The organism is Pseudomonas sp. 8 R 14, from assembly GCF_900005955.1.
In the GTDB taxonomy this organism is placed as follows: domain Bacteria; phylum Pseudomonadota; class Gammaproteobacteria; order Pseudomonadales; family Pseudomonadaceae; genus Aquipseudomonas; species Aquipseudomonas marginalis.
The window spans coordinates 122,229-179,370 of record NZ_CVTH01000089.1; the positions used below are offsets into that span (position 1 = coordinate 122,229).

Annotated in this window: 49 protein-coding genes, 2 pseudogenes and 2 riboswitches (2 of these 53 only partly in view); of the genes and pseudogenes, 22 read left to right on the forward strand and 29 right to left on the reverse strand. The window is 62.0% G+C overall.

All coding sequences use genetic code 11. The features are described 5' to 3' along the window. Positions 1–905, forward strand: partial view of a hypothetical protein gene (locus BFQ01_RS28335; RefSeq protein ID WP_065927886.1) — the 3' portion only. It extends 403 nt beyond the left edge of the window; only the last 905 of its 1,308 coding nucleotides appear in the window; its start codon lies beyond the left edge, outside the window; the stop codon is at positions 903–905. Between the two features lie 81 nt (positions 906–986). Here the strand turns inward: BFQ01_RS28335 and BFQ01_RS28340 are convergent, their stop codons facing one another. Then, positions 987–2,309 (reverse strand): sigma-54 dependent transcriptional regulator, encoded by a 1,323-nt coding sequence (locus BFQ01_RS28340; RefSeq protein ID WP_027606451.1) that lies wholly within the window; start codon positions 2,307–2,309, stop codon positions 987–989. Between the two features lie 344 nt (positions 2,310–2,653). Between BFQ01_RS28340 and BFQ01_RS28345 the strand changes: the two genes are divergently transcribed. Then, complete coding sequence (locus BFQ01_RS28345; RefSeq protein ID WP_065927887.1) at positions 2,654–2,914, forward strand: hypothetical protein; 261 nt, start codon at positions 2,654–2,656, stop codon at positions 2,912–2,914. A gap of 65 nt (positions 2,915–2,979) precedes the next feature. Here the strand turns inward: BFQ01_RS28345 and BFQ01_RS28350 are convergent, their stop codons facing one another. Genes BFQ01_RS28350 through gnd form a run of 3 tightly spaced genes read right to left on the reverse strand, consistent with a single transcriptional unit; the run spans position 2,980 to position 6,349 of the window. Further along, positions 2,980–3,804 carry a Cof-type HAD-IIB family hydrolase gene (locus tag BFQ01_RS28350; RefSeq protein WP_065927888.1) on the reverse strand — a complete coding sequence of 275 codons (825 nt, stop codon included), beginning with the start codon at positions 3,802–3,804 and terminating at the stop codon, positions 2,980–2,982. Next, on the reverse strand, positions 3,801–5,324 hold the full coding sequence (zwf, locus tag BFQ01_RS28355; protein ID WP_065927889.1) for a glucose-6-phosphate dehydrogenase: 1,524 nt from the start codon (positions 5,322–5,324) through the stop codon (positions 3,801–3,803). Before zwf ends, BFQ01_RS28350 begins: the two co-directional genes overlap by 4 nt. Beyond that, positions 5,321–6,349, reverse strand: coding sequence for a phosphogluconate dehydrogenase (NAD(+)-dependent, decarboxylating) (gene gnd, locus BFQ01_RS28360; RefSeq protein ID WP_223841635.1), 1,029 nt, complete (start codon positions 6,347–6,349; stop codon positions 5,321–5,323). The genes zwf and gnd overlap by 4 nt, the downstream gene beginning before the upstream one ends. Before the next feature lie 226 nt (positions 6,350–6,575). Between gnd and BFQ01_RS32670 the strand changes: the two genes are divergently transcribed. From BFQ01_RS32670 to BFQ01_RS28375, 4 genes are all read left to right on the forward strand, one after another. Continuing rightward, on the forward strand, positions 6,576–6,755 hold the full coding sequence (locus BFQ01_RS32670; RefSeq protein WP_256097793.1) for a DUF6026 family protein: 180 nt from the start codon (positions 6,576–6,578) through the stop codon (positions 6,753–6,755). A gap of 160 nt (positions 6,756–6,915) precedes the next feature. Continuing rightward, a complete protein-coding gene (locus tag BFQ01_RS28365; RefSeq protein ID WP_065927890.1) occupies positions 6,916–8,673 on the forward strand; it encodes a phosphoethanolamine transferase CptA in 1,758 nt (585 codons plus the stop codon). A 114-nt stretch (positions 8,674–8,787) separates the two neighbouring features. Then, positions 8,788–11,013, forward strand: a complete 2,226-nt coding sequence (locus tag BFQ01_RS28370; protein ID WP_065927891.1) for a TonB-dependent siderophore receptor — start codon at positions 8,788–8,790, stop codon at positions 11,011–11,013. Positions 11,014–11,157: 144 nt separating this feature from the next. Continuing rightward, positions 11,158–11,367 (forward strand): hypothetical protein, encoded by a 210-nt coding sequence (locus tag BFQ01_RS28375; protein WP_065927892.1) that lies wholly within the window; start codon positions 11,158–11,160, stop codon positions 11,365–11,367. A 102-nt stretch (positions 11,368–11,469) separates the two neighbouring features. Here the strand turns inward: BFQ01_RS28375 and BFQ01_RS28380 are convergent, their stop codons facing one another. From BFQ01_RS28380 to BFQ01_RS28425, 10 genes are all read right to left on the reverse strand, one after another. Beyond that, on the reverse strand, positions 11,470–11,961 hold the full coding sequence (locus tag BFQ01_RS28380; RefSeq protein ID WP_027606459.1) for a GNAT family N-acetyltransferase: 492 nt from the start codon (positions 11,959–11,961) through the stop codon (positions 11,470–11,472). Positions 11,962–12,134: 173 nt separating this feature from the next. Beyond that, a complete protein-coding gene (gene zapE, locus BFQ01_RS28385) occupies positions 12,135–13,238 on the reverse strand; it encodes a cell division protein ZapE (protein ID WP_065927893.1) in 1,104 nt (367 codons plus the stop codon). Between the two features lie 15 nt (positions 13,239–13,253). After that, the gene (locus BFQ01_RS28390) at positions 13,254–13,589 is read right to left on the reverse strand and encodes a nuclear transport factor 2 family protein (RefSeq protein ID WP_065927894.1); all 336 of its coding nucleotides are present in this window, start codon (positions 13,587–13,589) and stop codon (positions 13,254–13,256) included. A gap of 51 nt (positions 13,590–13,640) precedes the next feature. Then, positions 13,641–14,357: a helix-turn-helix transcriptional regulator gene (locus tag BFQ01_RS28395; protein WP_065927895.1), complete on the reverse strand. Its 717-nt coding sequence runs from the start codon at positions 14,355–14,357 to the stop codon at positions 13,641–13,643. 148 nt (positions 14,358–14,505) lie between these two features. Next, complete coding sequence (gene pepN / locus BFQ01_RS28400; protein WP_065927896.1) at positions 14,506–17,163, reverse strand: aminopeptidase N; 2,658 nt, start codon at positions 17,161–17,163, stop codon at positions 14,506–14,508. A 13-nt stretch (positions 17,164–17,176) separates the two neighbouring features. Then, positions 17,177–18,007: a DUF2797 domain-containing protein gene (locus tag BFQ01_RS28405; protein ID WP_027606464.1), complete on the reverse strand. Its 831-nt coding sequence runs from the start codon at positions 18,005–18,007 to the stop codon at positions 17,177–17,179. Next, positions 18,004–18,264 carry a YeaC family protein gene (locus tag BFQ01_RS28410; protein ID WP_065927897.1) on the reverse strand — a complete coding sequence of 87 codons (261 nt, stop codon included), beginning with the start codon at positions 18,262–18,264 and terminating at the stop codon, positions 18,004–18,006. The genes BFQ01_RS28405 and BFQ01_RS28410 overlap by 4 nt, the downstream gene beginning before the upstream one ends. A gap of 14 nt (positions 18,265–18,278) precedes the next feature. Continuing rightward, positions 18,279–19,148, reverse strand: a complete 870-nt coding sequence (locus BFQ01_RS28415) for a rhomboid family intramembrane serine protease (protein WP_065927898.1) — start codon at positions 19,146–19,148, stop codon at positions 18,279–18,281. After that, complete coding sequence (locus BFQ01_RS28420; RefSeq protein WP_161985732.1) at positions 19,145–20,119, reverse strand: metallophosphoesterase; 975 nt, start codon at positions 20,117–20,119, stop codon at positions 19,145–19,147. Before BFQ01_RS28420 ends, BFQ01_RS28415 begins: the two co-directional genes overlap by 4 nt. Next, positions 20,116–21,006 (reverse strand): NAD(+) kinase, encoded by an 891-nt coding sequence (locus BFQ01_RS28425; RefSeq protein ID WP_003190745.1) that lies wholly within the window; start codon positions 21,004–21,006, stop codon positions 20,116–20,118. Before BFQ01_RS28425 ends, BFQ01_RS28420 begins: the two co-directional genes overlap by 4 nt. Positions 21,007–21,152: 146 nt before the next feature. Here BFQ01_RS28425 and BFQ01_RS28430 point away from each other — a divergent pair, with 146 nt between their 5' ends. After that, the gene (locus tag BFQ01_RS28430; protein ID WP_065927900.1) at positions 21,153–22,100 is read left to right on the forward strand and encodes a DUF1853 family protein; all 948 of its coding nucleotides are present in this window, start codon (positions 21,153–21,155) and stop codon (positions 22,098–22,100) included. A 63-nt stretch (positions 22,101–22,163) separates the two neighbouring features. On the opposite strand, the gene BFQ01_RS28435 is transcribed toward BFQ01_RS28430, so the two are convergent. The 4 genes from BFQ01_RS28435 to cobW form a co-directional block, all read right to left on the reverse strand. Continuing rightward, positions 22,164–22,766, reverse strand: coding sequence for a vWA domain-containing protein (locus BFQ01_RS28435; protein WP_065927977.1), 603 nt, complete (start codon positions 22,764–22,766; stop codon positions 22,164–22,166). Positions 22,767–22,819: 53 nt separating this feature from the next. Beyond that, positions 22,820–23,818, reverse strand: a complete 999-nt coding sequence (locus tag BFQ01_RS28440) for an ATP-binding protein (RefSeq protein WP_065927901.1) — start codon at positions 23,816–23,818, stop codon at positions 22,820–22,822. Between the two features lie 125 nt (positions 23,819–23,943). Then, positions 23,944–27,705 (reverse strand): cobaltochelatase subunit CobN, encoded by a 3,762-nt coding sequence (cobN, locus tag BFQ01_RS28445; RefSeq protein ID WP_065927902.1) that lies wholly within the window; start codon positions 27,703–27,705, stop codon positions 23,944–23,946. Between the two features lie 3 nt (positions 27,706–27,708). Then, complete coding sequence (gene cobW / locus BFQ01_RS28450; RefSeq protein WP_065927903.1) at positions 27,709–28,770, reverse strand: cobalamin biosynthesis protein CobW; 1,062 nt, start codon at positions 28,768–28,770, stop codon at positions 27,709–27,711. Between the two features lie 92 nt (positions 28,771–28,862). Further along, positions 28,863–29,063: riboswitch (cobalamin riboswitch) on the reverse strand. 42 nt (positions 29,064–29,105) lie between these two features. Further along, a riboswitch (cobalamin riboswitch) is annotated at positions 29,106–29,311 on the forward strand. Positions 29,312–29,407: 96 nt separating this feature from the next. Here cobW and BFQ01_RS28455 point away from each other — a divergent pair. The 4 genes from BFQ01_RS28455 (at position 29,408) to cobM (ending at position 31,518) form a co-directional block, all read left to right on the forward strand. Next, complete coding sequence (locus BFQ01_RS28455) at positions 29,408–29,596, forward strand: CbtB domain-containing protein (RefSeq protein WP_027606475.1); 189 nt, start codon at positions 29,408–29,410, stop codon at positions 29,594–29,596. 11 nt (positions 29,597–29,607) lie between these two features. Next, positions 29,608–30,312, forward strand: a complete 705-nt coding sequence (locus BFQ01_RS28460; protein WP_065927904.1) for a CbtA family protein — start codon at positions 29,608–29,610, stop codon at positions 30,310–30,312. Next, positions 30,309–30,701: a cobalamin biosynthesis protein gene (locus BFQ01_RS28465; RefSeq protein WP_065927905.1), complete on the forward strand. Its 393-nt coding sequence runs from the start codon at positions 30,309–30,311 to the stop codon at positions 30,699–30,701. Before BFQ01_RS28460 ends, BFQ01_RS28465 begins: the two co-directional genes overlap by 4 nt. Positions 30,702–30,771: 70 nt before the next feature. Next, entirely contained in the window at positions 30,772–31,518 is a 747-nt protein-coding gene (gene cobM / locus BFQ01_RS28470; protein ID WP_065927906.1) for a precorrin-4 C(11)-methyltransferase, read from the forward strand. Between the two features lie 250 nt (positions 31,519–31,768). Here cobM and nfuA read toward each other — a convergent pair whose 3' ends face one another. Next, complete coding sequence (nfuA, locus tag BFQ01_RS28475) at positions 31,769–32,353, reverse strand: Fe-S biogenesis protein NfuA (RefSeq protein ID WP_017136914.1); 585 nt, start codon at positions 32,351–32,353, stop codon at positions 31,769–31,771. 93 nt (positions 32,354–32,446) lie between these two features. Further along, a complete protein-coding gene (locus BFQ01_RS28480; RefSeq protein WP_065927907.1) occupies positions 32,447–34,738 on the reverse strand; it encodes a fatty acid cis/trans isomerase in 2,292 nt (763 codons plus the stop codon). 166 nt (positions 34,739–34,904) lie between these two features. On the opposite strand from BFQ01_RS28480, the gene metH reads away from it, so the two are divergent. Together metH and BFQ01_RS28490 are read left to right on the forward strand one after the other, a co-directional pair. Beyond that, positions 34,905–38,615: a methionine synthase gene (metH, locus tag BFQ01_RS28485; RefSeq protein WP_065927908.1), complete on the forward strand. Its 3,711-nt coding sequence runs from the start codon at positions 34,905–34,907 to the stop codon at positions 38,613–38,615. Positions 38,616–38,667: 52 nt separating this feature from the next. Then, positions 38,668–38,886 (forward strand): DUF2970 domain-containing protein, encoded by a 219-nt coding sequence (locus BFQ01_RS28490; protein WP_027606482.1) that lies wholly within the window; start codon positions 38,668–38,670, stop codon positions 38,884–38,886. On the opposite strand, the gene BFQ01_RS28495 is transcribed toward BFQ01_RS28490, so the two are convergent. Beyond that, the gene (locus BFQ01_RS28495) at positions 38,883–39,950 is read right to left on the reverse strand and encodes an ABC transporter substrate-binding protein (protein WP_065927909.1); all 1,068 of its coding nucleotides are present in this window, start codon (positions 39,948–39,950) and stop codon (positions 38,883–38,885) included. The two genes, BFQ01_RS28490 and BFQ01_RS28495, sit on opposite strands and share 4 nt — an antisense overlap. 422 nt (positions 39,951–40,372) lie before the next feature. On the opposite strand from BFQ01_RS28495, the gene BFQ01_RS28500 reads away from it, so the two are divergent. Together BFQ01_RS28500 and BFQ01_RS28505 are read left to right on the forward strand one after the other, a co-directional pair. Further along, positions 40,373–42,031 carry a nitrite/sulfite reductase gene (locus BFQ01_RS28500; RefSeq protein WP_032875965.1) on the forward strand — a complete coding sequence of 553 codons (1,659 nt, stop codon included), beginning with the start codon at positions 40,373–40,375 and terminating at the stop codon, positions 42,029–42,031. Beyond that, complete coding sequence (locus tag BFQ01_RS28505) at positions 42,015–42,509, forward strand: DUF934 domain-containing protein (protein ID WP_003235539.1); 495 nt, start codon at positions 42,015–42,017, stop codon at positions 42,507–42,509. The genes BFQ01_RS28500 and BFQ01_RS28505 overlap by 17 nt, the downstream gene beginning before the upstream one ends. A 441-nt stretch (positions 42,510–42,950) precedes the next feature. Here the strand turns inward: BFQ01_RS28505 and BFQ01_RS31970 are convergent. Next, positions 42,951–43,082: pseudogene (locus BFQ01_RS31970) on the reverse strand (MerR family transcriptional regulator); the annotation flags it as partial. Between BFQ01_RS31970 and BFQ01_RS31975 the strand changes: the two are divergent. Next, positions 43,075–43,353, forward strand: a pseudogene (locus tag BFQ01_RS31975) (2,4-dienoyl-CoA reductase); the annotation flags it as partial. The pseudogenes BFQ01_RS31970 and BFQ01_RS31975 overlap by 8 nt on opposite strands. Before the next feature lie 77 nt (positions 43,354–43,430). Then, positions 43,431–45,155 (forward strand): ubiquinone-dependent pyruvate dehydrogenase, encoded by a 1,725-nt coding sequence (gene poxB / locus BFQ01_RS28510; protein ID WP_065927910.1) that lies wholly within the window; start codon positions 43,431–43,433, stop codon positions 45,153–45,155. A gap of 249 nt (positions 45,156–45,404) precedes the next feature. Here poxB and BFQ01_RS28515 read toward each other — a convergent pair whose 3' ends face one another. Beyond that, positions 45,405–45,962: an NADPH-dependent FMN reductase gene (locus tag BFQ01_RS28515; protein WP_027606488.1), complete on the reverse strand. Its 558-nt coding sequence runs from the start codon at positions 45,960–45,962 to the stop codon at positions 45,405–45,407. 226 nt (positions 45,963–46,188) lie between these two features. Here BFQ01_RS28515 and BFQ01_RS28520 point away from each other — a divergent pair, with 226 nt between their 5' ends. Continuing rightward, complete coding sequence (locus BFQ01_RS28520; RefSeq protein WP_065927911.1) at positions 46,189–46,425, forward strand: hypothetical protein; 237 nt, start codon at positions 46,189–46,191, stop codon at positions 46,423–46,425. A gap of 63 nt (positions 46,426–46,488) precedes the next feature. On the opposite strand, the gene BFQ01_RS28525 is transcribed toward BFQ01_RS28520, so the two are convergent. Further along, the gene (locus tag BFQ01_RS28525) at positions 46,489–46,833 is read right to left on the reverse strand and encodes a hypothetical protein (protein WP_065927912.1); all 345 of its coding nucleotides are present in this window, start codon (positions 46,831–46,833) and stop codon (positions 46,489–46,491) included. Between the two features lie 181 nt (positions 46,834–47,014). On the opposite strand from BFQ01_RS28525, the gene BFQ01_RS28530 reads away from it, so the two are divergent. Then, positions 47,015–47,908: a LysR substrate-binding domain-containing protein gene (locus tag BFQ01_RS28530; protein WP_065927913.1), complete on the forward strand. Its 894-nt coding sequence runs from the start codon at positions 47,015–47,017 to the stop codon at positions 47,906–47,908. Here BFQ01_RS28530 and BFQ01_RS28535 read toward each other — a convergent pair. The 5 genes from BFQ01_RS28535 to BFQ01_RS28555 all read right to left on the reverse strand — a co-directional run bounded on the left by BFQ01_RS28535 (position 47,905) and on the right by BFQ01_RS28555 (position 53,030). Then, a complete protein-coding gene (locus BFQ01_RS28535; RefSeq protein ID WP_027606492.1) occupies positions 47,905–48,474 on the reverse strand; it encodes a GNAT family N-acetyltransferase in 570 nt (189 codons plus the stop codon). The genes BFQ01_RS28530 and BFQ01_RS28535 overlap by 4 nt on opposite strands. A 20-nt stretch (positions 48,475–48,494) precedes the next feature. Next, positions 48,495–50,750: an Orn/Lys/Arg family decarboxylase gene (locus BFQ01_RS28540; protein WP_065927914.1), complete on the reverse strand. Its 2,256-nt coding sequence runs from the start codon at positions 50,748–50,750 to the stop codon at positions 48,495–48,497. A 201-nt stretch (positions 50,751–50,951) separates the two neighbouring features. After that, complete coding sequence (dnaQ, locus tag BFQ01_RS28545; protein WP_176718769.1) at positions 50,952–51,692, reverse strand: DNA polymerase III subunit epsilon; 741 nt, start codon at positions 51,690–51,692, stop codon at positions 50,952–50,954. Positions 51,693–51,774: 82 nt separating this feature from the next. Further along, positions 51,775–52,227, reverse strand: coding sequence for a ribonuclease HI (gene rnhA, locus BFQ01_RS28550; RefSeq protein ID WP_003173571.1), 453 nt, complete (start codon positions 52,225–52,227; stop codon positions 51,775–51,777). Between the two features lie 44 nt (positions 52,228–52,271). Beyond that, positions 52,272–53,030: a class I SAM-dependent methyltransferase gene (locus BFQ01_RS28555; protein WP_053134936.1), complete on the reverse strand. Its 759-nt coding sequence runs from the start codon at positions 53,028–53,030 to the stop codon at positions 52,272–52,274. Between the two features lie 65 nt (positions 53,031–53,095). Between BFQ01_RS28555 and gloB the strand changes: the two genes are divergently transcribed. The 3 genes from gloB to BFQ01_RS28570 form a co-directional block, all read left to right on the forward strand. Next, positions 53,096–53,863, forward strand: coding sequence for a hydroxyacylglutathione hydrolase (gene gloB, locus BFQ01_RS28560; RefSeq protein WP_065927916.1), 768 nt, complete (start codon positions 53,096–53,098; stop codon positions 53,861–53,863). 98 nt (positions 53,864–53,961) lie between these two features. Then, complete coding sequence (locus tag BFQ01_RS28565; RefSeq protein ID WP_065927917.1) at positions 53,962–55,377, forward strand: lytic transglycosylase domain-containing protein; 1,416 nt, start codon at positions 53,962–53,964, stop codon at positions 55,375–55,377. A gap of 144 nt (positions 55,378–55,521) precedes the next feature. Continuing rightward, positions 55,522–57,142, forward strand: partial view of an extracellular solute-binding protein gene (locus BFQ01_RS28570; protein ID WP_065927918.1) — the 5' portion only. It continues 209 nt past the right edge of the window; the window shows 1,621 of its 1,830 coding nt (coding positions 1–1,621); its start codon is at positions 55,522–55,524; its stop codon lies off the right edge, out of view.

Consider the following 57,142-nt stretch of genomic DNA (forward strand, 5'->3'; position numbering starts at 1 on the left):
ATGGCAAGTTCAGCTTCGAAACCGGCGTCACCTATGCCCGTTACGACGCCCGTCAGTTGACCCTCAACGGGTTCCTGGCGCTGGACTCGATTTTCCTCGGCAATATCAACCTGGACCGCATCAAGTCCGATAACTGGACCCTGGACCTGACCGGGCGCTACAACGTCGATAACCGTTGGCAGTTCGATGTGAACGTGCCGGTGGTGTACCGCGAGTCGACCTACCAGTCTGCCGGTGCCGGCAACAACGGCACCGCGACGTCGGAACAATCGGTGACGCGCGACCCGACCATCGGCGACGTCAACTTCGGCGTGGCCTACAAGTTCCTCGACGAAACCCCCACCCTGCCGGATGCGGTGGTATCGGTGCGGGTCAAGGCGCCCACCGGCAAAGAACCGTTTGGTATCAAGCTGATCAATACGCCCGGCAACGACAACCTGTTCGTGCCGGAAAGCCTGCCAACGGGCAATGGCGTGTGGTCGATCACACCGGGCATTTCCCTGGTCAAGACCTTCGATCCTGCCGTGCTATTCGGCTCGCTGTCCTATACCCATAACTTCGAAGAATCCTTCGATGACATCAGCAGTGACGTCAACCAGAAGGTCGGCGGCAAGGTCAGCCTGGGCGACAGCTTCCAGTTCGGGGTCGGCGTGGCCTTTGCCCTCAACGAGAAGATGAGTATGTCGTTCTCGGTGTCCGACCTGGTGCAGCGCAAGAGCAGGCTCAAGCCCAACGGCGGCGACTGGCAATCGGTGGTTTCCAGCGATGCCAACGCCGGTTATTTCAACGTGGGGATGACCATTGCCGCGTCGGATAACCTGACCATCGTGCCGAACCTGGCAATCGGCATGACGGATGATGCGCCGGACTTTACGTTCAGCCTGAAATTCCCGTATTACTTCTAACCCGACCGCTACAGAATCCGGTGCACAAGGAAAAGCCCCGCAACGATAAGGGTCGTTGCGGGGCTTTTCGGTTTACCCGCCCTAGCGGATCTGGTGTTTGTGCAGCAACCGGTAGAACGTCGGCCGGGAAATCCCCAGCACACGGGCCGCGACACTCAGGTTGTCGCTATGCCGGTTGAGCACATCGCACAGCGCCTGGCGTTCAGCACGGTGCTTATAGTCTTCCAGTGTAGCCATGGGTGGCGAAATTGCCTGTTCGCCCAGCAATCCCAGATCGGCGGCTTCGATCTGGCGCCCTTCGGCGAGTACCAGGCCGCGGCGCACGCGGTTGGCCAGTTCGCGCACATTGCCCGGCCACGGGTGTTGCCCCATGGCCACCAGGGCGTCATCGCTGAAGCTGCGGGGGCGGCGGCCGGTTTCCTGGCTGTAGAAGCGTGAAAAGTGGTTGGCCAGCATCGCCACATCACCATGGCGCTCGCGCAAGGGCGCGGTGACCACCTGCAGCACATTGAGCCGGTAGTACAAGTCTTCGCGGAAAGCCCCCTTGGCGACGGCCGCTTCAAGGTCGACGTGGGTGGCCGCCAACACCCGCACGTCCACCGGAATCGGCTGGCTGCCGCCGACCCGCTCGACCTGCTTTTCCTGGAGAAAGCGCAGCAGGTTGGCTTGCAGTTCCATGGGCAAATCGCCGATTTCATCGAGGAACAGGGTGCCGCCATGGGCCGCTTCGATGCGCCCGACCTTGCGTTGATGGGCACCGGTAAACGCGCCCTTCTCATGGCCGAACAGTTCGGATTGGATCAGGTGTTCGGGAATGGCGCCGCAGTTGATCGCGACAAAGGGCCTGGCATGGCGCTGGGATTGGCGGTGCAGGGTCTTGGCCACCAGCTCCTTGCCGGTGCCGCTGTCGCCACGGATCAGTACCGGGGACTCCGTGGGCGCCAGCTTGGACAATAATTTGCGTAACTCACGAATGGGGCGGCTTTCCCCCAGCAACTCGTGCCCTTCATCTACCGGGGTGTGACCCTTGCCACGCAGGCGCGCCATGCCAAACGCGCGGCCCAGGGTCACCTGCACCCGCGCCACGTCGAATGGCAGGGTATGGAAGTCGAAAAACCACTCGCAGACGAAGTCCCCCACATTTTGCAGGCGCAGCACATCCTGGCTGAGTACGGCGATCCACTCGGTGCCACTGCGGCTGATCAGTTCCTTGACCGCTTCGGGCCGCTCCAGATGATAGGGCTGCAGGCGCAATAGGCCGACATCGCATGAGCGCTCTCCTACCGATTCCAATGTGCAGCTGTCGACATCCCACCCGGCCGTACGCAAACCGGGTAGCAACCCGTGGCAGTCGTCACAGGGGTCAACCACGAGCAAACGACGTTGGACGAGGGGCACACCCATGACTGATCCTTGGCGTCAAAAATCACTAAAGTTATTTAGAAACAACAGTTTGTAATGGTTGCCGATAACCCTAGCAAGATCTTGACAGCGTGCTTGTATCGTTTCGCTATAAGTGCGGACAAAAAGCCACTACTCGTGTTTGCAGGTCAAAAAGTTGCGTCTTCGCAAAACTTTCAATCAGCTTTCAAAACAGCCGCTTACATGACGTCCATCAGGAAAAGTTGAAATTTGTTGCTCTAACATGTGACCCGTACCCCGTCATCGCGCATCAGTACAAGTAACCCGCCGCACGGTCAGCCCAACCGCCGGTACTCACTTGAATGGGCATTTAGAGAGAGACCCACATGAACGCCCCGCTCCGCATCAACGAAGCTCTTTTGATCGCAGACCGTGCTTTCCAGCCCTTTCAATGCGTGGCCTGGCACGATGGCAATGGCGCCCTGAGCCTGAGTGTCATCGACCGCACCAATAACCGTATCGGCAGCAAACAGCTGTCGTCGAACACCTATAGCGACCCGGCGCAATTGGAAGACTTGCTGTTGCGGGCCCGCGCCGAACTCGACAAAGATGGCTACCAGTTGCAGTCCTGGGCCATGCCGAAGTAAATCGCGGCTAACTTGCGATCACTGCAAAACAGTGATCGCAAGTTGCACAATCGAACTTAAGACGCTTATCGCGCCGCGAGAATAAACCGTTCGATTGCTTCCGCAGCGCCCTCCTCGACATTACTGCCGGTGACCACGCTGGCCTGGCGCTTGACGGCTTCTTCCGCCTGCCCCATGGCAATCGACAACCCCGCCACCTGAAACATCGCCGGGTCATTGCCCCCATCCCCGATGGCCGCCGTCTGCTCCAGCGGCACCCCAAGGTGCGCCGCCAGGGTCTTCAACGCCTCGCCCTTGTTGGCCAGCATGGCCGTCACATCCAAATAAATCGGCTGCGAACGCGATACCTGGGCCAAGCCCTGGACCTTGGGCTGCAATTGCGCTTCCAACGTCACCAGTAATTGGGTGTCGTTGCTCGCGGCGACGATCTTGTCGATACGCTCCAGGTAGGGTTCGAAACTTTCCACCACCACCGGCCCATACCCCAGGCCATGGGCTTCGCGCGGTTCCACCGGCCCTGGCGGACCACGGCGCAGCCAGTCGCCGTCGGCAAACACCCAGACTTCCACATCCGGCTCGGCCGAGAACAGCGCCAAGGTCACCAGCGCCGCCTCCGCTGGCAAATGGTGGGCAACCAGGATGCTGCCATCCGGGTTGATCAAGGTGCCACCGTTGAAGCCCGCCACCGGCACATCGATCCCGAATGTCTCGATCAGGTGCAGCATGGCCTTGGGCGGTCGCCCGCTGGCCAGGCTGAAAAACACCCCGGCCTCGCGCAGGGCGCTCACCGCGTCGACGGTGCGCTGGCTCAGGCGATGATCCGGATGCAGCAAGGTGCCGTCCACGTCGCTGAGGATAAAACGGATGGGATGAATCGCTGCGTCACTCATCCGAGCGAGTGCCAGGTGCGGCCATCGCGCGCCAGCAACCCATCAGCCGCTGCGGGCCCGTCTTCACCGGCCTTATAGGTCTGGATCCCGTCGTCCTCCTTCCATGCATCGAGGAACGGTTGCACTGCTCGCCAGCCGTTTTCGATGTTGTCGGCGCGCTGGAACAAGGTCTGGTCGCCGGTCATGCAGTCGTAGATCAGGGTTTCATACCCGGTCGACGGTTGCATCTCGAAGAAGTCCTTGTAGGCAAAACCCAGCTGGATGTTGGCCATATCGAGGGTGGGCCCGGGCTTTTTCGCCAGCAGGTCGAACCACATGCCTTCATTGGGCTGGATCTGGATCTTCAAGTAGGTGGGCTTGACCTCGTCCACCTCGGTGTCACGGAATTGCGCATAGGGCGCCGGCTTGAAGCAGATCACGATCTCGGTGTCGCGCACGCTCATGCGCTTGCCGGTACGCAGGTAGAACGGCACGCCGACCCAGCGCCAGTTATCGATCATCACCTTGAGGGCGACGAAGGTCTCGGTGCTGCTGTCGGGAGCGACGTTGGCTTCTTCGCGGTAGCCGGGCAGTGGCTTGCCGGCGATTTCGCCCGCGGTGTATTGCCCGCGCACCGAGTTGGCCCGCGCGTCTTCCAGGGACCACGGGCGTACCGCGCCGATGACCTTGGCCTTTTCACCGCGCACCGCATCGGCACCAAAGGCGGCCGGGGGCTCCATGGCCACCATCGCCAGCAGCTGGAACAGGTGGTTGGGCACCATGTCGCGCAGGGTGCCGGTTTTTTCGAAGAAATTGCCTCGCGTCTCCACGCCGACGGTTTCGGCGGCGGTGATTTGCACGTGGTCGATATAGTGGTTGTTCCAGAACGCTTCGAACAGCACGTTGGAGAAACGGCTGATGAGGATGTTCTGCACCGTCTCTTTGCCCAGGTAATGGTCGATGCGATAGATCTGCTTCTCGCTCATCACCTTGAGCAGGCTGGCGTTCAACGCTTCGGCGGTGGCCAGGTCGGAGCCGAAGGGCTTCTCGATCACCACGCGCCGGAAACTGTCATCGGTTTCCGTCAGCAGGCCCGCACTGCCCAGGCGCTGCACCACCTCACTGAAGAAGCGTGGTGCGGTGGCCAAATAGAACACCGCGTTGCCGGTGCCGCTGGCAGCGATCTTCTTGCCGATGTCGGCGTAGGTGCTGTCATCGAGGAAATCGCCCTCGACGTAGCTGATGCCTTTGGCCAGTTGCGCCCACAATGCCGGATCGAGGGCGTTATCCCCATTGCCCTTGACCTTACTCGCGGCCTCGGTGCGGATAAAGTCCTCGAGTTTCTTGGCGAAGTCGGCATCACTGATCGCGTTGTGATCAACGCCAACGATGCGCAAGCCATCGCCCAGCAAGCCATCACGACTGAGGTTGTACAGCGCCGGCATCAGCAGGCGCTTGACCAGGTCGCCATGGGCGCCAAACAGAAACAGGGTGGTGGGTGGAGCAGGTTCGGCCTTGAGTTTCTTGCCGTTGGCGGTCATTTTTTGGAAGTCTCCACGTGGCCGCCAAAGCCAAAGCGCATGGCAGACAGCATCTTGTCACCGTAGGTGCTCTGCTGGCGCGAGCGGAACCGCGCGAACAACGACGTGGACAGTACCGGCACCGGCACGGCTTGTTCCATGGCGGCTTCGATGGTCCAGCGGCCTTCGCCGCTGTCGGCCACGGAACCGGAGTAACCGTCCAGCTTGGGGTCGGTGGCCAGGGCGTCGGCAGTCAGGTCCAGCAACCAGGACGAGACCACGCTGCCACGGCGCCAGACTTCGGCGATATCGGCAACGTTGAGGTCGAAGCGCTGGTCTTCGGGCAGGTTTTCCGAGTTCTTGGTCTTGAGGATGTCAAAACCTTCGGCAAACGCCTGCATCATCCCGTACTCGATGCCGTTGTGGATCATCTTGACGAAATGCCCGGAACCCGCCGGGCCGGCGTGGATGTAGCCCTGCTCGGCACGCTTGTCAGCCGACGCAGAACGGTCCTTGGTGCGCGGGATGTTGCCCAGGCCCGGTGCCAGGCTGGCGAAGATCGGGTCGAGGCGCTGCACAGTCTCGGTGTCGCCGCCGATCATCATGCAGTAGCCACGCTCCAGGCCCCAGACCCCGCCGGAGGTACCGACATCGACATAGTGCAGGCCCTTTTGCGCCAGGGCCTTGCCGCGACGCACGTCATCCTTATAGTTGGTGTTGCCGCCGTCGATGATCACGTCACCGTCTTCCAGCAGCTCACTGAGTTCATTGATGGTGTTTTCGGTGGGGTCGCCTGCCGGCAACATCACCCAGACGGCACGGGGTTTCTGCAGCCCGGCCACCAGGGCCTTCAGGTCGGCAACGCCGGTGGCGCCCTCTTCGCTCAAACCTTTGACAAATGCTTCGTTACGGTCGTAAACAACGGTGGTATGCCCATTGAGCATCAGGCGCCGTGCAATATTCCCGCCCATGCGGCCTAGTCCGATAATCCCCAGTTGCATGTGCTGATGCTCCCAACTACTGAATAAATGTGTGACATAGTTTATAGCGCAATGAGGCTAATGAGGGTTAGTCCAGGGCAGATCCGTGTAGTTTCATGGGAAAAAATTGCCATCGTTTCACCATCACGCCTCCGAAAGTCACACGATCACCAAAAATAAAAAAGTTCCATTGATGGGAAAAAGAATTCAGAATTGCTTCCGACTGTTGCCGAGAACCTCGACTCAAGCGTTCTGGCACACCGCGACACACCGGCTATTTGCGAGGCAAGCAATGAGCACAGCACAGATGACCCGTCCTCCACAGACCCTCTACGTCACACTCCGTCGCGATGAATTGCGCCAGTTGAAAGACGAACGCGATCAGTTGCAGCTTGAGGTCATGCGCCTGCGTGCCCATATCATTCAAGCCCAGCTGGACCAGCCTTCCGGTGCGCAGCCCGCGCTCTGCTGAGCCCGTCATCACTTTGTAAGATAACGGCTACATAAATCTCACAAAGTTTTCACATGCCCTTCCCGATACTCCCGCCCCCAAGGGCCATCCCATGCAAGGGTGGCCTCTGTTGCGTGCAGCCCTGCGCGTCAACTGAAAAATTACCGGGTTGGAGCGCTGGATGGCGATGTTCGAACGCAGCAGCAAGTCTGCGAAAGGCTTTGATTGGGCCGGTCTTGGCTGGCTATTCGTGTTTTTCTGGTACTTCTCCGGCATTACCCAACTGCTGATCCAACTCAGCGGCACTTCCGGCTTCAGTGGTTTTCGCCAAGCCTTCTTCATGAGCGCGATATGGCTCGCGCCCCTGCTGGTATTCCCTCGCCGTACGCGCTTGCTTGCTGCCCTGATCGGCGTGGTGCTGTGGGCCTGTTCCATGGCCAGCCTGGGTTATTTCTTCATCTACCAGCAGGAATTTTCCCAAAGCGTCATCTTCATCATGTTCGAGTCGAACATCTCTGAAGCCGGCGAGTACGCCACCCAATACTTCGCCTGGTGGATTGTGCTGGCGTTCATTGCCCACACCGCCGTGGCTATTTTCCTGTGGACCCGGGTACGCCCGGTATACTTGCCGCGCGGCCAGGCCCTGGTGGCGGCAACGGCGATCCTGGTGGCGATCATCGGTTACCCGCTGGTCAAGCAGATAGCCCGCAGCGACACCCTGGACGACGCCATAGACCGCTTCGAGTCGCGCATCGAACCGGCCGTGCCCTGGCAGATGATCGTTGCCTACCGCCGCTACACCGAACAACTGGACAACATGCAAGGCATGCTCGACAGCGCCAGCCAGATCCCCCCCTTGACCAACCTCAAGGACACCATGGCCGGCCAGCCTTCGACCCTGGTGCTGGTGATCGGCGAGTCCACCAACCGTCAACGCATGAGTCTCTACGGCTATCCGCGCAACACCACGCCGGAACTGGACAAGCTGCGCGACCAACTGGCGGTGTTCGATAACGTCATCACCCCGCGCCCCTATACCATCGAAGCCCTGCAACAGGTACTGACGTTCGCCGACGAGGAGAACCCCGATCTCTACCTCAAGACACCGTCGATCGTCAGCGTGATGAAACAGGCCGGGTACAAGACCTACTGGATCACCAACCAGCAGACCATGACCAAGCGCAATACCATGCTCACGACCTTTTCCGAACAGGCCGACGAGCAGGTGTACCTGAACAACAATCGCAACCAGAACGCCCGCCAATACGACGGCGATGTACTGGAACCATTCTCCAAGGCCCTGGCCGACCCCGCCGAGCGCAAGTTCATCGTGGTGCACCTGCTCGGCACCCACATGAGCTACCAGTACCGCTACCCACCGACCTTCGATAAATTCACCGATCGCCAGGGCGTGCCTGCCGGGATCAGCGACGATCAACTGCCCGTCTACAACAGCTACGACAACGCGGTGCTGTACAACGATTTCGTGGTGTCGAGCCTGATCAAGGACTACGCCAAGACCGATCCCAACGGCTTCCTGTTGTACCTGTCGGACCACGGCGAAGACGTATTCGATTCCGCCGGCCACGCCACCCTGGGGCGTAACGAAGGCAAGCCGACGGCGCCGATGTACACCATTCCGTTCATGGCCTATGCCTCGCCGAAATGGCGCGAAACCCACGACTGGAAGTTTGCCGGCGACTTGCAACGCCCTTACAGCAGCTCGCAATTGATCCACACCTGGGCCGACCTCGCCGGGCTGAGTTTCAACGAACTGGACCGCAGCAAGAGCGTCGTGAGCGACAGCTTCACGCCGCGCCCGCTGATGATCGGCAACCCCTACATGCGCCCGCAAAAGGCCTTGATTGACTTCAGCCTGATCAAGCCCAAGAAGGTTAATCCGACCGATGTGGTCCTGCAGGAACCGCCGGCCTTGTAACAGAAAGATAACAATCATTCTCGTTTAGCCCTAAAGTTCCACCGCTCCTTTCGTCTTTGAGCCAAGGCCTTCCCTTTCCGGGGTGGCCGCAAAGACGACAAGGAGTCTTCCGCGATGTTCGCGCCTTTTACCCGCTCCATGACCCTCACGCTCGGCCTGTGCGGCGCCGCCCTAAGCCCGGCCCTGCTGGCTGAAACCGACCCTGAACACACCCCGCTCGAACTCGGCGCGACCAACATCTCCGCCGAAGGCCTGGGCGCCACCACCGAACACACAGGCGCCTACACCACCGGCTCGATGAGCACCGCCACCCGCCTGAACCTGTCGGTCAAGGAAACCCCACAATCGATCTCGGTGATCACTCGCCAGCAGATGGATGATTTCAATCTCAACACGTTGACCGACGTGCTGCGCCAGACCACCGGGATCAACGTCCAGCATAACGACTCCGACCGCGTGTCCTATTCCTCCCGCGGCTACGGCATCACCAACTTCCAGATTGACGGGATGCTCAATACCTTCGGCTACATGAAGTCCGACGCCGATACCATTATCTATGACCACATCGAGGTGGTACGCGGTGCCACGGGCTTGACCACCGGCGCCGGCGACCCCTCGGCCACCATCAATATGGTGCGCAAGCGCCCGACGGCCCAATGGCAGGCGAAAACCGGCGTCAGCGCCGGCAGCCATGACAACTATTACAGCTACGTGGACGTGGGCGGCCCGCTGGCGTTCGACGGCAAGCTGCGCGGGCGTACGGTGCTGGCCTACCGTGACAGCCAATCGTTCCGCGACAACTATGGCCTGCAGCGGGCGGTCGGCTACGGCATCCTGGAAGGCGATCTTTCCGACGATACCGTGCTGGCCGTAGGTTTCGATTACCAGAACAAGCAGGTCCAGGGCACCTCATGGGGCACCGTGCCGTACTGGAACAGCGAGGGCGGCAAGGCCGGGCTGTCGCGCTCCACCAATATGGCGGCGCACTGGAGTTCCTGGCCGCTGACGGACAAGACCACCTTCGCGACGCTCGACCATCGGCTGGGCGGCGACTGGCACGTGAAGGCCGCCTACACCCATCGCCAGAGCGACACGGATGGCAAGGTGTACTACGGCGGTGCGGGGTTCCCCAACGATGACCGCAGCGGCATGACCGCCTGGGCCAGCCACATGCGCGGCACATCGAGAATGGAGGCCGTCGACCTCAACCTCGCCGGCAGCTATGCACTGCTGGGCCGCGAACATGCACTGATGATGGGCTATGGCGAGGCCACGCAGCGGGACGTCTCCCCCGTGATGCGCAGCAACCTACCCGCCGGCTATTACACCATCGAAGACTGGAAATACATGGGCGGGATCGCCAAGTTCGGCGACACCGTCACCGACCTCAAGGGCGAGCACAGCAGCAAGCAACAGAAGGCTGGCTATCTGGCCACGCGACTGAGCCTCACCGACCGCTTGCATGCAGTGCTGGGCAGCCGCTATGGCAGTTGGGAACTGAAAAGCGCGGCCCCCGAATACAACGCCAACGACCAACTGACGGCCACCAACAAGACCTCCCAGACCCACAATGATATGTGGACGCCCTACGCCGGCCTGCTCTACGACCTGACGCCGGAGTACACCGTCTACGCGAGCTATACCGACATTTTCAAACCCCAGAGCCTGCGGGATGCCAACAAGAAGTACCTGGAGCCCGTGGTCGGCAGCAACTACGAGGTGGGCCTCAAGGGCAGCGTGCTGGAGGAGCGCCTGAACCTGGCGGCGGCGTATTTCTGGAGCACCCAGGACAACGTCGCCGAGCGGGACGATTCGGTGCCACCAAACCCCATCACCGGCGAGGAGTACTACAAGTCCGGCGGCAAAGGTAACAAGGTCAACGGCTTCGAATTGGAAGCTGCCGGGGAAATCATGCCCGATTGGAACCTGACGGCCGGCTACACCTACACCCATTCGGTCAACGGCTCGGGTAAACGCAACAACACCGGGCAGCCGCTGAACCTGCTAAAAGTCTCCAGCGCCTACCGTTTGCCGGGGGCATGGCGCAACCTCACGGTCGGCGGCGCGGTGAACTGGCAGAGCGACATTTACGATTGGAGCAATCGACCTACAGGGGTACGCGTCGGCAACACACCGGTGACCGAACGGGCGAAGATCACACAACAGGCATACACGGTGGTCAACCTGATGTCCCGCTATCAATTCGACGAGCACGTCTCAGCGTCGCTTAACGTCAACAACCTGTTCGATAAAAAGTATTACGAACGCGTCGGTTTTTATAACGGCGTGTATTGGGGCGACCCACGCGCCATTACGCTGGCCGTTGACTGGAAGCTTTAAAGCCGACCATCCGAAGTTAACGATATTGTTAACTTCGGATGTTTCTCGCGTTAATTCCCACTTAATAAGACCGCACCAGAATCGCCCCACGATTCTGATCAAGGACAGAGCAGATAACCGATCACACTTAATGAGTAAACACAGATGAAACTCTCGACCTTGATGCTTGCCAGCCTGATGACCCTGGGCTCCGCCGCCGCGTTCGCCGAAGGCGGCTCGGAGCGCTCGAAGGAGTTCTACAACAACTTCACCTTCACGCAGCAGACGCTTCACGGCACGGTTGAACAAACGGCGTCCGCCGACGGCAAGACACCGAACACCAACACGACCGAACAGGAACAACCCAAGAGTTAATTTAATCGTTAGTTAATCCGCAACACCCTGGGCCATACCGCTCCGTTGGCAAAGGTTTATTGGGCGCCCTCCGCTGGCGCCCTTTTTTTCGCCGGTTATTTATTAAAGCGGCTTGTTCCAGAACAACATGCGCCCATGGGCGGGATCAAACTTCGCATCATCAAAACCAAACTTGCGATACGCCGACTGGGCGACGGCATTACCTTCCAGCACCTCCAGGGTGATCTTGCAGCAACCACGCTGGCGGGCGATGTCCTCGACCTTCAGCAGCATTTTCTGGCTCAGCCCCAAGCCGCGAAACTCATTCATCACCACCACGTCGTGCACGTTGACCAAGGGGCGGCAGGCAAAGGTGGAAAACCCTTCAAAGCAATTCACCAGCCCCGCCGGCTCACCGCCAACAAACGCCAGCACACTGAACGCATGGGGGCGCTTGGCCAACTCGGCCGGCAGTTGCTCCAGTAGATCAGCGGGCAGGCTATGGCCGCCGCCCATGGGGTCTTCTGCGTAATGGTTAAGCACCTTGGCAATGGCTTCGGCATGTACAGGATTGGTGTAGCTGGCTTGCAGCACCAGGATATCTGGGGTGTCCATTTCCGTCCTCGATCACGACTACAAGGGAACCGGTTCCCTTTGAGGGGCACGATTGTAAGCGTGGAGTCAGCACCAGATGAAGGAGATTAACTACAAATGTGCGCCCGAAAGCGCGAAGGCTTTGGCATTAAAAAACCCCAAAGTGTCCATTCAGGGCTTTTTTCGTACAGGTCTCAGCTGAAGCGCTGCAGCTGCATTTCTTGCAAGCGGCTCAAGGTGCGACGGAAAGGAAACGCCAGGTAACCGTTGGTATACAGGCGCTCCAGCGGCACCTGGGCGTCGATGAACAACGGCACCTTGCGGTCGTAGCACTCGTCCACCAGGGCGATGAAGCGACGCACACTGTCGTCGTGCACCGACAACTGCGGTAACTCGCGATCACCGGCCACCACGCGCTCGACCCCATCCTCGGTGCCGCGGGCAATCCGGCCTGGGCGCTGTTGCGCACTCAGGTTGGACACCTCCCCCAGCAGGATCGCCTTGAAGCGGTCGCACAGCAGGATGAAATCCATTGCCGCCAGGGGTTGTTCGCAGAGGTCGGCATAGCGGCACCACAGCACGCTATCACTGGCCTGCACGCACACGATAGAACGATGGCCGACGGTGACCGGACCAAGACTCACCGCCTGGCCTTCGGCCAATTGTGCGAACACGTTCGCCAGCGCATCGGGCTGGTTCACCCAATAGCGCTGCCGGCCCACACCTGGATGCAAGCGATGATCCTCGCCACCGTCGACCGCCACCACGTGCATATGCCGCTCAATCGCCGCAATGCCCGGCAGGAAGCGCTCCCGATTGAAGCCATCGGCATACAGCTGGGCCGGTGGTTGATTGGAGGTGCAGACCATCACCACACCTTCCTCGAACATGACCTGGAACAGCCGGCCGAGGATGATCGCGTCACCGATGTCACTGACGAACAGCTCGTCGAAACACAACACCCGCACCTCCCGGCTCAGCTCCCGCGCCAGGGCCTGCAACGGGTCATGGGTGCCGGTGAGCTGGAACAGACGCTGATGCACCCAGCCCATGAAGTGATGAAAATGCTGACGCCGTGCGGGCACCCGCAGGCTTTGGTAGAACTGATCCATCAACCAGGTCTTGCCGCGGCCCACCGGCCCCCACAGGTAAACGCCAGTCACGGGCGAACGGCCCTGATGCAGGGCTGCATGGCAGGCTTGCAGGGCATCCACCGCCCGGCGCTGGGCGTCGTCGGCAACGAAACCCTGTTGGGTAATGGCGTGTTGGTAAGCAGCGAGGGGCGAGTCGAAAGTCATGCCCGCGATTATGACCTACAGGGAGATGTCCAGCCGTGAAATCTTGCCCTGCGCGTCCAGGCGAAAGGTGTAGCGCAACTCCAGCGGACTGCCGGGAAAATTGCCGGAGACCACATTGCTGACCAGCACCTTGCCGGTACGGTGCTGCACCTTGAGCACCTCGACACGCGGCTGGTAGCGGCGCCCGGTGTCTTCCATCCAGCGTGCAATGGCGGCGGTGCCCACCTGGTGCTGGCCTTCATCGAACACATTGGCATCGTCGGCAAAACACTGGGCAATGACCGAGGTGTCGCGGGTATTGGTCGCCGCGATATAGGCGGCGATGGCGGGGGCCAATTCAGGCTGGGACATGGCAAAGCTCCTTTTCAGGTGGTTGTATCAGCATGCTAAGCCAGGGGTGTGTCAGTTTTTGTCAGGAGTGAACGGCCCGGATTCATTCTGCTCCATCAGCTTGCGCCAGGCCCGCAGCCAGTCGCTGCGCCGCCCCGGATAACGTTCGCCGACGACCTCGGCACTCGCCACGCGGTCGGTGCGAAAGGTGCGATACGCGCCGCGCAGCTCACACCAGGCCACGATCACCCGCACCTCATTGAGAAATCCCAGGGCCAGGGGCCAGATCAGGCGTTGACTCTGGGTCTGGCTGGCATCCGCGTAGTCGATATGCAACTTGTCCTGATGCCGAATCGCTTCGCGAAATACATCCAGCGGCACGCGGTTTTCCGGGTAGCCAAACCCTGGCGGGCCGGGCAGCAACGTCGGGTTGCGCAAGGCTTCCTGCGCCGCCGGGTCGAGCACATCAGCGATTTTCGCCAAGGCGTTGGCGGCGGCACGGCTGAGCACGTCATCGCCGCGCTGGTCCACATAACGCAAGCCCAGCACGATCGCTTCGGTTTCTTCGGCGTTGAGCATCAAGGGCGGCAAAAACAGGCCGCTGCGCAGCACATACCCTACCCCGGCCTCGCCGAAAATCGGCGCGCCCAGGGCGGTCAACTCGGCAATGTCGCGGTACAGCGTACGCTCGGACACTTCCAATTGCGCCGCCAGCACGGCGGCGGTCACCGGGCGTTTCTTGCCTCGCAGGGCCTGCAACAACGTCAGTAAACGAGTGGTACGCGACACGTTGATCCCACCGAATAAGGAAAAGTGCCGCAGCTTAGCAGAGCCTTCTGCCAGGAAACGTCAGCAGCAAAAAAGCGCTCCTTGAACGAAGCTCCGAGGCAAAAAAAAACGGCCTGAACAGGCCGTTTTTTTTACCGAAGCGATTTATTTAAGCAAGACTCTTGCTCACCACCTCGAACACATCGCTGGACAACTCACCCGACCCACGAATGCGCTCCAGCTCCGCCTTCATCAACGCCTGGCGCGCGCTGTCGTATTTACGCCAGCGGGTCAGCGGCGCCAACTGGCGCGAAGCGATCTGCGGGTTGAACGCATTCAACTGGATCACCAGGTCCGCCAGGAAGCGGTAGCCCGAACCGTCGGCGGCGTGGAAGTTGATCAAGTTCTGCCCGGCAAACGCGCCGATCAGTGCACGCACCTTGTTCGGGTTCTTGAGCGTGAACGCCGGGTGCTCCATCAACGCCTTGACCCGCTCCAGCCCGCCCGGCAACGGGCTGCCGGCCTGCACGCTGAACCACTGGTCCATGACCAAAGGGTTGTCCTTGAAGTTCTCGGCAAATACCGCCAGCGCCTGGGCCTTCTCCGCTTCGAACGGCGAGTTCACCAGCACCGCCAGCGCGGTCAGGCGCTCGGTCATGTTGTCGCTGGTGTCGAACTGCTCAAGGGTCGCCGCCAGCACTTCGGGCTTGCCGCTGAGCATCAGGTACGACAGCGCGATGTTCTGCAAGGCACGCCGGGCGAAGTGCTCGGCCGCCGCCACATAAGGCGTCTGCTTGGACAGTTCGCGGTTGGCCTGGTAACGCAACCACAGCGGCTCATGCAGGTTGTCAGCCAGTTGCCTGCGCGCAAACTCACGCGCGGCGTGGATGGCATCCACGTCCGCGACGTCGCTGATTTCCGTCAGGTAGGCTTCGCCCGGCAACGACAGCATTTCCGCAACCATGGCCTGGTCCAGGCTTTCGTCGCTCAACACACTGCGCAAGGCCGTGATCAGGCGCTGGTCCATCTGCAACGCCTGGCCCTGCTGATGCTGGCCGATCAGTTCCTGCAACACCTGCACCGACAGCTGCTGGCCCGCATCCCAGCGGTTGAAGCCGTCGCTGTCATGCTGCATCAGGAACATCAGTTGGTCGCGGTTGTACGGGAAGCTCAGTTTCACCGGCGCCGAGAACCCACGCAGCAGCGACGGCAACGGCTGTTCGGCGATGTCGACGAAGGTGAAGGTCTGCTCCGCTTCGGTCACCGAGATCACACGGGACGTGGCGCCGGCCGTGGCTTCACCGGCCAGGCGCAAGGCCATGCCCGCGCCCTGCCCGTCCAGCAGGCCCAGTTCGACCGGGATCACGAACGGCAGTTTCTCGACCTTGTCCGGGGTTTCCGGGCAGCTCTGGCGGAAGGTCAGGCTGTAGGTCTTGGCCGCAGCGTCGTAGGACTCGCTCACCGCCAGGCGTGGCGTACCGGCCTGGCTGTACCAGCGCTTGAACTGGCTGAGGTCGGCACCGTTGGCGTCTTCCATGGCCTTGATAAAGTCGTCGCAGGTCACGGCCTGGCCGTCATGGCGTTCGAAGTACAGGTCGCTGCCTTTACGGAAGCCTTCGGCGCCGAGCAAGGTATGGATCATGCCGACCACTTCCGAGCCTTTTTCGTACACGGTCAAGGTGTAGAAGTTGGAGATCTCGATAAAGCTGTCCGGGCGCACCGCATGGGCCATAGGGCCGGCATCTTCCGCGAACTGGTGGGTACGCAGGTAGGCCACGTCCTGGATGCGTTTGACCGTGGCGGAGTTCATGTCGGCGGAGAAGCCCGAATCACGGAACACGGTAAAGCCTTCCTTCAGCGACAGCTGGAACCAGTCGCGGCAGGTCACGCGGTTGCCCGACCAGTTGTGGAAGTATTCGTGGGCAACGATGGCCTCGACCCGCTGGTGCGCGGCGTCGGTGGCGGTTTCGGCGCGGGCCAGCACGGCGCTGGAGTTGAAGATATTGAGGCCCTTGTTCTCCATGGCGCCCATGTTGAAATCGTTGACCGCCACGATCATGAAGATGTCGAGGTCATACTCGCGACCGTAGGTTTCTTCGTCCCAGCGCATGGATTTTTTCAGGCTGGTCATGGCGTGCTGGCACTTGTCGATATTTTCCGGCTCGACGTAGATGCGCAGTGCCACTTCACGCTGGGTCATGGTGGTAAAGCTGTCTTCGACACACCACAGGTCACCGGCCACCAGCGCGAACAGGTAGGCGGGTTTCTTGAACGGGTCTTCCCAGGTCGCCCAATGGCGGCCGTCTTCGCCGGGACCGCTGGCAATCGGGTTGCCGTTGGAGAGCAGCACCGGGTAGCGGTGTTGCTCGGCGATCACCGTGGTGGTGAAGGTGCTCATCACGTCGGGGCGGTCGAGGTAGTAAGTGATCTTGCGGAAGCCCTCGGCCTCGCACTGGGTGCAGAACATGCTGCCGGATTTGTACAGGCCTTCCAGGGCGGTGTTGGTTTCCGGGTGGATCTTGACCGTGGTGTCGAGGGTGAAGGTGTCGCTCTTGGGATGCACGGTCAGGTGGCTGTCGGTCAGTTGATAGTCAGCGTCCGTCAGTTCCTGGTCGGCCAGGTTCACGCTCAACAGCTCAAGCTGCTGGCCATCCAACACGAGCGGCGGCAAACCAGCGCCGCGCTCCGGGTTACGGCGCATCACCAGCTGCGCGTGGACGAGGCTGTGGTCCTCGAACAACTCGAAGGTCAGGTGCGTCTCTTCGATCAGGTAGTCCGGCGCCTGATAGTCCTTCAGGTAAATCATCTTCGGTTGTTCGGTGCGCATGGGTGGCATCCTTCTACTGATGCACGGCGAGCTGGTAGGCCGTGTACTTACGAATATTGATCACGCCGGTGTCGAAGATCAGGTATTGGCCCTTGATCCCCAGCAGCGTGCCTTCGGCAATCGGGTTCTTGTCCAGGTTGAAGCTGACGATCTTGGCTGGATACTGCTCCACCGGGTAGCGGATTTCCAACGGTTCGAGGTCGGTTACCGGTTGGATGGCCTGCAGGCCAAAGCGTTCCTGCAATTGCAGCAGGCCATCGGCGCAGGAGGCGAACAACTCGTCGCGCACCTGCTTGAGGTCCACCGCCACCGCGTCGCCCTTGAGCAACGCACGCCAGTTGGTCTTGTCCGCCACCTGGCTACGCAATACATCCTCGACAAACCCGGATTGCTGGCGCGTCGCCACGCGCATGATCGGCAGCGCCTGGCTGGCGCCCTGGTCCAGCCAACGCGTCGGCAATTGGGTGGCACGGGTGATGCCGACCTTGATGCCCGACGAATTGGCCAGGTACACCACGTGGTCGGTCATGCAGAAAGTCTCGCCCCAGCCTGGATCACGGCAGGTGCCGGCGTCGTAATGGCAACGCTCGGGGCTCATGATGCACAGGTCACACTGGGCCAGCTTGGTCATGCACGGGTAGCAATAGCCCTGGCTGAAGCTGGTCTTGGTCTTGCGACCGCAATGGCTGCAATGAATGGCGCCGAGGTATTCCAGGCGCACATGGGTGCCGATCAGGGGGTTGACCGGCACCTCGGTATCGCCCAGGCGAAACGCGTATTGAACGGTCGGCTCACCGAGTTGCGCCGACATTTTGCTGACTGCACCGCGACCAATTTCAATCAATGGATCGCATCCGACTTGAACAGGATGTTCGGCACGGTGGTCGATTTCGACTGGCATTCCTGCGGGCCCATGTAGCCGGTGCGCTGCTCTTCCGGCAGGTTCTGGATCTCCCAGGCGATCATGGCCTGCAGGGACAGTTCGCGCTGCTCGGCACTGAGCTTGCGGCCATCGGACCACTTGCCGATTTCCACGGCGAGCTTGAGGCTCGCGTAGATGTCCGGGGTGATGTTTTCGATCATTTCAGCAAAAGAGGACATAAGGCTCTTCCTTATCAAAGAGAGGATTTGCGACGGTTATACACACCGCCGAGCAAACCGGTAAGGCAACCGATAACCAGGCCGCCGACATGGGCAGCGTTGGCGATTTCGCCGAAGCCGATCATCGACACCAGCCCCGACAGGCACAACACCAGCCACACCAGCATCATCACCAGCACCCCACGGGGCAAGCGATAGGCCGGGTTGGGCGAGAGCAGTTGAAAGATCCAGCAATGCCCGAGCAGGCCATACAACACGCCGGACAAGCCACCGAACAGGCCGGGACCACCGTAGGCATATTGCGCGTAGTTGGAGACCAGGCTGAACAACAGGGTCAGGCCCAGCAGGTTGATGCTGCCCTGGCGCACTTCGATACGCCGGCCCAGCTCCCAGTACCACATGCCGTTCATGGCCAGGTGCAGGATGCCGAAGTGGATCAGCATCGGCGTGAACAGCCGCCACCATTGGCCGGAAGCCAACATGTCGGCGAACGGCGTGAACTGGATGTACTCGCCCATCACCCGGAACGGCAGGAAGGTCAGCCAGCTCATGGCCTGCAGGTTTTCCCCGAGCAAGGTCACGGCGCCGACGATGATGCTCGCCAGCAGCACCAGCGCCGTGACCGGGCTATGGCGCACTTGCTGGACAAAGCCCGGACGTGTGACCGGCGCCTGTTCGGGAATATCCAGTTGCTGGTCCGGGTCACCGGCGGGAAAGCGCTGGTACAGCACGCGCACGTCATCGCTGAGGGTCTCGGGCACCCACAACACCTGCTCGCCGGCTTCCTCGCTGACGCGATGGGGCACTTGCATGCGTTGCAGCAGTTTCACGAAACCGCCCAGGTCGACGCTCAACGGCAAGCGCAATACGGGCACGGCACTCATACAGTCACCTCGGGTCGCTCAACGTCGACCCATACGAATTTACGCGGATCCAGGCGGGTTTCCTGGTCCAGGCGGTACGCCACCAGCTTGCCGTACAGCACTGCGCTGTAGTCCAGGCACGCCAGGTTCGGGCGGATCGGCGCCGGTTTGCCGCTGCGCCAGTAATGGCCGACGAACAGCAAGGGTTCGTCGGCGCCGTAGCGCAGCAGGGAGTTTTTTTCATGGGGCGACAATGGCGTGCGCGCCACCGGCTCCGGCAGTGCGTCGGGCTGGAATACGATGTCGCCGTAGGTCTTAGGGTCGTCTTCCCAGAACTTGGTGCGGAAGAACGAGCGCGTCAGGCCATCGCCACCGGTCAGCGTCAGGCCGTCCGGCAAGCGCATATCGGTGCCGCGCAACAGGCGGTCGAAGGCGTTGCAGGCAAAACTGCCGGGCACGGCGGCGGCCTGCAGGAAGTGCCGGTCGATGCAGCCATCCGGGAACGTCGCGCGCAGCGGCTGGATAAAGCCGTCGTCCCAGCACGCATGCACCACGCGGAAACGCCCGGCATCGACAAACAGCGGCATGTCGTAGAACCAGGCGAGGAAGTCGTGCCAGTCGGCCGGGTGCTGCTCGAACTGGGTCAGGGTCTCGTGGATCAGCCGCTCATGCCGTGGGGTGTGCTCGCGCACGAACTGCCTGCCACTGCCCGGCGGCGCCGGTGTGGCCCAACCCAGGGCATTGAACTCGTGGTTGCCCATGATGCACAGCGCCTGGCCGGCCTCGGCCATGTCGTGGACGATATGCAGCGCCTCGCGAATGCGTGGGCCACGGTCGATGATATCGCCGAGGAACACCGCCATGCGCGAAGGATGGCGCCAGGTGCCGCCCTGCTTGTGGTAACCCATCTGGTCGAGCAAGTGCTCAAGGGTATGAGCGCAACCGTGCACGTCACCAATCAGGTCGTAGCTACGCGCGGGATCGAGCATCAGTCGCCTCCACCCCCCAAGCGGCTGCCCCAGCCCAACTTGGTGCGGCACACTTCGTAGTAGTTGTGATCCAGCGGGTGGATCAAGCGCAACTTCTGTGCCTTCTTGCTCACGGTGATGGTGTCACCGGGGGCGCAGGTGAAATGGTTCTGCCCGTCGCAGGAGACTTGCGGGTAGATCTGCATGTCTTTGGACACCACGATTTTCAGCTCACTGTTGCCATCGACCACAATCGGCCGGCTGGACAACATATGGGGGTACATCGGCACGATCACAATGGCATCGAGCTTGGGATGCATGATCGGGCCACCGGCCGACAGCGCGTAGGCGGTGGAGCCGGTGGGCGTGGCGACGATCAGGCCGTCGGCCTTCTGGCTGCACACGAACTGGCCGTCGATATACAGCTCGAATTCGATCATCCGCGTGGATTTGCCCGGGTGCAACACCACGTCATTGAGCGCATCGCCCTGGCCGATGGCTTCGCCGTGGCGGCGCACTTCGGCCTGCAGCAGGAAGCGGTTTTCCACCAGGTAATGGCCGTCGAGCACCTTGGCCACTTCGACTTCCAGCTCATCGGGGCGGATATCGGTGAGAAACCCCAGGCTGCCACGGTTGATCCCCAGCACCGGCACGTTATGCCGCGCCAGGGCCCGGGCCGCGCCGAGCAGGCTGCCGTCGCCGCCGACCACGATGACCATGTCGCAGACTTCGCCGAGCATCTTGCGCGAGGAGGTTTGCAGGCCGTGGCCGGGGAGGATTTCGGCGATGGTGTCTTCGAGGATCACATGCAGGTGGCGTTCCAGCAGGAATTTTTTCAGCCGGCGGACGGTGTCCAACACCTGGGTACTGCCCAGGCGACCGATAATGCCGATATTGCGAAAGTGCTCCATGGGGCTCCTGCGGGATTGGGGGTGGGGCAAAAAAGAAACGATTATGGGCGAAAGGCCGGCTCAGGCAAAATCCTTTGTCGCCGTGAAGCCTTGATGACAACGGTTCTCAGCCCCCTGCGCAACGGTTAAAAGGCTATGCTCGGACCATGACTGTGTTCCCGGATTTGCACAACCTGCCCCGCCAGCTGCGCCACCCCGAGGTGCGCGACCTGGCGTGGGTGATGCTTGCCCCGCCGATGCTCGCGCAGACACCGTGGCCACAGCGCCACCCGCTGGCGGGCAGCGACTGGGTGCAGGCGCCCGACCGTCTTGAACACTGGCTACGCGCACTCGACCAGGACAGCCGCGCCTTGCAGCACTGGTTGAGCCTGTCACGCACCCGGCGCCTGGGCCTGTACTACGAACGCCTGTGGCAGTTCGCCGTGCAGCATGCGCCGGGGGTGGAGTTGCTTGCCGCCAACCTGCCGATCCGCCGCGCCGGGCACACACTGGGCGAACTGGACATGCTGCTGCGCGACCGCAATGGCGTGCATCACCTGGAACTGGCGATCAAACTCTACCTGGGCCCGCAGGACGGCAACGGCCAGGACACCGCGCAATGGCTGGGCCCAGGCTGCCACGATCGGCTGGACCGCAAGCTGGCGCACCTGACCCAGCATCAACTGCCGATCTCGGCGCGCGCAGAAAGCCGCGAGGTGTTGGCAGCCCTGGATATTCAGCAGTTTGATGCGCACCTGTGGCTCGGCGGGTATTTGCTCTATCCCTGGCCTGGGCTGGCCGAACCGCCCCAAGGCGCACACCCGCAGCATCTGCGCGGGCGCTGGTTGCATCAGCGGGACTGGCGGGATTTTGTCAGCGCCAGTGCGCCAGGCCGCTGGCAACCATTACCCCGGCATGCGTGGCTGGCGCCGGCGCACTACCCGGCGGATGAAGTGTGGAGTGAAGAACAGATGCAGGCCTGGCTGGCAGACCTTGATCCGATGGCGCCTGCGCAGCTGCTGGTGCGCATGGTGCAGAACGGCGCGGATTGGGAGGAAGCCGAGCGCTTGTTCCTGGTGGCGGATCTTTGGCCGAATGTGCCGGGGGCTGGTTGATAGAGTGTGTGGTGTATGTGAGGGCCTCATCGGGGCAAGCCCCCGATGGCTGTGGTACCGCCACTACAACTCATCGATATGCCGATAATCCAACTGCAACCCCACCGCCAGCTCCTGGGCCCGCCCCAACCTGATCGGCCCGCGCTCGATATCCACCAGCAACCCCGCACACGCCAGTAACGGCAACCCGGTAATGTCCTTCAGCCGCCCATCCGTAATCACCAGTACACGCTGCTGCTCGGCCGGATAACGCTTGCGCCGCGCCACCAGCCAATGCCCGGCCTCGGTCAGCGCCGCCAGCAACGGCGTACCACCGCCCGCGCCCAACTGATCCAGCCAGCCCGCCAGGCCTTTCGCAGCTTTCAACCCCTGTACCTGCCACTTCGGCGCCTGGCCGCTGGCGGTCAACAACGCTATGCGCGCCCGTTGCCGGTAAGCATCGTCAAACAGCTGGGCGAGCAAGCCCTTGGCGTCGGTTAATGCACGATGCCGCCGCGTGGACGCCGACGCATCCACGATCACCAGCCACAACTCATGGGCCGAGCGGCTGCGCAGGTGGTAGCGCAGGTCTCCACGGGAGTGCGGCCGGCCGCCGAGCAAGGTGCCCGGCCAGTTGATCGAACCCAGCTGTGCGCTGCGTGCCTTGCCCTGCCTGCCGTTGTCCAGTCGCCCCGCCTTGGGCCGGGCATCCGCCCCCGCGTCAGGTCGGGGGCGAATGCCTAGGGCTTTTTTGGCCAGGTGGGCACGTCTCGGCGCGTGCCAGTAGGCAGGGCCGGTGCGGGCATATCGCCCCATTGGCCTTGGCCGGGCGAGGTGTCCGAGGGTGTCGGCGCCTGCCCTGGCTTGGGTGGACTGGCCGGTGGGGATTGCGCCTGGCGACGGTGGCGCAAGGCGAATTCCGCCACCGCTTCGATGTCTTCTTCGGCAATGGTATCCGCGCCCCGCCACGCCGCATGGGCCCGGGCGCCGCGCAGCCAGACCAGGTCGGCGCGCAAGCCGTCGACACCGGCGGCAAAGCAACGCTCGGTGATCTGCGCCAGGGCCTGATCATCCAGCTCGATACTGTCCAGCCGCGCCCGCGCCTGGGTGCAGCGCTCGCGTAACGCCGCCTGCTGCCCGGCCCACTGGGTGCAGAACGCGGCGGGGTCACTGTCGAAATCCAGGCGCCGCCGGATGATCTGCCCGCGCTCGGCCGGCAGCGTCTGCCCGCTCAGCGCCACGTTAAAACCGAAGCGATCCAGCAACTGCGGGCGCAACTCGCCCTCCTCCGGGTTCATGGTGCCGATCAGCACAAAGCGCGCCGAATGGCGGTGGGAAATGCCGTCGCGTTCGATCAGGTTGGTGCCGCTGGCGGCGACGTCGAGCAACAGGTCCACCAGGTGATCGGGCAGCAGGTTGACTTCATCCACATACAACACGCCGCCGTCGGCCTTGGCCAGCACCCCAGGGGAAAACTGCGCGCGGCCTTCGCCCAGCGCGGCATCCAGGTCCAGGGTCCCCACCAGGCGCTCTTCAGTGGCGCCCAACGGCAAGGTGACGAATTGGCCGCTGGCCAGCAGATCCGCCAGACCACGGGCCAGGGTGGATTTGGCCATGCCACGCGGGCCTTCGATCAGCACGCCGCCGATCTTCGGGTCGATGGCGGTCAGGCACAGCGCCAGTTTCAGGTCGTCGGCAGCGACCACGGCGGACAGCGGGAAATGGGGAATATCGGTCATCCGTTCTCTCTTTAAATTCTGCTGTACAAGTAATCACCCGGTCATGAACAAGCTACTTGTGGTGAGCGGGCTTGCCCCGCTCACCACAACAAGCCCGCCAGCCACAACAAGCCGCATCTCGCGTTCTAGCTGTCTTCTTCTATATCCAGCAACAGGTTTTCCAACGCCTCGCGATACGCCCCCGGTTCCTGCCACAAACCGCGCTGCTGGGCTTCGAGCATGCGCTCGGTCATATCACGCAGCGCTGCGGGGTTGTGCTGCTGCACAAAGGCCCGGGTGTCAGGGTCCAGCAGGTAGGCGTCGGCGAGCAATGCATATTGATGATCGTCGATCAGCGCCGTGGTGGCGTCGAAGGCGAACAGATTGTCCACGGTCGCGGCCATTTCAAACGCACCTTTATAGCCATGGCGCTTCACGCCGTCGATCCACTTGGGGTTGGCGGCGCGGGAACGGATCACCCGGTTCAGCTCTTCCTTCAAGGTGCGAATCCTCGGCAGGTCCGGCTGGCTATGGTCGCCGTGATAGCTGGCGGCCTTGTCGCCGCTCAGGGTTTCCACGGCGGCGAGCATGCCGCCCTGGAATTGGTAGTAGTCGTTGGAGTCGAGCAGGTCGTGCTCGCGGTTATCCTGGTTCTGCAACACTGCCTGCACCTGGCTCAGGCGCTGGGCAAACTGTGCACGAGCAGCGGTGCCTTCGTCGGAGCCGCCATAGGCGTAGCCGCCCCAATTCAGGTAGACCTCAGCCAGGTCCTCGCGGCTTTGCCACAGGCGCCCGTCAATGGCGCCCTGCACGCCCGCGCCGTAGGCACCGGGCTTAGCCCCGAAGATACGCCAGCCGGCCTGTTTCGCTGCGGCCTCTGCATCCAGGCCGGAGGCCAGCAACGCCGCGCGCTCACTGCGCACCTTGGCGGCCAGCGGGTTCATGTCGTCCGGCTCATCCAGGGCCGCCACCGCCTGTACCGCCGCGTCGAACAGGCGGATCAGGTTGGCGAAGGCGTCGCGGAAAAACCCGGACACGCGCAAGGTGACGTCCACGCGCGGGCGGTCCAACAGGCTGATGGGCAGGATTTCAAAATCATCCACCCGTTGACTGCCGGTGGCCCACACCGGCCGTACGCCCATCAGCGCCATGGCCTGGGCGATGTCGTCGCCACCGGTGCGCATGGTGGCCGTGCCCCACACCGACAGGCCGAGCTGGCGCAGGTGATCGCCGTGGTCCTGCAGGTGCCGCTCAAGTATCAGGTTGGCGGACTGGAAGCCGATGCGCCACGCGGTGGTCGTCGGCAGGTTACGCACATCGACGGTGAAGAAATTGCGCCCGGTCGGCAGCACATCCAGGCGCCCCCGGCTCGGCGCACCGCTTGGGCCGGCCGGAACAAAGCGCCCGCCGAGGGCCTCAAGCAAGCCGTGCATTTCCGCCGGGCCGCAGGCATCCAGGCGTGGCGCCACGACGATGCGCAGGCTTTCGATCACCGCCTTCACCTCTTCCCAGCCGGGCTCTTCCAGCTGTTCCAGCGGCCCTTCCAACGCCTGCTCGATCATTCGCGCCGCATACAACTCCAAGCGCTCGCGGGTATCCCCGGCGGTGCGCCACTGCTGCCCATCGATCTTCTGCAACACTGCCGGGCGTCGCCCGGTCCAGGGCTCGGCCAGGGCACAGTCCAGCGGGTCAAAACCCAGCGCGAACGCCTTGGCCAACACGCGCAGCAGGCTCGATTGCGGGCCACGGCCGTCTCCACGCGGGATGCGCAGCAAGGCCAGTAAGGTGTCGATGCGCAAGCGGCCCACGGGGGATTCGCCAAAGATGTGAAGGCCGTCGCGGATCTGCGACTCCTTCAAGTCGCACAGGTAGGTGTCGAGGCGCGGCAGCCAGATAGCGGCATCGGCGTCGCCATCCAGCTCAAGCTCCTGGTCGATGCGGGTTTCGCGCACCAGCTTGAGGATGTCTTTTTGCAGCTCGCGGGCCCGGCGTGGGTCGAGCAGTTGGGCTTCGTAGTATTCGTCCGCCAACAGCTCAAGGTCCCGCAGCGGCCCGTAGGTTTCGGCGCGGGTCAGCGGCGGCATCAGGTGGTCGATGATCACCGCCTGGGTGCGCCGCTTGGCCTGGGCGCCCTCGCCCGGGTCGTTGACGATAAACGGGTAGATGTTCGGCAGCGGTCCCAGCAGCGCATCCGGCCAGCAGTTTTCCGAGAGCCCCACGCCCTTGCCCGGCAGCCATTCGAGGTTGCCGTGCTTGCCCACATGGATCACGCCATGGGCGCCGTAGGTGTGGCGCAACCAGAAGTAGAACGCCAGGTAGCCATGGGGCGGCACCAGGTCCGGGTCGTGGTACACCGCGCTGGCATCCACCTGGTAACCCCGGGCCGGCTGGATACCGACGAAGGTCTGGCCCAGGCGCAGGCCGGCAATCATCAGGCGGCCGTCACGGAACATTGGATCGTTGTGCGGCGCGCCCCATCGCTCCAGCACCGCCTGGCGGTTGGATTCAGGCAAACGCTTGAACATCGCCTCGTAGGCGTCCAGGCCGAGGCTTTGATGACAGGGGCGCAGGTCGAGGCTGTCGAGGTCGTTGGTGACGCCGCCGAGCAGGTCATGGATCAGTGCAGTGCCGCTCTCAGGCAGTTGATCCGGCACCGGATAGCCTTCGGCCTGCAGGGCACGCAGGATATTCAGCGCGGCGGCCGGGGTGTCCAGGCCCACACCATTGCCGATACGGCCGTCGCGGGTCGGGTAGTTGGCAAGGATCAGGGCGATGCGTTTATCCTCATTCGGTACCCGTGCCAGCTCGACCCAACGGCGCGCCAGCTCGGCGACGAAATCCATGCGTTCGGGCGCTGCGCGGTAGCACACCACGTCCGACTGGCTGCGCTCGCTGCGCCAGGCCAGATCCTTGAAGCTGATCGGACGGCTGATAATGCGCCCGTCCAGCTCCGGCAAGGCAATGTGCATCGCCAAGTCGCGCGGGCCAAGACCTTGCTCGCTGGCCTGCCAGCCCGGCTGGTTATCCTGGGCGCAGATCGCCTGGATCACCGGGATATTGCGACGAAACGGACGCAGATGCGGGGCTTCGGGGCTGGATTGGGCAAAACCGGTGGTGTTCAGGATCACCGCCGCGCCGACCTCATCCAGCAGGTCCTCGACCACCGCCAGGCAGCCGGGTTCTTTCAAACTGGCCACCGCCATCGGCAACGGGTTAAGGCCCGCCGCCTGCAAGCGCTGGCAGAACACATCGATAAAACCGGTATTGGCCGCCTGCAGGTGCGAGCGGTAGAACAGCACCGCCGCCACGGGCCAATCCGCGTGCCAATCGGTCTGCCAGTCATTGAGGCGAGGGTTGGCTTTGTGCGGGTGATAGATCGCGGTGCGCGGCAAGGTCTGCGGCTCGGCCCACGGGTAATCGCGGTCCAAGTAGCCGCTGGCCAGGCAGCGGAAAAAATCCAGCGCGTTAGCGAGCCCGCCCTGGCGCAGGAAGTGCCACAGGCGGTCGCGCTGTTCGGCACTCACCGTGCTCAGGCCGCTGAGTTCCGGGTCCGGGCGGTCATCCCCCGGCACCAGGATCAGCGTAACGCCGCGCTCGGCCAGCTCAACCAGGCGCTCGATGCCGTAGCGCCAATAACCGATGCCGCCGTGCAGGGAAATCAGGATGACCTTGGCGTGGCGCAGCACCTCGTCGACATACAAATCGACCGAAGCGTGGTTCTGCACCTGCATCGGGTTGGCCAGGCGCAGGCTGGGGTAATCCTCGGGCAACTGCTGGGCCGCTTCGGCCAGCAGCGCCAGGCTGGAATCGCCGCTGCACAGGATCACCAGTTCGGCGGGGGTTTGGCCAAGGTCGGCAATATTGTCGTCCGCGACGAAACCACCGGGCTGAGTCCTGAGCAGGTGCATGGGTTAAACGCTGAGGGCAGCGCGCAGTTGCACTTCGAGGCCCGCCGCGTCCAGCGCCTGGCCGATCAGCACCAGCCGTGTGATGCGCGCTTCGTCGGCGCCCCAGGCACGGTCGAAGTGCTTGTCGAAACGCGTACCCACACCCTGGATCAGCAGGCGCATCGGCTTGTTCGGGATGGCGGCGAAGCCTTTGACCCGCAGGATACCGTGCTGAACCACCAACTGGTTCAGGGCGTCGAGCAGCAGCGCTTCGTCGGCTTGGGGCAGGTCGATGGAGATGGAATCGAAGGCGTCGTGATCATGCTCGTCTTCACCTTCGTGGTGATGATCGTGGTGGCTATGGCGAGCGTCGATATGTTCTTCGGAACCCGCGCCCAGGCCGATCAATACGTCCAACGGCAGGCGACCGCTGCTGGCTTCGATGATCTTCACCGCCGGCGGCAGCTCTTCGGCGACTTCCAGGCGCACACGGGCCAGGTCTTCGGCGCTGATCAGGTCGGATTTGTTGAGGATCACCAGGTCGGCGCTGGCCAGTTGGTCGGCAAACAGCTCGTGCAGCGGCGATTCGTGGTCCAGGTTCGGGTCGAGTTTGCGCTGGGCATCGACCTGATCCGGGAACGCGGCGAACGTGCCGGCGGCCACGGCCGGGCTGTCGACCACGGTGATGACCGCATCAACCGTGCAGGCGCTGCGGATTTCCGGCCACTGGAAGGCCTGCACCAAGGGTTTTGGCAGGGCCAGGCCCGAGGTTTCGATAAGGATATGGTCGAGGTCGCCACGACGGGCGACCAGTTCGCGCATCACCGGGAAGAACTCCTCCTGCACGGTGCAGCACAGGCAGCCGTTGGCCAGCTCGTACACACGGCCGTTGGCCTCTTCTTCGGTGCAGCCGATGGAGCACTGCTTGAGGATCTCACCGTCGATGCCCAACTCGCCGAACTCGTTGACGATTACCGCAATGCGACGCCCCTGGGCGTTGTCGAGCATATGGCGCAGCAAGGTGGTCTTGCCCGAGCCAAGGAAGCCGGTAACGATGGTGACGGGGAGTTTGGCCAGTGTTTTCATCGGATGCCCTTTGGGGCGGGCATACGGGACGATAGGCACTGCGGCGGCGCGCAGAAGCGGATTTCGTCACCGGATCACCCCGCCCGGTTGAATTGGAAAATCGGTGGCGAGGCAGGTCTCCTGGCTTGGGGCTTGCGGGTCTTGCGACCGGCGCCGACTGCGCCTTCCCGCCGCAGTGGCAGTGGCGTGGCAGTCAGATAAACCCTTCACAGTTGCGGGGGCAGCCGCGGCTTGGACCGCGTTCCCTTCTTAGCTTCGGCCTGGGCCGAAGAACCTCGAGGGTGCAAGGCTACAGGGGCTCGCCGCATTTGACTACCGTCCCCGGCCCATGCTCTCCTACACATCTTGTTTCGGGTGCCCTTCACAGGGTGAAACGGGAAACCGGTGAGTCATGGCGTCATGACGAGTCCGGTGCTGCCCCCGCAACGGTAAGCGAGTGAAGCGTCAGATCCACTGTGCCTGTACGGCATGGGAAGGCGACGCTTTATAGACCCAGTGTCCCTCGCAAGCCCGGAGACCGGCCCGAATAACATCGAATAACAAACCCGCGGTGGGCGGGCGCTGTTAAAACCCTGCGTGCCTGGCTCGCGGAGTTTGCATGCGCTCGTGTCACCTTGACACCTGAAAGGGACGCGCCATGTCGATCATCAGCAGCACCTCGCACACCGCCAGCAGCTCCGCCACCCTCAGCCAACGCCTGACCGCTGCCATCGGTGCGTCGATCCTCGGCGCGTGCCTGGTGTACTTCGCCGGTTTCTCGCACATCGAGGCGGTGCACAACGCCGCCCACGATACCCGCCACAGCGCCGCGTTCCCGTGCCACTGAGGCCTGCCGACATGATCAAGCGTATTGCGCAAACCGCAGGGTTCACCGGCCTGCTGGCCGCCCTGCTGCTGACCCTGCTGCAAAGCTTCTGGGTCGCGCCGCTGATTCTGCAGGCGGAAACCTTTGAAAAGGCCCCGGCCGCGACTGAAGTGGCCCATGAGCACGCCGCTGGCGCCGCCGCACACACCCACGACGCCGAAGCCTGGGAGCCGGAAGACGGCTGGCAGCGCGTGCTGTCGACCACCGGCGGCAACCTGGTGGTGGCCGTCGGCTTCGCCCTGATGCTGGCCGGCCTCTACACCCTGCGCGCACCGACCCGCACGACCCAAGGCTTGCTGTGGGGCCTGGCCGGTTACGCGACCTTTGTGCTGGCGCCCACCCTGGGCCTGCCACCGGAGCTGCCGGGCACTGCCGCCGCTGACCTGGCACAACGGCAGATCTGGTGGATCGGCACCGCTGCCTCCACGGCGGCCGGGATTGCGCTGATCGTGTTTGGTCGCAACTGGCTGCTGAAAGTCCTGGGCGTGGCGATCCTGGTGGTGCCGCATGTGATCGGTGCACCGCAGCCGGAAACCCATTCGATGCTGGCGCCGGAAGCCCTCGAAGCGCAGTTCAAGATCGCTTCGCAGTTGACCAACGTGGCGTTCTGGCTGGCCCTTGGCCTGATCAGTGCCTGGTTGTTCCGCCGCAACCGCGACGATCAATACTCGGCATGACCCTGGTGGTCGGCCTGGGTTGCCAGCGGGGTTGTGATGTCGACACCCTGCTGGCGCTGTTCGACAGCGCCCTCGCCGCAGGCGGGATCGAGCGTCAGCGTGTCAGCGCGCTGGCCAGTATTGACCGCAGGCAGGATGAGCCCGGATTACTCGCCCTGGCCCGGTTGCTCAACCTGCCGTTGCAGCGTTTCAGCGCCGGGCAACTGGCGGCTTATGAAGCTAGGCTGAGTCACCGGTCCACGGTCGCCTTCGCCCATACCGGCTGTTACGGCATCGCCGAAAGTGCCGCCCTGGCCCTGGCCGAACAGCTCTGCGGCGGCCCTGCCCGTTTGCTGATCACCCGCCAGAAAAACGCCCAGGCCACCTTTGCATTGGCCGGCGCCGGCTAAAATCCCGATAATCGCCCATCCCGATCATGAGCAATCTTCATGCTCGCCCGTTTTTCCACAGGAATCCTCCATGACCGTCTACTTCATCGGCGCCGGCCCCGGCGATCCGGAATTGATCACCGTCAAAGGCCAACGCCTGATCCGCAGTTGCCCGGTGATCATCTATGCCGGCTCGCTGGTGCCGGCGGCGGTGCTGGAGGGTCATCAGGCGCAACAGGTGGTCAACAGCGCCGAACTGCACCTGGAACAGATCATCGAACTGATCAAGACCGCCCACGCCAACGACCAGGATGTGGCCCGCGTGCACTCCGGCGACCCGAGCCTGTATGGCGCGATTGGCGAGCAGATCCGTTACCTGCGCGAGTTGGGCATCCCCTTCCAGATCATTCCCGGCGTCACCGCAGTGGCCGCCTGCGCAGCGTTGCTGGAGACCGAACTGACCTTGCCGGACATCGCCCAAAGCGTGATCCTGACGCGCTACGCCGATAAAACCCGCATGCCGGCCGGGGAAGACTTCGACAGCCTGGCCCGGCATGGCACCACCATGGCGATTCATCTGGGGGTCAACCATTTGGAGAAGATCGTCGCCGAACTGCTGCCGCACTACGGAGCAGACTGCCCGATTGCCGTGGTACACCGGGCGACATGGCCGGATCAGGATTGGGCCGTCGGCACACTCAGCGATATTGCCGACAAAGTCGCCGCCAAGGGCTTTCGGCGTACGGCGTTGATTGTGGTAGGTCGGGTACTGGCGAGTGATAGTTTCAGTGAGTCGTCGTTGTATCGGGCAGGGCATGCGCACCTTTATCGACCTTGATGATTTACTTCAAAAAATCAAAGCAATCCATTGATTTAAATGACTAAACACAGAACAAAATGTGGGAGGGGGCTTGCTCCCGATGGCGGTGTGTCAGTCTGCTCATGAGTCGACTGAGGCACCGCTATCGGGAGCAAGCCCCCTCCCACACTTAATCCTACTTGTTAGATAGATGGCATAACTGTTTGAATTTTAATAATAAAAAACGACGCTCACGGGCGCCGTTTTTTGTTCGCAGTGAACACCTTACTCAGTAGTAGGCGTTTTCTTTCTGCGTGTGGTCTGTCACGTCACGGACGCCCTTGAGCTCCGGAATACGCTCGAGCAAGGTCCGCTCGATGCCCTCGCGCAGGGTCACGTCTGCCTGGCCGCAGCCCTGGCAGCCGCCGCCGAACTTCAATACGGCAATGCCGTCTTCGACGACGTCGATCAGGCTGACCTGACCACCGTGGCTCGCGAGCCCAGGGTTGATCTCGGTTTGCAGATAGTAGTTGATGCGCTCGTTGACCGGGCTGTCGGCGTTGACGTTCGGCACCTTGGCGTTGGGCGCCTTGATGGTCAATTGGCCGCCCATGCGGTCGGTGGCGTAGTCGACCACGGCATCGTCCAGGAAGGCTTCGCTGAAGTTGTCGATATACGCGGTGAAGCTTTTCAGCCCCAGGGCGGTGTCTTCAGGTTTCTCTTCACCGGGCTTGCAGTAGGCGATGCACGTCTCGGCGTACTGGGTGCCAGGCTGGGTGATAAAGACGCGGATGCCGATACCCGGGGTGTTCTGCTTGGACAGCAGGTCAGCCAGGTAATCGTGGGCGGCGTCGGTAATGGTTATGGCAGTCATGGAAACTCCTCACAGGCTTGCCGGCAGTTTACGCCAAAATATTACGCAGGTACAAAGTCCGAGTAATTTTGTCGGAAAAGACGCTGACCTCTGTCAGAGGTTTTCATAACGGTTCATATCCAGCACCCCCTCTTCCACCGGCGTCGTCTCGCGGATGTACTGGGACAAATCGTGGAAATACTGCCAGAACAACGGGTGGCTGCGGCGCACGCCCCAGCGGTCGACAATTTTCTCAAAGCGATTGGCGTCCTTGGCCCGCTCCATTTCGGCGACGAATTCGGGCACTTCCTGGGCAGGGATGTTGAACATGAAGTTCGGGTAACTGCTGAGCACTCCAGGGTAAAGGGTCAGTGTGTCCAGGCCCGGCTGATAGCGATAAGCCTCGCCCAGCAGAAATGCCACGTTACTGTGAGCGCGATTGCGCAGCAGGCTGTAGACCACGCGCTTGCCGCTGGCGGTTTCGACGCGCAGCATCGTCGCTTCGGGTAACTGGTCAATCACCTTGAGCCCCGCCGCAGGGCGTGAAGTCAGGCGGCTGAGCGCCTGTTCGGCGTCCTGCAGCGCCGGGTCGATACCGTCGCGCGAACAAAACGCGCCCCCGCAACGGTTGATCGGATCCGGGCTGGCATTCAGGTCACCGTAGCGGGCAAGCAACTGGTTGGCGAAGTCGCGCTTGGGGTCCTTTTTATCCAGGTGCAAGGCAGTAGGCGTGTCGTCGTCGATGGCTTCGTAATCCAGCCACAGCTTGATCTTGCCGCTGTTCTGGTACCAATCATCCATAAACGCATCGCGGCTATCGGCCGGCATCAGGCGCAGGAAGTTCTGCTCGGCACCGTTGCGGATCAGGTCGAAGTACAGCCGGGTCTGGGCCTGGTGCGATACGTTGCCGAACACATCGAAATTGACCACCAGTTGGTAATAGGTGCGCTCGAGCAACGGATAGTCGAACAACCACAGTGTCTGCGGGACTTCACCAATCAGGCCCTTATTGACCGAGGCGCTGTCGAAGTGGCGGAAGATGCTTAACAGGGCATTGTCATTGCCGGCCCACAGGGTCGACCAACTGGGTGCCGGCAACTCGGCATAGCTGTCTCGCCGCAGGGCTTCGTACTGGTTGCGCTTATCGCGGTATTCGAGCCACAGGCTGAGCACACTGCCCACATCGTCATTCTGCCCTGGCATCGCCAGCAACGGCGTGACCTGGCCGCGATAGCGCGCATCGGTGACGTACAGGTCGTGGTCGGGCGCCTGGAACAACGCCCAGAAATTGTCGCGGATCACGTCCGTGGCAATTTGCCCGCGGCACACCGGCCCGCGAATAAACGTGCGCACAAAGTATTCGGCGTTATCCAGCATGAACTGGTAACGCGCCTGGGCCGGAATCGCCTCGAAAGTCTCGAAAGGGTTGGCCCGCCGGCCGGGGCCGTAGCCGGGCAAGGCGCTGACCTGCCAGTCGCCGCTGTAGAACAGGGCTTTGATCCGCGCCATTTTCTCCGCGCTGAGGGGGTAGGTGATGTGGGTCTTGTGGACGATCACCCCTTCCACGGGCCACAGGCGGTAGTACACACGGGTGCCGGGATCGTCATTGGGGCGGCGGGTATTGATCAGGTCAATCGGCTGGCCGCTGGGGGTACGCGAGCGCACCCACTGGAAGAAATGCCCAGGCTCACCGTCTTCGAAATACAGATGCGCAATGAACAGATGCTCGAACAACCAGCGGGCCACCAGGCTTTCCCGCGCGCCGGGGGCGTTGAACAGGCTTTCCCATTGCAGCACCTGCGCGGCTTCCCGGGCGCTGGGGGCCACGCCTTGCTGGTCAATCGGTGCACCAGAGGCCAGCCAGCGTTGCAGGGTCTGGTACTGCTGGTCACTCAGGCCGGTGACCGCCAACGGCATGCCCTCCTTGGGATGGGCACCGGCATAGGCGTTGAACTCGCCGGGTGTGGCGCACATGTTTTCGCGGTTCAGGCCCAATACGATCTCTTCGGGCAGCCTGGCATTGGGCTTCAGCGCTGCGGTATGCCCCAGCTCCAGCATGCGCGCCATCAGCGCCGCCTGGCTGCCCTGGGCGTCGAGTACCGAATAAAAACCCTTCTGCTGCCACGCCTGCTTGCCGAAGGCGTCATAGAACAAGCGCGTGGTGGGTGTGGCCTGGCTGCGCTCGCCGTCGTAGACCGGCACTTTGGTCGCACCGCGCGCCGCGCCCTCGGCACTGCCCAGGTTGAGCTGGCACGCGGAGTCATAGCACGCATGGCAGGCCACGCACTTCTCGGTGAAGATCGGCTGGATGTCGCGGGTATACGAGATCGCCTGGGGGAGACCTTCTGCCAGAGCGCTACTGGCTATCAATGCCAGGACGGCACTGACAATAAGACGAAGTGACATGTATCCGGTCCCGATTCAATACGTGCGATTTATAAGTCGCGGTGATTCTACCGGGCCATGCTCCCTCTCAACATGAGCGATATTCATGCAAAACCCGGACATACCGCAAATCCGCACAGGTTTGTTATGATCCACGCCCTCCGTAATGCCTGACCAGAGTAGTCCCATGTCCGATCGTAGCGCTCGTCTGCAAGCCCTTCACCACGCCCTCAAGGAACGCATCCTGATCCTCGACGGCGGCATGGGCACGATGATCCAGAGCTATAAACTGGAAGAACACGACTACCGCGGCAAACGCTTCGCCGACTGGCCGAGCGACGTCAAGGGCAACAACGACCTGCTGGTGCTCACCCGCCCGGACGTGATCGGCGGGATCGAGAAGGCCTACCTGGATGCCGGAGCCGACATCCTCGAAACCAACACCTTCAACGCCACCCGTATCTCCATGGCCGACTACGGCATGGAAGAACTGGCCTATGAACTGAACGTCGAAGGCGCACGCCTGGCGCGCAGGATCGCCGATGCCAAGACCGCCGAGAACCCGGCCAAGCCGCGTTTCGTCGCCGGCGTCCTCGGCCCGACCAGCCGCACCTGCTCGCTGTCGCCCGATGTGAACAACCCCGGCTACCGCAACGTTACCTTCGATGAACTGGTGGAGAACTACACCGAGGCCACCCAAGGCCTGATCGAGGGCGGTGCCGACCTGATCCTGATCGAGACCATCTTCGACACCCTCAACGCCAAGGCCGCGATCTTCGCCGTGCAGGGTGTGTTCGAAGCGCTCGGTATCGAATTGCCGATCATGATCTCCGGCACCATCACCGACGCCTCCGGCCGTACCCTCTCGGGCCAGACCACTGAAGCCTTCTGGAACTCGGTCGCCCACGCCAAGCCGATTTCCGTGGGCCTGAACTGCGCCCTCGGCGCCAGCGAGCTGCGCCCGTACCTGGAAGAGCTGTCCAACAAAGCCAATACCCATGTGTCCGCGCACCCCAACGCCGGCCTGCCCAATGAATTCGGCGAGTACGACGAATTGCCGTCGGAAACCGCCAAGGTCATCGAAGAGTTCGCCCAGAGCGGCTTCCTCAATATCGTCGGCGGCTGCTGCGGCACCACCCCGGGCCATATCGAAGCCATCGCCAAGGCCGTGGCCGGCTACGCGCCGCGCACCATCCCAGACATCCCCAAGGCCTGCCGTCTGTCGGGCCTGGAGCCGTTCACGATTGATCGCAGTTCGTTGTTCGTCAACGTCGGCGAGCGCACCAACATCACCGGTTCTGCGCGTTTCGCCCGCCTGATCCGCGAGGACAACTACACCGAAGCCCTGGAAGTCGCCCTGCAACAGGTGGAAGCCGGCGCCCAGGTGATCGACATCAACATGGACGAGGGCATGCTCGATTCGAAGAAGGCCATGGTGACCTTCCTCAATCTGATTGCCGGCGAGCCGGACATCTCCCGCGTACCGATCATGATCGACTCCTCCAAGTGGGAAGTGATCGAAGCCGGCCTCAAGTGCATCCAGGGCAAGGGCATCGTCAACTCCATCAGCATGAAGGAAGGGGTCGAGCAGTTCATTCACCACGCCAAGCTGTGCAAGCGCTACGGCGCCGCCGTGGTGGTGATGGCGTTCGACGAAGCCGGCCAGGCCGACACCGAAGCGCGCAAGAAGGAAATCTGCAAGCGCTCCTACGACATCCTGGTCAATGAAGTCGGCTTCCCGCCGGAAGACATCATCTTCGACCCGAACATCTTCGCGGTCGCCACCGGCATCGAAGAGCACAACAACTACGCCGTCGATTTCATCAACGCCTGCGCCTATATTCGCGACGAGCTGCCGTATGCGCTGACCTCCGGTGGCGTGTCCAACGTGTCGTTCTCGTTCCGTGGCAACAACCCGGTGCGTGAGGCGATCCACTCGGTGTTCCTGCTGTATGCGATCCGCAACGGCCTGACCATGGGCATCGTCAACGCCGGCCAGTTGGAGATCTATGACCAGATCCCGGCCGAGCTGCGCGATGCCGTGGAAGATGTAGTCCTCAACCGCACCCCGGAAGGCACCGACGCCCTCCTCGCCATTGCCGACAAGTACAAGGGCGACGGCAGCGTAAAAGAAGCCGAGACCGAAGAGTGGCGCGGCTGGCCGGTCAACAAGCGCCTGGAACACGCGCTGGTCAAGGGCATCACCACCCATATCGTCGAAGACACCGAAGAATCGCGGCTGTCGTTCGCGCGCCCTATCGAGGTGATCGAAGGCCCGCTGATGTCCGGCATGAACATCGTTGGCGACCTGTTCGGCGCCGGCAAGATGTTCCTGCCCCAGGTGGTGAAATCCGCCCGCGTGATGAAGCAGGCCGTGGCCCACTTGATCCCGTTCATCGAGCTGGAAAAAGGCGACAAGCCGGAAGCGAAGGGCAAGATCCTGATGGCCACGGTGAAGGGCGACGTGCACGACATCGGCAAGAACATCGTCGGCGTGGTACTCGGCTGCAACGGCTATGACATCGTCGACCTCGGCGTAATGGTGCCGGCCGAGAAGATCCTGCAGGTGGCCAAGGAGCAGAAGTGCGACATTATCGGGCTGTCCGGCCTGATCACGCCGTCCCTGGACGAGATGGTGCATGTGGCCCGCGAGATGCAGCGCCAGGATTTCCACCTGCCGCTGATGATCGGCGGTGCGACCACCTCCAAGGCGCACACGGCGGTGAAGATCGAGCCCAAGTACAGCAACGACGCGGTGATCTACGTCACCGACGCCTCCCGTGCGGTGGGCGTGGCCACGCAGCTGCTGTCCAAGGAATTGAAGGCCGGCTTCGTCGAGAAGACCCGCCTGGAATACATCGACGTGCGTGAGCGCACCTCCAACCGCAGTGCGCGCACCGAACGCCTGAGCTACCCGGCGGCCATCGCCAAGAAGCCGCAGTTCGACTGGAGCACCTACGCGCCGGTCAAGCCAACCTTCACCGGTTCCAGGGTGCTGGACAATATCGACCTCAACGTCCTGGCCGAGTACATCGACTGGACCCCGTTCTTTATCTCCTGGGACCTGGCCGGCAAGTTCCCGCGCATCCTGACCGATGAAGTGGTGGGTGAAGCCGCCACCGCGCTGTACGCCGACGCCCAGGAAATGCTCAGGAAACTGATCGACGAAAAACTCATCAGCGCCCGTGCGGTGTTCGGTTTCTGGCCGACCAACCAGGTGCAGGACGATGACCTGGAAGTCTACGGCGAAGACGGCCAGCCGATTGCCAGGCTGCACCACCTGCGCCAGCAGATCATCAAGACCGACGGCAAGCCGAACTTCTCCCTGGCCGACTTCGTCGCTCCAAAAGACAGCGGCGTGACCGACTACATCGGTGGCTTCATCACCACCGCCGGCATCGGCGCCGAGGAAGTGGCCAAGGCCTACCAGGACGCGGGTGACGACTACAACTCGATCATGGTCAAGGCCCTGGCCGACCGCCTGGCTGAGGCCTGTGCCGAGTGGCTGCACCAGCAGGTGCGCAAGGAACACTGGGGCTACGCCAAGGACGAGCAACTGGACAACGAGGCGCTGATCAAGGAGCAGTACAGCGGCATCCGCCCTGCCCCCGGTTACCCGGCGTGCCCGGACCACACCGAGAAAGCCCAGTTGTTCCAACTGCTCGACCCCGAGGCCCGCGAAATGCAGGCTGGGCGCAGCGGCGTGTTCCTCACCGAGCACTATGCGATGTTCCCGGCGGCGGCGGTCAGCGGCTGGTACTTCGCCCACCCGCAGGCGCAGTACTTTGCCGTCGGTAAGGTCGACAAGGACCAGGTGACCAGCTACTCCGCGCGCAAGGGCCAGGACCTGGCCGTGACCGAGCGCTGGCTGGCGCCGAACCTGGGCTACGACAACTAAGCCGGCCTGGATTGTCTATGCTGTCCCTCACACACCTTGTGTCGAGGGACGTATGGACGATCCAGTCAACAACAAGCCGCCGACCTTCTGGCAGATGCTCCACAGCGTCATGGCCGCTGCGTTTGGCGTGCAGAGCGGCAAGAATCGCGCCCGCGACTTCACCCACGGCAAGCCCAGCCACTTCGTGATCCTGGGCATTCTGTTCACAGCAGTATTCGCCTTGACGCTGTTCGGCATCGTCAAACTGGTGCTGCACCTCGCCGGCGTCTAGCGCAGCAGCAGGTGCAGGCTGAACGGGTAACGATAGGACACGGGCTTGTCCTGGGCGGACAACGCGCGGAAATTCACCGACGGTGTCGGCCCCAACAAGCGCCGCGCCTGGCCGGCATCGATCAATTGGAATAGCGCCAACTGCCGGTCGCGTCCGCCATAGGCGCCAATGTCCAGGCCCTTGGCATCGTCATGGACCAACACCATGGCCCAGCCGCCCACGGTGAAATGCCCGGCGACCAGGGACGACAAGCGTCCATCCAGGCGTGCCTGCAGGATCTCCGGCGAGCTGTTGACCGCGCTGAACAGCACGTCCCTGCCCGGTAACCGCCCACTGCCCTGCAGCGCCTGCATGGCGCCCAGCGCCATCTGATCGTTGGCCGACCACACCAGCGCCGTCTGCGGGTAGCGCTTGAACAGTTGCGTCGCTTGTTCGAAGGCGCGTTCGCGGTTCCATTCGCCGTAGACCAACTGACGCAGGCGCACCTCGGGATGCTCGGCCAGCGCCCGACGCATGCCGCGCTCACGCAATTGCGCCCCCGGGGTGGACTTGGTCCCGGAAAACGCCAACAGGTCGAGGGGCTCGCCCGGCGCAACCGGACCGTGCTGGCGCAACAGATCACGGAGCATCAGGTAGCCAGCCTGTTCATCGTCAGCCACCAGGCTGCCGATCAAACGGATGCCACGGCGGGTTCCCAGCAATTGCGCCTGATCGGATGTCAGCGCGCTGTTCACCAGCAGCAGCTTGACGCCACTGCCCTCGGCCATGCGCAGGATCTGCGGTGCAACGTACTGCTCATTCACCAGCACCAGGTAATCGGGCCGCTGGCTGCCTTGCAGCACCTCACGCGCCTGCGCCAGCGTGTTGCCGGCATCACGCTCGCCATAACGCACGCGCAAGTCCAGGCCGAGGTCCTTGGCGGCGGCCTGCATGAATTGCGCGTAGCTGACCCAGAAGGTTTCCGTCGACATGCCCGGGTTGAGAAACACCACCGACGTTGCATGAGCCATCACCCCATACGTCGATCCCAGCAACCAGACACACGTAATCAACACCTTCAACATGGATGCTTGAGCCTCGAAAATAGGCCGCCATGATAGTGGCAATGCCTGAACCAATCGAGGCTCAATCAACGTCCTTTATTGGTGGCTGACCCAGAAAACGGCCGTTCCCACCACCAGAATGATCAGGAACAGAATGGCCCAGGCATCAACGGTACTGTCAGGTTTACGGGCTTTGGTCGGATTGCTCATTGCATCGCCTCTTGTCGGTTTTATAGGTGATTGCACTCAAACACGATCACAGTAAAGTTCACGATTGCCCGCATGACAAATGTGGGTATCGCGATAACCTTTCTCATTAGTCATTTTGGTTATGTGCATATACTCAAACATCACTTTTGCGCATAAACGCAAACTGGTATCGTGCGCCGGCTCCGTTGGGAGTGCGCGGCCGTGCGCGCAGATTTGCCGAGAACAGGACCTATATGTACGTATACGACGAATACGATCAGCGCATCATCGAGGACCGCGTCAAGCAGTTCCGTGATCAGACCCGACGCTACCTAGCAGGTGAACTGAGCGAAGAAGAGTTCCGCCCTCTGCGCCTGCAAAATGGCCTTTATGTCCAGCGCTTTGCGCCGATGCTGCGGGTGGCCGTGCCTTATGGCCAACTGACTTCGCGCCAGACCCGCATGATGGCCAGGATTGCCCGCGACTTCGACAAAGGCTATGCCCACATCAGTACCCGCCAGAACGTACAGTTCAACTGGCCGGCCCTGGAAGATGTGCCGGACATCCTGGCTGAACTGGCCACCGTGCAGATGCACGCCATTCAGACCAGTGGTAACTGCCTGCGCAACGTGACCACCGACCAATTCGCCGGGGTTGCCGCCGACGAGCTGATCGACCCACGCCCGTGGTGTGAAATCGTCCGCCAGTGGACCACCTTCCACCCCGAATTCGCCTACCTGCCACGCAAGTTCAAGATCGCCATCAATGGCTCGACCTCGGACCGTGCCGCCATCGAAGTACACGATATCGGCCTGGAGCCGGTGTACAACGCGGCGGGCGAGTTGGGTTTCCGTGTCCTGGTGGGTGGCGGCCTGGGCCGTACCCCGGTGGTCGGTGCGTTCATCAACGAGTTCCTGCCGTGGCAGGACCTGTTGAGCTACCTCGACGCCATCCTGCGGGTCTACAACCGCTACGGCCGTCGCGACAACAAATACAAGGCGCGGATCAAGATCCTCGTCAAGGCATTGACCCCTGAGGTGTTCGCCCAGAAAGTCGATGCCGAGATGGAGCACCTGCGCGGCGGCCAGACCACCCTGACCGAAGCCGAAGTGCACCGTGTGGCCAAGCACTTCGTCGATCCCGAGTACAAGGCGCTGAGCAATCAGGACGCCGAGCTCGCAGCGCTCGACCAGCAGCACCCGGGCTTTGCCCGCTGGCGCACCCGCAACACCCTGGCGCACAAAAAGCCGGGCTATGTGGCGGTGACCCTGTCGCTGAAACCGACCGGTGTGGCACCGGGCGACATCACCGACAAGCAGCTGGACGCCGTCGCCGACCTGGCCGAGCGCTACAGCTTTGGCCAACTGCGCACCTCCCACGAGCAGAACATCATCCTCGCGGACGTTGAGCAGAGCCAACTGTTCACCCTGTGGGGCGAACTGCGCGAAGGCGGTTTCGCCACGCCGAACATCGGCCTGTTGACCGACATCATCTGCTGCCCGGGCGGCGATTTCTGCTCCCTGGCCAACGCCAAGTCGATCCCGATTGCCGAATCGATCCAGCGCCGTTTCGACGACCTGGACTACCTGTTCGACATCGGCGAGCTGGACCTGAACATCTCCGGTTGCATGAACGCCTGTGGTCACCACCACGTCGGCCATATCGGCATCCTGGGCGTGGACAAGAAAGGCGAAGAATTCTACCAAGTGTCCCTGGGTGGCAGCGCCAGCCGCGATGCGAGCCTGGGCAAGATCCTCGGCCCGTCCTTCGCCCAGGAAGCCATGCCCGAGGTGATCGGCAAGTTGATCGACGTGTACATCGAACAGCGCACCGAAGATGAGCGTTTCATCGACACCTACCAGCGCATCGGCATTGACCTGTTCAAGGAGCGCGTCTATGCAGCGAATCATTAAGAACAACGAAGTCCTCGACGAAACCTGGCACCTTTTGCCCAAGGACGCGAGCTTCGACGGCATTTCCAACTGCGACGACCTGATCGTGCCGCTGGCGCTGTGGCGCGAACATGGCCACGCCCTCAAGGCTCGCGACGGCGGCCTGGGTGTGTGGCTGGACGCCGATGAAGAAGCCGAAGAGATCGGCGCTGACGTGGAACACTTCCAGGTCATCGCCCTGAACTTCCCGGCCTTCACCGACGGTCGCAACTATTCCAACGCACGCCTGCTGCGTGACCGCTACGGTTACAAAGGCGAGCTGCGGGCCATTGGCGACGTGCTGCGCGACCAGCTGTTCTACCTGCGCCGTTGCGGGTTCGATGCCTTCGCCTTGCGCGCCGACAAAGACCCGTACGAGGCGCTGGAAAGCCTCAAGGACTTCTCGGTGACGTACCAGGCAGCAACGGATGAACCGCTGCCGCTGTTCCGTCGTCGCTGAGCATCACATGTGGGAGGGGGCTTGCTCCCGATGGCGGCCTCTGGGCCGACCATGTGCTTGGGTTGGAATGAGTACATATCCGTTACTGCGGTAACGGCTACTTAGGGTTCCGCTCTTACAGCGGGTCACTTTTGGAAGAGCGCCAAAAGTAACCAAAAACGCTTCGCCCCACCACTCGGCACCTCGCCCAGGCTCGGTGTGCCCGTAATCCGACAGCGATTTGGGGGGCCGCCGCCACGCGCCATCCATGGCGCGGGGCGGCTAAACCGGCATCCCTGCCGGTTTACCCCCCAAATCACTATCGAATTCCGGCCAGCGTGGTTTAACGGGGCGCCTGAGATCAAGATCAAGATCTAAAGCAAGATCAAGGGCGGCTCGCTTCGCATCGTGGTTAGCGTTGGCTGCTACGTTGTGTAGATACCTATGCTCATCGAAGCTTTTTCAGGCACCGATCTTAATCGATGCCAGCACCTGCTTCTGCCCCATGGAGCACGGCACGCCTTCCGGCTGCGCCCGGACCGCCTCGATCACGCCCAGCAACTGCGCCTTGCTATGAGCCAACTGCGCCTGCATTGCCACCGCCCTCACCCTGGAACCGCAACTGATCAAACACTGGCACGAGGGGCGCGACCTCAACCCGCAACTCAAACCGATCAGTTGGCAGCGCAAACCCTTGGCCGCTCTCGCGACCCTGGCCGTGGTGCGTGACCAGATGCGCCGCCTGAGCCGCGGCCGCTTGCCCGATGCCAAGGTAGCACCGTGGCTGGCGCTGGTGCGCGACCAGTGGTTTATCGCCCGGCGCACCCGGCAATACCGCGCAACCATGACGCAATCTTCACATTAAAGGCGGAGCATTCGCCGTGATCGAACTGTCCCCTATTGATCAGCAGTTTTTAACCTCACTGACGATTGGAGTTCTTCATGGCGAAAATCAACCTGGCCCAGCAATTGGCGACCACCCTTGAACAGGCGGGGATCAAGCGCATCTGGGGCCTGACCGGCGACAGCCTCAACGGCCTCACCGACGCCCTGCGCACCATGGACAGCATCGAGTGGATGCACGTGCGCCACGAAGAAGTCGCCGCCTTCGCCGCCGGTGCCGAAGCGGCGGCCACGGGTGAACTGACGGTGTGCGCCGGCAGCTGCGGGCCGGGCAACCTGCACTTGATCAATGGCCTGTTCGATTGCCATCGCAACCATGTGCCGGTGCTGGCGATTGCCGCACAAATCCCCTCCTCCGAGATCGGCCTGAACTACTTCCAGGAGACCCATCCCCAGGAACTGTTCAAGGAGTGCAGCCACTTTATCGAGCTGGTCACCAACCCCGAACAGATGCCGCACGTGCTGCACCGTGCCATGCGTTCGGCGGTCCTCAACCGCGGCGTGGCGGTGGTGGTGATTCCGGGGGACGTATCGTTGCTGGAAGTCGAAGACAAGCTCAAGCCCTGGCCGGCCCTGCACGCACCGCGCACCCTGCCGGCGGAACAGGACCTGCAGCGCCTGACCGAGATCCTTGAAAGCAGCGAGAAAGTCACCCTGCTGTGCGGCAGTGGCTGCGCCGGTGCCCACGATCAAGTGGTGGCCCTGGCCGACACGCTGGGGGCACCGGTGGTGCACGCCCTGCGCGGCAAGGAGCATGTGGAATGGGACAACCCATTCGATGTGGGCATGACCGGCCTGATCGGCTTCAGCTCCGGCTACCACGCCATGCTCGACTGCGACACGCTGATCATGCTCGGCACTGACTTTCCGTACCGCCAGTTCTACCCCGCCGATGCCAAAATCATCCAGGTCGACCGCAACCCGCAGGCCCTGGGCCGTCGCGCCACGCTGGACCTGGGCATCGCTGCCGATGTGAGCGAGACCCTCGACGCGCTGCTGCCGCGCCTGACCCGCAACACCGACCGCAGCTTCCTCGAGACCTCGCTGAAGCACTACGAAAAAGCCCGCCAAGGCCTGGACGACCTGGCGCAACCGTCAAAGGCCAACCGGCCGATCCACCCGCAGTACGTGGCGCGTTTGCTCAGCGAACTGGCGGACGACGATGCAATCTTCACAGCCGACGTGGGCTCGCCGACGGTGTGGGCGGCGCGCTACCTGAAGATGAACGGCAAGCGTCGCCTGATCGGCTCGTTCAACCACGGCTCCATGGCCAATGCCATGCCCCAGGCGATCGGTGCGCAGGCAGCCTTTCCTGGGCGCCAGGTGATCTCGATGTCCGGCGACGGCGGGTTTGCCATGCTGATGGGGGATTTCATTTCACTGGCGCAGTTGAACCTGCCCGTCAAAGTCATCGTGTTCGATAACTCGTCCCTGGGCTTTGTCGCCATGGAAATGAAGGCCGCGGGCTACCTGGATGCCGGCACCGAGCTGAAAAACCCGGACTTCGCCGCCATGTCCAACGCCATGGGCATCCTCGGCATTCGCGTGGAGCAATCCGAAGACCTGGAACCGGCCCTGCGCCGCGCCCTGGCCCATGATGGCCCGGTGCTGGTGGATGTGGTGACGGCCACCCAGGAACTGGTGATGCCGCCGAGCATCAAGCTGGAACAGGCCAAGGGCTTCAGCCTGTACATGCTCAAGGCGGTGATGAGTGGGCGTGGAGATGAAGTGATCGAGTTGGCGCGGACTAACTGGTTGCGCTGATCCAACACTGAGGGAGGGGGCAAGCCCTAACTCCAGTCAGTTAAACCTGTAGTGAGCGGGCTTGCCCCGCGCTGGGCTGCGCAGCAGCCCCAAAACACAGCCCCGGACCTGCCTGGCACACTGCAGCGCTCTTATTGGGGCTGCTGCGCAGCCCAGCGCGGGGCAAGCCCGCTCACCACAGTTACAGTGTTCATCCTTAACTGACTGGCGTCAGGGCTTGCCCCTCCCACAGTGGACAATGGCGCAGATTCAAGCTGTCTGTTTTTCTACCCATTTGCCGTAGGCATCAATAAATGCCTGCAGGAACGGCCTGGTCTTTTCCGACACCTTGCCGGCGTCATCGAACACGCTGCCCGCTCCGCCCAGGTAGGCTTCCGGCTGCTGCATGCATGGCACATCGAGGAACACCAGGGACTGGCGCAGATGGTGGTTGGCGCCAAAACCGCCAACGGCGCCCGGGGATACGCTGATGATCGCCCCCGGCTTGCCGCTCCAGGCGCTTTGGCCATAAGGACGGGAGCCGACGTCAATCGCATTCTTCAACGGCGCGGGTACGGAGCGGTTGTACTCCGGTGTCACAAACAACACCGCGTCGGATGAACGTACCTGCTGACGGAAAGTACTGTAGGCTGCGGGCGGCGATGCCCCGTCGATGTCCTCGTTGTAGAGCGGCAAATCGCCAATTTCCACAATGTTCAACTTCAGGTTGGCGGGGGCCATTTCGGCCAGTGCCAGGGCGACCTTGCGGTTGATCGAGTCTTTTCTCAGGCTGCCAACCAGGACGGCAATCGTGTAGACCTTGCTCATTGGGTTTCTCGACGTCTGACTAAGGGAGCTTGTAGTTATAAAGGCTTCGCAGTGCGTTCACCAGAAGGTTTTGATAATCCTCCAGACGTTTGGCCCGCGATTTGATGCGTAGGAACCGTCTGAAAATGTCAGCGAATAGTATTTTTTTTCAATAGGTAAACTCCCCCTCTTTATGACGGTCTACAGCACCGCGAATTGAGTGTTTATCTCCAGAGGTTCTAAACAGATGGCAGCAGTACTAGTCGGACAGTTTCATGCCAGAGACGCAGAAGGACGCGTGTATTCGGTGCATGAGTTCCAGGAATCCAACCCGGCGCAAGGCGACCTGGCTGGCTCGGCACCCACCACCACCTACAAGCTGGCCATTGGCGACCGGGTAGAAAAACTCGAAGGCGATGAGTTCAAGCTGATTCAGTCGGGGACCATTATCGTCCGCGAATCGCAGACCGTCCTCGCCTCATAAGCTTGATCGCCCAGGCGTACCTGCTCAGTCCCGGCCATTGACGGCATCGACTGGGCCGGGCGGTCACGGGCTGCGAATTTCCGTCACTTCAAGCCCCGACTCACCGTCCACTTGCTTGAGCGTCACCATCAACCGGCCCCGCTCGCCTTCCACCGCGTACATCACCCGCCTGTAGCCCGGCGAGTTGTACCCCGGATACGCCACCACCTGCTTGACCTGCGTCATGCCCAGCACCGTGCCGACCTGCGCGGCGACTGGCTCCTGGGCACGGATAAATGCCTCAAGCGTGAGGTTTTCCGGAGCTGATTCATCGTGATTGCTGAAGAGATAAGCAGCCACGCACCCTACGGTCACCAGGACCAGCAGTTGCTTGACCGTTACCCCGAGAACTGTCGAGGGCAGAGGCATAGGAGACCAGACCTGTTTTTGTTGTATGTGCCGGTAATCGGCATTGGTCGTTGATGATCAGACTCGCCATTCTAGTGAGGTCCTGGCTGAACGCCAGCGACATACGCGACCCACACCGTCTTTTTTGCGCACGACGGCATGCACCATTGAATCCCCACAGCGCTGCACATAGACTCCGGCCATGCGTTTACGTCATATCGAAGTGATTCAGGCCATCCTGCAGACCGGACACCTCGGCACCGCCGCCGAATGGTTGCAACTTCCCGTGGGCGATGTAGACGCGGCACTCAAGGAGGCCGAGCGGCAATTGGGCTTCATGCTGTTTGCCAGTGTGCGCGGGCGTTTGCAGGCGACACGGGAAACCCTGGAGTTGCAGGCAGAAATAGCCCATGTGTACGAAGCCCTGGAACCGGTGCAACGCCTGGCCAGCCGCTTGAAACACCATCACGCCCCCACCCTGCGCGCCTTGTGCACGCCGCCCCTGGCCAATCAACTGCTGCCCCAGAGCATCGCGCTGCTGCGCCGACGCTTCCAGGACACGCCGTGCAACCTGTCGAGCCAGCCAACCCGGGAAATCGTGCGCAGCCTGCTGCTGCACGAGGCCGAGGTGGGCCTGAGCCTGCATGACCCGGAACATCCGCAAATCCACAGCACGGTGCTGGCCCAAGGCAAATTGCAATTGCTGGCGCCCCACGGCTGGCTCAAGCCCAAGCAGAAGTACATTGCGCTGCAGGACCTGGCCGGGCAAGCGATGATCGGGCTCGAAGGACACGACCCGCTCAGCCGCCTGCTGGACGCCAAGCTGCAAGCCCTGCGCCCGCTGCCGGTGGTGCAGACACGGGTGCAGACCTACCAGATGATGCGCAGCATGGTGGAAGCCGGCGAAGGCCTGGCGATAGTCGACCCATTCACCGCGTTTGGCGCGCGTGAGGCGGGTTTGGATACATGCCCGGTATCGCCGCCGATCCTGGTCAGCCTATATGCGCTGACACTCAAGGATGGCGTGACCTCGCCTGCGCTGAATGCGTTGCTGGAGATCGTCACGCAAAAGGCCCAGGGCCTGCTGGAAAGTTAACGCCGCTCGGCGTCGGTCTTGAACAATCGATACCAGAAAATCGCCACTTCACGGGTTTGCGGGTCGATGCCGCGATAGCGCAGGTGATCGATCCCGCCCATCACGTAGCCGCAACGCTCATACAGACGGCAGGCACCCAAGTTGTTGTTCTGGGTTTCCAGCATCATGCCCGGCAGGTTTTTCTTGCGGCTCCAGAACTGCGCCACATCCAGCAGCGCCTTGGCCACCCCGTGCCGACGGGCAGGCAAGGCCACCGCCAGCTCGTCAACGTGGGCAAAGCCGTTCCAATTGGTGCTGACCACGATATGCCCGACCGCACGATCATCCAGGTAGGCCATGAAGATCGCACTGTCCGGCGCATCGCGAAAACTGGCGAATTCTTCCGGGTCGATGCCATAGCACTTGCGGTACGGCACGATGCGCTCCACGGGCCATTGATCGACCCGCCTGCCCATCTCCGGCACGCCATAGGCACTGACCTCAAAGCTGAAATCATTGCCCCACACGTAGGCGTCGAAGCCCTCGTCGGCGACCCGCACACTGAGCCCTGGATACTTCGGGTTCATTACAGCTTGCATAAACATCCTTAACCCTTGATGCAATCGACGGTGTAACAACGACCACTGCCGTCATCTTCGTGTTGTAACCCGTGAACATCGGCAACAAAACCGGGGAAACTGCTATCGAACGTCCGGGCAAACGCCAGGTAGTCGATGATCGAGCGGGTCGACTCGGTAAAGCGCTCGCCCGGCATGATCAACGGAATGCCCGGCGGATAAGGCACCAGCATCACGGCTGCAATGCGTCCTGGCAAGGCATCAATGGACACGGCCTCCACTTCGCCCCTTACCAATTGGTCATAGGCGTCGGCGGGTTTCATCGCGATTTCCGGCAACACCGTGTACATGCGCTTGAGGTGCCTGGCGGTGGCGTTGCTGCGGTAACAGCCGTGCAATTGATCGCACAGGTCGCGCAAACCCAGGCCCTGATAGCGCGCCGGGCCCTGGGCAAACACCGATGGCAAACAACTGACGAGGCTGACATTCGCGTCGTAACTGCGCTTGAACTCCAGCAACTCGGTGAGCAAGGTACTCCATTTGCCCTTGGTGATGCCCATGGAAAACAACACGAGGAACGAATACAGCCCGGTCTTTTCCACCACCAGCCCACGCTCCCAGAGGAATTTGCTGACCACTGCGGCGGGAATCCCATGCTCGCTCAAGGCACCGCCGGCCGTGAGGCCGGGCATCACCAGGGTCACTTTGATCGGGTCCAGCAGCACGTAGTCTTCGGCCACGTCACCAAAGCCGTGCCAGTCATCCTGCGGCTGCAACAGCCAATCCTCCGTGGCAACGCGGTCGATGCCCGCCACCGACGGCGGCTGCCAGATGGAGAACCACCAATCTTCGGCGGCGATATGCTGGCGCAGGTTGGCCAGGGCGCGGCGAAAACTCAGGGCCTCGTCGAACATTTCCTGCAGCAGCGAGCGCCCGGCCGGGCCTTCCATCATCGCCGAGGCGACGTCCAGCGAAGCAATGATGCTGTACTGCGGCGACGTGGAGATGTGCATCATGAAGGCTTCATTGAAACGGTCGCGGTCCAGTTGACGCGCGCCGCCGTCCTGCACATGGATCATCGAGGCCTGGCTGAACGCCGCCAGCAGCTTGTGGGTGGAGTGGGTGGTGAACACCAGCGGGCTGTCCGGGGTACGCGAGGTGCCCATGCCGTAGCGCCCGGCAAAGAACTCGTGGAACGCCGCATAGGCGTACCAGGCTTCATCGAAGTGCAGCACCTCGACACTGTTGCCCAATTGCTGCTTGATCAGCTCGGCGTTGTAGCACAGGCCGTCGTAGGTGGAGTTGGTGACCACGGCCAGCTTCACCTTGGGGGGCCGGCCGCGGGTCAAGGGGCTGGCGTCGATCTTGGCGCGGATCGATTCCGGGCTGAACTCGCTCAGGGGAATCGGACCGATGATGCCCAATTCGTTGCGCTCCGGGCACAGGTACAGCGGGATGGCACCGGTCATGATGATCGAATGCAACACCGACTTGTGGCAGTTGCGGTCCACCAGCACCAGGTCATCGCGCCCGACCATGGAGTGCCAGACGATCTTGTTGGCGGTGGACGTGCCGTTGATCACGAAAAAGGTATGGTCGGCGCCGAAGTTGCGCGCGGCGCGGGCTTCGGCTTCGGCCAGGGGCCCGGTGTGATCCAGCAGCGAGCCCAGTTCGGGCACCGAGACCGACAAGTCCGAGCGCAGGGTGTTTTCCCCGAAGAACTGATGAAACGCCTGCCCCACCGGACTTTTGCGATAGGCCACGCCACCGCCATGGCCGGGGGTGTGCCAGGAATAGTTGGAGTCGGCGGTGTGTTGCACCAGCGCCTTGAAGAATGGCGGCAGCAGGCCATCCAAATATGTGCGGGCAGCACGGGCCACCTGGCGGGCGAGAAACGGTACGGTGTCTTCGAACAGGTAGAGAATGCCGCGCAGCTGGTTGAGTTCGCTCATGGCATCGGCCGGGGCGTTTTCCAGGGTGACCTGCTCGCCCAGGGCAAAAATCGGCAGGTTCGGCGCCCGCAGGCGGGCCAGGCGGATCAGCTCGACCATGTTTTGCAGCAGGTGGGTATTCTCACCGGCGCCTTCGGCGGCGATCAGCATGCACGCCAGGCCGTGATGGGTCGACGCCACCAGCCGGCCTTCGGCGTAGTCCACGGCGGAAAAGATACTGAAGCCCTCTTGTTCCAACTCCCGGGCGATGCCCCGAACCCGGTCGCCGGCAACGGTGTCGGCCTTGATGTCGCGGTGCACGATAAGCACGGGGAACTTCAGGTCTTTGTACATGAGGGCGTGTAGTCCTGAGGGCTATGCACTCAAGGGTAGAAGCTCGGGGACGATGACGCGAATGAAGATTCTGAAAGCAATGGAGGTCAACCCTGGGAGGGGGCTTGCTCCCGATGACGGTATGCCAGCTCATATTTGATTGGCTGATACACCGCTATCGGGGCAAGCCCCCTCCCACATTTTGATCATACCTACGCAGGGCTATTGTTGTGTTAGCTGGGTCCACAACGCCGGCGCACCCGCCGACTTCGCAATAGCCTCCAACCGCGCCGCATGCTCGGCCAGATCCTGCTCGCTGGCGCGAATGATGGTGGTGGGCTTGCGATCGGCCGGCAGGCGGCGGATTTCCGAAGGGCGGTTGCCCGAGCCTTCCGCCGAGCCAGTGCCGTCGGAGGCATTGCCGGCCAGGGACAGGCTGGTCTGCCCGCCGGTCATGGTCAGGTAAACGTCGGCGAGAATCTCGGAGTCGAGCAAGGCGCCGTGGAGTTCACGGCCGGAGTTGTCGACGCCATAACGTTTGCACAAGGCATCGAGGCTGTTGCGCTGGCCCGGGTGACGCTCACGGGCCATCATCAAGGTGTCGAGGATCGAGCAGTGCTTGGAAATATCCGCACGATCCGTCTGCCCCATCAGGGCAAACTCGTTATTGATGAAGCCGACGTCGAACGCCGCGTTATGGATGATCAACTGGGCGCCGTTGATGAATTCGAAGAACTCATCGGCCACTTCGGCGAAACGCGGCTTGCCCTTGAGGAACTCGTCGGTGATGCCGTGGACGCCGATGGCGCCTTCGTCACTGTCGCGGTCCGGTTGCAGGTAGACGTGGAAGTGACGACCGGTGAGGCGCCGACCCATGAGTTCGACACAGCCGATTTCAATGATCCGGTGGCCGTCGGTCACCGGCATGCCGGTGGTTTCGGTATCGAGTACAACAGATCGGATGGCCATCAGGGTTCAGCTCTCAACGGTGTGGTGTGCAGTGTGGTGTGAGTCAAGGAGCGCGATGTTAACACGTCAACCAGCATCAGCTCTGCTTGTAGCCCCGCACTTCGTCCACACCTCTATTGGCAAGCTGGTCGGCGCGCTCGTTACCCGGATGGCCGATGTGCCCGCGCACCCATTTCCAGGTGATGTCATGGCGGTTGCATTGCTCATCGAGCAATTGCCACAGGTCGGCATTCTTGACCGGCTCCTTGGCCGCGGTCTTCCAGCCGCGCTTCTTCCAATTGACCATCCACTCGTTGATGCCTTTCATCACGTATTGCGAGTCGGTGACCAGCAGCACGTTGCAGCGGCGCTTGAGTTCTTCCAGGCCGCGAATGGCGCCCATCAGTTCCATGCGGTTGTTGGTGGTGTTGGCTTCGCCGCCCCACAACTCCTTCTCTACGCCCTTGCACACCAGCAAGGCGCCCCAGCCGCCGGGGCCGGGGTTGCCCTTGCAGGCCCCATCGGTGAAGAGTTCTACGCTATCGGTCATCGGTTACATCCATCAAGACGGGCAGGTCTGAAATCAAAAAAGTTCTACGGTTCGCTTTGCTTGCGGTTGACCTTGGCCATCGGCATCGGCACCAGTTTGCCCATGGGCTGGCGCAGCACCTGGCGCACCGGCCGCAACCCGACCACGATCTTGCGCGCCACCAATAAATAGAAGCCGCCACCCGACAGTTGCCAGGCGCCCGCGCGGCGTTCCCAACCGGCCAGGCGGCCTTGCCACTTGGCCGAGGCAAGCGGCGGACGATAGCACCCGAAGCGGCGTTTCTCCAGCGCGAAGCCCAGCAGGTTCAGCCAGTCCCCGACCCGTGATGGCGAGATGCAGCGCGCCTGGCGCAGGCCATCATGGGCGAACACATGGCGCAGGCCCCAGCTGCTCCAAGGGTTGATGCCGATAATCAGCAAATGGCCACCAGGGCGCACGCTGCTCGCCGCTTCACGCAGCAGACCGTGGGGCGACAGGCAGAAATCCAGGCCATGCTGCAACACCACCACATCGGCGGCGTGCTCGCTCAATGGCCAGGCCTGTTCTTCGCAGACAATCTCCACCCCCGGCAACGGCGCGCCCAGGCGCACGTTGCGTTGCACCTGGGGCGCGGCGGGCGGGGTCTGGGCCGACGGACCGTAATGCACCAGGTAGCCGCCAAAGAAACGACCCAACTCGTCTTCGAGCATGCGCCGTTCTTCATCCAGCAGAAATTGCCCGATGGGCCCGGACAGCCATTCACGGGCTGCGCCGATCAGGGCCAGCCACTCAGGATCGGCCTGGGCGAACGCTTTATCAGTCATTGCATTCTCCAACTCGCCTAGACGTTCTAAGATGCACCAATGTGTTCAGCTTGGCGAATCGAAGAATGATACAGATCAGTGCCCTGCCCGCCTTCACCGATAACTACATCTGGTTGCTGCAGGACCCGCAGACCCAACGGTGTGCCGTGGTCGATCCCGGCGATGCCGCGCCGGTACTGGCCTGGCTCGAGCAAAACCCGACGTGGACCCTCAGCGACATCCTGATTACCCACCATCACCACGATCATGTCGGCGGTGTCGAGCAACTCAAGGGTGTGAGCGACGCCAAGGTGTATGGTCCGGCCAACGAGACGATCCCGGCGCGGGACATCGCCCTGCGGGATAACGACCGCATCAGCGTGCTGGGCTGGGACTTCGACGTCTATGCCGTGCCCGGCCACACCCTGGGCCATATCGCCTTCTACCACCAGGGCGTGCTGTTCTGTGGCGACACCCTGTTCGCCGCCGGTTGTGGCCGCCTGTTCGAAGGCACGCCGGAACAGATGCACACCTCCCTCGAGCGCCTGGCCGCCCTGCCCGCCGACACCCTGGTGTACTGCACCCACGAATACACACAAAGTAACCTCAAGTTTGCCCAGGCGGTGGAACCGCAGAATGCCGACATCTCCGAACGGGTGGAAAACGTCCGTCAGCTGCGGGCCCGGGGCGAGATGACGCTGCCGTCCAACCTGGCCCTGGAAAAGCGTACCAACCCCTTCCTGCGCACCTCTGAAACATCCGTTAAACAAAAAGCGGACGAACGGAATGGCCGCGACAACCGCTCTGGGGCCGAGGTATTTGCTAGCTTGAGGGCGTGGAAAGATAAGTTCTAAAGGGACGCAATCTGATACGTAATTTCTGAATGGTTGACCGGAACCAAAGTGCTTTCTAGAATCGCCCGACATTTTTGCCCGGAACTTACTTCCAGCCAATGTCGTCATCTATTCGTAAATCCAACCATTCAGACGCATTGACCCGCCTGGCTCAAGCTGTGGCGGTGGCTGTGTCCGCCACGCTGGCGGGCTGCCAATCGACAAATTTCGCCGCACAATCCACCGTGCAACCCAAGCCCAACCTTACCGCCAAGATCAAGCAGAAACCCGTCATCTGGCTTTCAGAGAAGCCTGCTCCAGAAGTACCCCAGGACGTGTGGGAACGCATGCGCCGCGGCTTTCAATTGCAGGACAACGTGGGCGTCAACCCGCGTATCGAGCAACAGCGCCTGTGGTTCGCCAGCAACCCGTCCTTCCTGGAGAACGCCGGTGAACGCGGCAGCCTCTACATTCATTACATCGTCGAACGCCTTGAAGAACGCAACATGCCCCTGGAGCTGGCGCTGCTGCCGGTGATCGAAAGTGCCTACAACCCGATGGCGTATTCGCGCAGCGATGCCGTCGGCCTGTGGCAGTTCATCCCCTCCACCGGGCGCTACTTCAACCTGCGCCAGACCCGCGCCTACGACGGCCGCCGCGACATCACCGCCTCCACCACCGCCGCTCTGGACTACCTGACCCGTCTGCACGACATGTTCAACGGCGACTGGCTGCTGGCCCTGGCCGCCTATAACGCCGGCGAAGGCACGGTGAGCCGGGCCATCGAGCGCAACGAGAAGCTCGGCCTGCCCACCGACTACTGGAACCTGCCCCTGCCCCAGGAAACCAAGGACTATGTGCCCAAGTTCCTGGCGCTGTCCCAGGTGGTGCTGGCCCCCGAGGCCTATGGCGTCAACCTGAACCCGATTGCCAACACGCCGTACTTCGAAGTGGTCGAGGTCAAGCAAAGCATGGACCTGTCGCGGGTTGCCGCGCTGGCCGAGATCGACGAAGACGAACTGTTCCAGCTCAACCCGGCGCTCAAGCAACGCACCACCCTGGATGGCCCGCAGCACCTGCTGGTGCCGAGCTCCAAGGCACAATTGCTCACCAGCACCCTTTCGACGATGAAGCCGGAAGAATTGCTGGCGATGCGCCCGAAAAAGCAGGTGTTCGACGAAGTCGAGACTGCTCGGGTGGCCGGCCGCACCCGCAGCTACAAGGTGCGCAGTGGCGACAACCTCACGCTGATCGCCAAGGCGAACAAGGTCGATGTGCATGACCTGCAGCGCTGGAACAAACTCAACGGCCAGGCCCTCAAGGTCGGCCAGACCCTGGTGATGCAGGACACCCGCAAGCTGGTGGCCAAGGCCGACAGCAAGAAGCCGGTGCAGTACAAGGTCAAGAAAGGCGACTCGCTGTACATCGTCGCCAAGCGCTTCAACGTCGAGATGCAACATCTCAAGCGTTGGAACCCGCGTACTGGCCAGGCGCTGAAGCCTGGGCAGATGCTGGTGGTTTCCGGGCCGCGCTAAGGTTTCAAGAACCCCGGAGAACCAATGTGGGAGGGAGCTTGCTCCCACATTGGTTCTACATCATCCCGACTGGCTTTTTCCATCCGGAACAAGCTGTTACTGTACCGATCATAAAGCCCAAGCCGCCTGGATCGGATCCCTGACTTGAAGCGTCCCCTCCTTCTACTAATAAGTCTGGCCTTGAGCTTTGGTGCGAACGCGACAATAACCGAGAGCCACGGTTACACGCAGTTCGGCACGCTCAAGTACCCGGCCAAATTCACCCACTTCGATTGGGTAAACCCTGCAGCGCCGAAAGGCGGGACCTTGCGGGTCATGGCATTTGGCACCTTCGATACCCTCAATCCCTACACGTTCAAGGGTTCAAGCCCGGTTTCCACCCCCAACTTCCTGCAATACGGCGTCAATGAGCTGAATGAGCCGTTGATGGTCGGCACCGGCCAGTACGCGCCGTCCGGCGACGAGCCCACCTCCAGCTACGGGCTGATTGCCCAGTCGGTGGAATACAGCGAGGACCGCAGCTGGGTCGTGTTCAACCTGCGTCCGCAGGCGCGCTTCCACGATGGCAAGCCGATCACGGCCTATGATGTGGCGTTTTCCTATCGCACCCTGCTGACCGAAGGCCACCCCCAATACCGCACCAACCTGCAGGAAGTGGCACGGGTGGACATCCTCAACCGTCACCGCATCCGCTTTGTGTTCAAGCGCGCCGGCAACCCGTTGTTGATCCTGCGCCTGGGTGAGTTGCCGGTATTGCCCCAGCACTATTGGAAAAACCGCGACTTCAAGGCGACCACCTTCGAACCGCCCCTGGGCAGCGGGCCGTACCGCATCAGCAAGGTCACCCCTGGACGCCAGTTGGTGTTCGAACGGGTCAAGGATTACTGGGGCAAGGACTTGCCGGTCAACCAGGGCTTCTATAACTACGACAAGGTCGAGGTGGAGTTCTACCGCGACAGCGACGTGGCCTTCGAAGCGTTCAAGGCCGGCGAGTTCGACATTTATATCGAGCACCAGGCCAAGAACTGGGCCAATGGCTACAACTTCCCGGCGGTGAACCGTGGCGAAGTGATCAAGGCGCAGATCGCCCACCAGATCCCGACCCAAAGCCAGGGCCTGTTCATGAACACCCGGCGCCCGACCTTCAGCCAGACCAAGGTGCGTGAGGCCCTGGGGCTGATGTTCGACTTCGAGTGGACCAACCGCACCCTGTTCAGCAGCGCCTACAAACGCACGCTCAGCTATTACCCCAACAGCGAATTCGCCGCTGCCGGGGTTCCAACCGGCCATGAATGGCTGATGCTCTCCCCCTACCGCGACCAGCTGCCGCCCAACCTGTTTACCCAAGCCTTCAGCCTGCCCCAGACCGATGGGCGCGGCATCCCCCGCGAAACCCTGCGCCGCGCCCTGGCGCTGCTGGGCGAAGCCGGGTGGAAGCTGTCGGGCCAACGCCTGCTCAACAAGGACGGGCAACCGCTGCGCTTCGAGATCCTGCTGGTCAACCCGAACCTGGAGCGCATCCTGCAGCCCTATGTCGAGAACCTGATCAGCATCGGCATCGACGCACGCCTGCGCACCGTCGACCGCGCCCAGTACAAGCAACGCCTGGATCAATTCGATTTCGACATGATCCTGATCACCCTCAACCAGACCTTGAGCCCCGGCCTTGAGCAGTGGCAGTACTTCCACTCCAGCCAGGCGGCGATCAAGGGCAGCAAGAACTATGCGGGCATCGCCAACCCCGTTGTCGATCACCTGCTGGAAC

What these genes read in the sequence shown, in the direction of transcription:
- zwf (WP_065927889.1), bottom strand. Translation starts at nt 5,324, where the DNA reads ATGACCGCCAACGGCAAGAAACTCAAGGCCGAACCTGCTCCACCCACC.
- BFQ01_RS28535 (WP_027606492.1), bottom strand. Translation starts at nt 48,474, where the DNA reads ATGAACCCGAAGTATCCAGGGCTCAGTGTGCGGGTCGCCGACGAGGGC.
- BFQ01_RS28375 (WP_065927892.1), top strand. Translation starts at nt 11,158, where the DNA reads ATGAAACTCTCGACCTTGATGCTTGCCAGCCTGATGACCCTGGGCTCC.
- cobN (WP_065927902.1), bottom strand. Translation starts at nt 27,705, where the DNA reads ATGCACCTGCTCAGGACTCAGCCCGGTGGTTTCGTCGCGGACGACAAT.
- gloB (WP_065927916.1), top strand. Translation starts at nt 53,096, where the DNA reads ATGATACAGATCAGTGCCCTGCCCGCCTTCACCGATAACTACATCTGG.
- BFQ01_RS28495 (WP_065927909.1), bottom strand. Translation starts at nt 39,950, where the DNA reads ATGTTGAAGGTGTTGATTACGTGTGTCTGGTTGCTGGGATCGACGTAT.
- metH (WP_065927908.1), top strand. Translation starts at nt 34,905, where the DNA reads ATGTCCGATCGTAGCGCTCGTCTGCAAGCCCTTCACCACGCCCTCAAG.
- BFQ01_RS28555 (WP_053134936.1), bottom strand. Translation starts at nt 53,030, where the DNA reads ATGACTGATAAAGCGTTCGCCCAGGCCGATCCTGAGTGGCTGGCCCTG.
- rnhA (WP_003173571.1), bottom strand. Translation starts at nt 52,227, where the DNA reads ATGACCGATAGCGTAGAACTCTTCACCGATGGGGCCTGCAAGGGCAAC.
- BFQ01_RS28365 (WP_065927890.1), top strand. Translation starts at nt 6,916, where the DNA reads ATGGCGATGTTCGAACGCAGCAGCAAGTCTGCGAAAGGCTTTGATTGG.
- nfuA (WP_017136914.1), bottom strand. Translation starts at nt 32,353, where the DNA reads ATGACTGCCATAACCATTACCGACGCCGCCCACGATTACCTGGCTGAC.
- BFQ01_RS28440 (WP_065927901.1), bottom strand. Translation starts at nt 23,818, where the DNA reads ATGACCGATATTCCCCATTTCCCGCTGTCCGCCGTGGTCGCTGCCGAC.
- BFQ01_RS28350 (WP_065927888.1), bottom strand. Translation starts at nt 3,804, where the DNA reads ATGAGTGACGCAGCGATTCATCCCATCCGTTTTATCCTCAGCGACGTG.
- BFQ01_RS28455 (WP_027606475.1), top strand. Translation starts at nt 29,408, where the DNA reads ATGTCGATCATCAGCAGCACCTCGCACACCGCCAGCAGCTCCGCCACC.
- BFQ01_RS28425 (WP_003190745.1), bottom strand. Translation starts at nt 21,006, where the DNA reads ATGGAGCACTTTCGCAATATCGGCATTATCGGTCGCCTGGGCAGTACC.
- BFQ01_RS28460 (WP_065927904.1), top strand. Translation starts at nt 29,608, where the DNA reads ATGATCAAGCGTATTGCGCAAACCGCAGGGTTCACCGGCCTGCTGGCC.
- BFQ01_RS28500 (WP_032875965.1), top strand. Translation starts at nt 40,373, where the DNA reads ATGTACGTATACGACGAATACGATCAGCGCATCATCGAGGACCGCGTC.
- cobM (WP_065927906.1), top strand. Translation starts at nt 30,772, where the DNA reads ATGACCGTCTACTTCATCGGCGCCGGCCCCGGCGATCCGGAATTGATC.
- BFQ01_RS28505 (WP_003235539.1), top strand. Translation starts at nt 42,015, where the DNA reads ATGCAGCGAATCATTAAGAACAACGAAGTCCTCGACGAAACCTGGCAC.
- BFQ01_RS28490 (WP_027606482.1), top strand. Translation starts at nt 38,668, where the DNA reads ATGGACGATCCAGTCAACAACAAGCCGCCGACCTTCTGGCAGATGCTC.
- BFQ01_RS28340 (WP_027606451.1), bottom strand. Translation starts at nt 2,309, where the DNA reads ATGGGTGTGCCCCTCGTCCAACGTCGTTTGCTCGTGGTTGACCCCTGT.
- BFQ01_RS32670 (WP_256097793.1), top strand. Translation starts at nt 6,576, where the DNA reads ATGAGCACAGCACAGATGACCCGTCCTCCACAGACCCTCTACGTCACA.
- BFQ01_RS28380 (WP_027606459.1), bottom strand. Translation starts at nt 11,961, where the DNA reads ATGGACACCCCAGATATCCTGGTGCTGCAAGCCAGCTACACCAATCCT.
- BFQ01_RS28480 (WP_065927907.1), bottom strand. Translation starts at nt 34,738, where the DNA reads ATGTCACTTCGTCTTATTGTCAGTGCCGTCCTGGCATTGATAGCCAGT.
- BFQ01_RS28530 (WP_065927913.1), top strand. Translation starts at nt 47,015, where the DNA reads ATGCGTTTACGTCATATCGAAGTGATTCAGGCCATCCTGCAGACCGGA.
- poxB (WP_065927910.1), top strand. Translation starts at nt 43,431, where the DNA reads ATGGCGAAAATCAACCTGGCCCAGCAATTGGCGACCACCCTTGAACAG.
- BFQ01_RS28465 (WP_065927905.1), top strand. Translation starts at nt 30,309, where the DNA reads ATGACCCTGGTGGTCGGCCTGGGTTGCCAGCGGGGTTGTGATGTCGAC.
- BFQ01_RS28345 (WP_065927887.1), top strand. Translation starts at nt 2,654, where the DNA reads ATGAACGCCCCGCTCCGCATCAACGAAGCTCTTTTGATCGCAGACCGT.
- pepN (WP_065927896.1), bottom strand. Translation starts at nt 17,163, where the DNA reads ATGCGCACCGAACAACCGAAGATGATTTACCTGAAGGACTATCAGGCG.
- BFQ01_RS28520 (WP_065927911.1), top strand. Translation starts at nt 46,189, where the DNA reads ATGGCAGCAGTACTAGTCGGACAGTTTCATGCCAGAGACGCAGAAGGA.
- zapE (WP_065927893.1), bottom strand. Translation starts at nt 13,238, where the DNA reads ATGACTTTCGACTCGCCCCTCGCTGCTTACCAACACGCCATTACCCAA.
- BFQ01_RS28390 (WP_065927894.1), bottom strand. Translation starts at nt 13,589, where the DNA reads ATGTCCCAGCCTGAATTGGCCCCCGCCATCGCCGCCTATATCGCGGCG.
- BFQ01_RS28525 (WP_065927912.1), bottom strand. Translation starts at nt 46,833, where the DNA reads ATGCCTCTGCCCTCGACAGTTCTCGGGGTAACGGTCAAGCAACTGCTG.
- BFQ01_RS28565 (WP_065927917.1), top strand. Translation starts at nt 53,962, where the DNA reads ATGTCGTCATCTATTCGTAAATCCAACCATTCAGACGCATTGACCCGC.
- cobW (WP_065927903.1), bottom strand. Translation starts at nt 28,770, where the DNA reads ATGAAAACACTGGCCAAACTCCCCGTCACCATCGTTACCGGCTTCCTT.
- BFQ01_RS28415 (WP_065927898.1), bottom strand. Translation starts at nt 19,148, where the DNA reads ATGAGTGCCGTGCCCGTATTGCGCTTGCCGTTGAGCGTCGACCTGGGC.
- BFQ01_RS28540 (WP_065927914.1), bottom strand. Translation starts at nt 50,750, where the DNA reads ATGTACAAAGACCTGAAGTTCCCCGTGCTTATCGTGCACCGCGACATC.
- BFQ01_RS28430 (WP_065927900.1), top strand. Translation starts at nt 21,153, where the DNA reads ATGACTGTGTTCCCGGATTTGCACAACCTGCCCCGCCAGCTGCGCCAC.
- BFQ01_RS28410 (WP_065927897.1), bottom strand. Translation starts at nt 18,264, where the DNA reads ATGTCCTCTTTTGCTGAAATGATCGAAAACATCACCCCGGACATCTAC.
- BFQ01_RS28515 (WP_027606488.1), bottom strand. Translation starts at nt 45,962, where the DNA reads ATGAGCAAGGTCTACACGATTGCCGTCCTGGTTGGCAGCCTGAGAAAA.
- BFQ01_RS28370 (WP_065927891.1), top strand. Translation starts at nt 8,788, where the DNA reads ATGTTCGCGCCTTTTACCCGCTCCATGACCCTCACGCTCGGCCTGTGC.